General features: G+C 62.6%; 43 protein-coding genes. 18 read left to right on the top strand and 25 right to left on the bottom strand.

Features of this window, described 5'->3' with window-relative positions; translation table 11 throughout:
* Positions 1-5,917 (bottom strand): hypothetical protein (locus tag AC1DVM_RS08055; RefSeq protein WP_477253519.1); only part of this gene is annotated, 5,917 nt, incomplete at its 3' end.
* A gap of 633 nt (positions 5,918-6,550) precedes the next feature.
* Here AC1DVM_RS08055 and AC1DVM_RS08050 point away from each other — a divergent pair.
* The 4 genes from AC1DVM_RS08050 (at position 6,551) to AC1DVM_RS08035 (ending at position 11,911) form a co-directional block, all read left to right on the top strand.
* Complete coding sequence (locus AC1DVM_RS08050) at positions 6,551-7,066, top strand: hypothetical protein (protein ID WP_477253517.1); 516 nt, start codon at positions 6,551-6,553, stop codon at positions 7,064-7,066.
* A gap of 1,798 nt (positions 7,067-8,864) precedes the next feature.
* Positions 8,865-10,505, top strand: a complete 1,641-nt coding sequence (locus AC1DVM_RS08045) for an esterase/lipase family protein (RefSeq protein WP_477253515.1) — start codon at positions 8,865-8,867, stop codon at positions 10,503-10,505.
* Positions 10,506-11,405: 900 nt separating this feature from the next.
* Positions 11,406-11,849, top strand: coding sequence for a cytochrome b (locus tag AC1DVM_RS08040; RefSeq protein WP_477253514.1), 444 nt, complete (start codon positions 11,406-11,408; stop codon positions 11,847-11,849).
* Positions 11,816-11,911 carry a hypothetical protein gene (locus AC1DVM_RS08035; RefSeq protein WP_477253524.1) on the top strand — a complete coding sequence of 32 codons (96 nt, stop codon included), beginning with the start codon at positions 11,816-11,818 and terminating at the stop codon, positions 11,909-11,911. The genes AC1DVM_RS08040 and AC1DVM_RS08035 overlap by 34 nt, the downstream gene beginning before the upstream one ends.
* A gap of 834 nt (positions 11,912-12,745) precedes the next feature.
* On the opposite strand, the gene AC1DVM_RS08030 is transcribed toward AC1DVM_RS08035, so the two are convergent.
* The 10 genes from AC1DVM_RS08030 to AC1DVM_RS07985 form a co-directional block, all read right to left on the bottom strand.
* Positions 12,746-13,360: a hypothetical protein gene (locus AC1DVM_RS08030; RefSeq protein ID WP_477253512.1), complete on the bottom strand. Its 615-nt coding sequence runs from the start codon at positions 13,358-13,360 to the stop codon at positions 12,746-12,748.
* A gap of 16 nt (positions 13,361-13,376) precedes the next feature.
* Positions 13,377-19,565: a hypothetical protein gene (locus AC1DVM_RS08025; protein ID WP_477253510.1), complete on the bottom strand. Its 6,189-nt coding sequence runs from the start codon at positions 19,563-19,565 to the stop codon at positions 13,377-13,379.
* 703 nt (positions 19,566-20,268) lie between these two features.
* Entirely contained in the window at positions 20,269-20,817 is a 549-nt protein-coding gene (locus AC1DVM_RS08020) for a recombinase family protein (RefSeq protein WP_477253508.1), read from the bottom strand.
* Positions 20,818-21,358: 541 nt separating this feature from the next.
* Positions 21,359-22,051 (bottom strand): terminase small subunit, encoded by a 693-nt coding sequence (locus AC1DVM_RS08015; RefSeq protein ID WP_477253507.1) that lies wholly within the window; start codon positions 22,049-22,051, stop codon positions 21,359-21,361.
* 67 nt (positions 22,052-22,118) lie between these two features.
* On the bottom strand, positions 22,119-22,403 hold the full coding sequence (locus AC1DVM_RS08010; RefSeq protein WP_477253505.1) for a hypothetical protein: 285 nt from the start codon (positions 22,401-22,403) through the stop codon (positions 22,119-22,121).
* Between the two features lie 19 nt (positions 22,404-22,422).
* Positions 22,423-22,788, bottom strand: coding sequence for a hypothetical protein (locus AC1DVM_RS08005; RefSeq protein WP_477253503.1), 366 nt, complete (start codon positions 22,786-22,788; stop codon positions 22,423-22,425).
* Between the two features lie 11 nt (positions 22,789-22,799).
* On the bottom strand, positions 22,800-23,021 hold the full coding sequence (locus AC1DVM_RS08000) for a hypothetical protein (protein ID WP_477253501.1): 222 nt from the start codon (positions 23,019-23,021) through the stop codon (positions 22,800-22,802).
* A 1-nt stretch (position 23,022) separates the two neighbouring features.
* Positions 23,023-23,436, bottom strand: a complete 414-nt coding sequence (locus tag AC1DVM_RS07995; RefSeq protein ID WP_477253500.1) for a hypothetical protein — start codon at positions 23,434-23,436, stop codon at positions 23,023-23,025.
* A gap of 82 nt (positions 23,437-23,518) precedes the next feature.
* The gene (locus AC1DVM_RS07990) at positions 23,519-24,007 is read right to left on the bottom strand and encodes a hypothetical protein (RefSeq protein ID WP_477253498.1); all 489 of its coding nucleotides are present in this window, start codon (positions 24,005-24,007) and stop codon (positions 23,519-23,521) included.
* Positions 24,004-24,315 (bottom strand): DUF6074 family protein, encoded by a 312-nt coding sequence (locus tag AC1DVM_RS07985; protein WP_477253497.1) that lies wholly within the window; start codon positions 24,313-24,315, stop codon positions 24,004-24,006. Before AC1DVM_RS07985 ends, AC1DVM_RS07990 begins: the two co-directional genes overlap by 4 nt.
* A gap of 488 nt (positions 24,316-24,803) precedes the next feature.
* Here AC1DVM_RS07985 and AC1DVM_RS07980 point away from each other — a divergent pair, with 488 nt between their 5' ends.
* Positions 24,804-25,217 carry a hypothetical protein gene (locus AC1DVM_RS07980; RefSeq protein WP_477253496.1) on the top strand — a complete coding sequence of 138 codons (414 nt, stop codon included), beginning with the start codon at positions 24,804-24,806 and terminating at the stop codon, positions 25,215-25,217.
* 18 nt (positions 25,218-25,235) lie between these two features.
* On the opposite strand, the gene AC1DVM_RS07975 is transcribed toward AC1DVM_RS07980, so the two are convergent.
* The 4 genes from AC1DVM_RS07975 to AC1DVM_RS07960 all read right to left on the bottom strand — a co-directional run bounded on the left by AC1DVM_RS07975 (position 25,236) and on the right by AC1DVM_RS07960 (position 28,614).
* The gene (locus tag AC1DVM_RS07975; protein ID WP_477253494.1) at positions 25,236-26,528 is read right to left on the bottom strand and encodes a tyrosine-type recombinase/integrase; all 1,293 of its coding nucleotides are present in this window, start codon (positions 26,526-26,528) and stop codon (positions 25,236-25,238) included.
* A 278-nt stretch (positions 26,529-26,806) separates the two neighbouring features.
* The gene (locus AC1DVM_RS07970; RefSeq protein WP_477253492.1) at positions 26,807-27,490 is read right to left on the bottom strand and encodes a sigma-70 family RNA polymerase sigma factor; all 684 of its coding nucleotides are present in this window, start codon (positions 27,488-27,490) and stop codon (positions 26,807-26,809) included.
* Positions 27,487-27,753: a hypothetical protein gene (locus AC1DVM_RS07965; RefSeq protein ID WP_477253490.1), complete on the bottom strand. Its 267-nt coding sequence runs from the start codon at positions 27,751-27,753 to the stop codon at positions 27,487-27,489. Before AC1DVM_RS07965 ends, AC1DVM_RS07970 begins: the two co-directional genes overlap by 4 nt.
* A gap of 78 nt (positions 27,754-27,831) precedes the next feature.
* Positions 27,832-28,614, bottom strand: a complete 783-nt coding sequence (locus AC1DVM_RS07960) for a Crp/Fnr family transcriptional regulator (RefSeq protein ID WP_477253488.1) — start codon at positions 28,612-28,614, stop codon at positions 27,832-27,834.
* Positions 28,615-28,853: 239 nt separating this feature from the next.
* Between AC1DVM_RS07960 and AC1DVM_RS07955 the strand changes: the two genes are divergently transcribed.
* Positions 28,854-31,559 carry an ATP-binding protein gene (locus AC1DVM_RS07955; protein ID WP_477253487.1) on the top strand — a complete coding sequence of 902 codons (2,706 nt, stop codon included), beginning with the start codon at positions 28,854-28,856 and terminating at the stop codon, positions 31,557-31,559.
* Positions 31,560-31,592: 33 nt separating this feature from the next.
* Here AC1DVM_RS07955 and AC1DVM_RS07950 read toward each other — a convergent pair whose 3' ends face one another.
* The 6 genes from AC1DVM_RS07950 to AC1DVM_RS07925 form a co-directional block, all read right to left on the bottom strand.
* A complete protein-coding gene (locus AC1DVM_RS07950; protein ID WP_477253485.1) occupies positions 31,593-32,510 on the bottom strand; it encodes a MurR/RpiR family transcriptional regulator in 918 nt (305 codons plus the stop codon).
* Positions 32,507-33,484 carry an ABC transporter ATP-binding protein gene (locus AC1DVM_RS07945; RefSeq protein WP_477253484.1) on the bottom strand — a complete coding sequence of 326 codons (978 nt, stop codon included), beginning with the start codon at positions 33,482-33,484 and terminating at the stop codon, positions 32,507-32,509. The genes AC1DVM_RS07950 and AC1DVM_RS07945 overlap by 4 nt, the downstream gene beginning before the upstream one ends.
* On the bottom strand, positions 33,481-34,476 hold the full coding sequence (locus tag AC1DVM_RS07940) for an ABC transporter ATP-binding protein (protein ID WP_477253482.1): 996 nt from the start codon (positions 34,474-34,476) through the stop codon (positions 33,481-33,483). Before AC1DVM_RS07940 ends, AC1DVM_RS07945 begins: the two co-directional genes overlap by 4 nt.
* A gap of 2 nt (positions 34,477-34,478) precedes the next feature.
* Positions 34,479-35,333, bottom strand: coding sequence for an ABC transporter permease (locus tag AC1DVM_RS07935; RefSeq protein ID WP_477253480.1), 855 nt, complete (start codon positions 35,331-35,333; stop codon positions 34,479-34,481).
* Positions 35,330-36,271 carry an ABC transporter permease gene (locus tag AC1DVM_RS07930; RefSeq protein WP_477253478.1) on the bottom strand — a complete coding sequence of 314 codons (942 nt, stop codon included), beginning with the start codon at positions 36,269-36,271 and terminating at the stop codon, positions 35,330-35,332. The genes AC1DVM_RS07935 and AC1DVM_RS07930 overlap by 4 nt, the downstream gene beginning before the upstream one ends.
* A gap of 72 nt (positions 36,272-36,343) precedes the next feature.
* Complete coding sequence (locus AC1DVM_RS07925; RefSeq protein ID WP_477253476.1) at positions 36,344-37,909, bottom strand: ABC transporter substrate-binding protein; 1,566 nt, start codon at positions 37,907-37,909, stop codon at positions 36,344-36,346.
* A 233-nt stretch (positions 37,910-38,142) separates the two neighbouring features.
* Between AC1DVM_RS07925 and AC1DVM_RS07920 the strand changes: the two genes are divergently transcribed.
* A complete protein-coding gene (locus AC1DVM_RS07920; RefSeq protein WP_477253474.1) occupies positions 38,143-39,276 on the top strand; it encodes an amidohydrolase/deacetylase family metallohydrolase in 1,134 nt (377 codons plus the stop codon).
* Positions 39,277-39,287: 11 nt separating this feature from the next.
* Positions 39,288-39,749 carry a RidA family protein gene (locus tag AC1DVM_RS07915; RefSeq protein WP_477253472.1) on the top strand — a complete coding sequence of 154 codons (462 nt, stop codon included), beginning with the start codon at positions 39,288-39,290 and terminating at the stop codon, positions 39,747-39,749.
* A gap of 9 nt (positions 39,750-39,758) precedes the next feature.
* Here the strand turns inward: AC1DVM_RS07915 and AC1DVM_RS07910 are convergent, their stop codons facing one another.
* Positions 39,759-40,505 (bottom strand): SDR family oxidoreductase, encoded by a 747-nt coding sequence (locus AC1DVM_RS07910; RefSeq protein ID WP_477253471.1) that lies wholly within the window; start codon positions 40,503-40,505, stop codon positions 39,759-39,761.
* A 232-nt stretch (positions 40,506-40,737) separates the two neighbouring features.
* Here AC1DVM_RS07910 and AC1DVM_RS07905 point away from each other — a divergent pair, with 232 nt between their 5' ends.
* The 3 genes from AC1DVM_RS07905 (at position 40,738) to AC1DVM_RS07895 (ending at position 42,875) form a co-directional block, all read left to right on the top strand.
* Positions 40,738-41,640, top strand: coding sequence for a DMT family transporter (locus tag AC1DVM_RS07905; protein WP_477253469.1), 903 nt, complete (start codon positions 40,738-40,740; stop codon positions 41,638-41,640).
* 58 nt (positions 41,641-41,698) lie between these two features.
* Complete coding sequence (locus AC1DVM_RS07900; protein WP_477253468.1) at positions 41,699-41,932, top strand: helix-turn-helix domain-containing protein; 234 nt, start codon at positions 41,699-41,701, stop codon at positions 41,930-41,932.
* Between the two features lie 112 nt (positions 41,933-42,044).
* Complete coding sequence (locus tag AC1DVM_RS07895) at positions 42,045-42,875, top strand: 3-oxoadipate:acetyl-CoA acetyltransferase (protein WP_477253467.1); 831 nt, start codon at positions 42,045-42,047, stop codon at positions 42,873-42,875.
* On the opposite strand, the gene AC1DVM_RS07890 is transcribed toward AC1DVM_RS07895, so the two are convergent.
* The 3 genes from AC1DVM_RS07890 to AC1DVM_RS07880 all read right to left on the bottom strand — a co-directional run bounded on the left by AC1DVM_RS07890 (position 42,876) and on the right by AC1DVM_RS07880 (position 45,333).
* On the bottom strand, positions 42,876-43,133 hold the full coding sequence (locus tag AC1DVM_RS07890) for a hypothetical protein (RefSeq protein WP_477253466.1): 258 nt from the start codon (positions 43,131-43,133) through the stop codon (positions 42,876-42,878).
* Between the two features lie 388 nt (positions 43,134-43,521).
* Positions 43,522-44,172 (bottom strand): glutathione S-transferase family protein, encoded by a 651-nt coding sequence (locus AC1DVM_RS07885; RefSeq protein WP_477253464.1) that lies wholly within the window; start codon positions 44,170-44,172, stop codon positions 43,522-43,524.
* A 39-nt stretch (positions 44,173-44,211) separates the two neighbouring features.
* Positions 44,212-45,333, bottom strand: coding sequence for an anhydro-N-acetylmuramic acid kinase (locus AC1DVM_RS07880; protein ID WP_477253462.1), 1,122 nt, complete (start codon positions 45,331-45,333; stop codon positions 44,212-44,214).
* 290 nt (positions 45,334-45,623) lie between these two features.
* Here AC1DVM_RS07880 and AC1DVM_RS07875 point away from each other — a divergent pair, with 290 nt between their 5' ends.
* The 7 genes from AC1DVM_RS07875 to AC1DVM_RS07845 form a co-directional block, all read left to right on the top strand.
* On the top strand, positions 45,624-46,709 hold the full coding sequence (locus tag AC1DVM_RS07875) for an ABC transporter ATP-binding protein (protein ID WP_477253460.1): 1,086 nt from the start codon (positions 45,624-45,626) through the stop codon (positions 46,707-46,709).
* A gap of 7 nt (positions 46,710-46,716) precedes the next feature.
* Positions 46,717-47,805: an ABC transporter ATP-binding protein gene (locus AC1DVM_RS07870; RefSeq protein WP_477253458.1), complete on the top strand. Its 1,089-nt coding sequence runs from the start codon at positions 46,717-46,719 to the stop codon at positions 47,803-47,805.
* On the top strand, positions 47,802-48,695 hold the full coding sequence (locus AC1DVM_RS07865) for a carbohydrate ABC transporter permease (protein WP_477253457.1): 894 nt from the start codon (positions 47,802-47,804) through the stop codon (positions 48,693-48,695). Before AC1DVM_RS07870 ends, AC1DVM_RS07865 begins: the two co-directional genes overlap by 4 nt.
* A 101-nt stretch (positions 48,696-48,796) precedes the next feature.
* Entirely contained in the window at positions 48,797-49,573 is a 777-nt protein-coding gene (locus AC1DVM_RS07860; RefSeq protein WP_477253522.1) for a carbohydrate ABC transporter permease, read from the top strand.
* A 201-nt stretch (positions 49,574-49,774) separates the two neighbouring features.
* A complete protein-coding gene (locus AC1DVM_RS07855) occupies positions 49,775-50,056 on the top strand; it encodes a DUF2160 domain-containing protein (protein WP_477253456.1) in 282 nt (93 codons plus the stop codon).
* A 141-nt stretch (positions 50,057-50,197) separates the two neighbouring features.
* Entirely contained in the window at positions 50,198-51,901 is a 1,704-nt protein-coding gene (locus tag AC1DVM_RS07850) for an ABC transporter substrate-binding protein (RefSeq protein WP_477253520.1), read from the top strand.
* Between the two features lie 271 nt (positions 51,902-52,172).
* On the top strand, positions 52,173-52,553 hold a 381-nt coding region (locus AC1DVM_RS07845; RefSeq protein ID WP_477253454.1), incomplete at its 3' end, for an ABC transporter substrate-binding protein.

Below are 52,553 nucleotides of genomic sequence, written 5' to 3'. Positions count from 1 at the left end.
CTTCCGCCTTGACCGCCTCAACGTCGTCCTGGAGGCGCCAGAGCCGGTCGATAAGGCCCGTCAGTGCGCTCTCGACGGCGTCGGAGGGTGCAGGTGCGGCGGCTTCCAACTCGGCGCGTAGTTGGCTGGCGAAGCGGCCGGGCAGAAGACCCAGTTCGGCAGGAGATAGAGCCGCCGGCCTGGAGTTCTTCGCCGCTTCCGCAATGATCTGCACGGCGCGCGCAACGTCCGCTGCAGGGAGTGATGCATCTACGAACTTGATCAGTCGCCCGTGGAGCGCGGTAAAGAGGCGGGCCTCAAAGCGTTCCGTTATCCGTCTTGGCCAATCCTTGACCTTTCCAAGCGTTTCAACAAGCGCCTTGAGTTCGGTAATCGCGTTCGTGATCTTCCGGAATAGCTCGACCTGCGCGCCCGAGGCGGCCGCGAGTGGATCAGCTGTGATGCGCTCGATGGTCCGAATAAGGCGGCGCGCCGCCTCGTGGATAGGGGCCAAACTGGCGAAGAACTCAGCGCCAGAGCGTTTGGCGTCCTGCGCCTCGACGAGCTTGAGCTTGAGGATGGCCAAGTCTTGTCCGATCTGAGGATAGGCAGCCCCGAGCGTAGGCACTTTATCGGTGCCCAGGCGCTTCGAAGCCAAATCCGTCCAGGACGCTTCGGCCGCGCTCAATGCAATCTCGGCCGGCTTGATTAGCGCGTCTGTCAGGACTGCCCGGACCTCCGCCGCGCCTTCCTTGACCGAGGCTGCGCCGTAGTCGAGCGCCTCGGCGAGCCGCGGGTGGTGACCGAGCTTGTTGGCGACCTCCGTCGCAGCCTTCACTAAGTCCTTGAGGGAGGCGATACCGAGCAGCTTGGCATCGCTCGAAAAGGCGTCCTCCGGCTTGAATGAGCGAGGGAGGGAGGGTTGCGGGGCGTCAGCAGAAGGCCCGTTCTCGGGCTTGCCCTCGTCCGCGGAACGGACGCCCGGCCCGTTGACTGGTCCAAACTGGCGCGAGATTCCGACCACCTCCATTTCGCCCCGGGCGACCCCGCCGCCCTGGTCGCCGCGGTCGCCGAAGGTGAGCGGGAGCGCCTTGGCACCGTTCTGCTGGTTCGCCAAAATTCGCAAGTAGATTTCGTGGCGGCTGCCACGCTCCTCCGCCGATCCGGCCGCAATCTCGGGGTCGTCGCCGAACCCATCAGCGACATAGTCACCGTCGAAGGCCACCTCGGCCCACAGCGGCGATCGCCCCGTCAACCGCTCAATGGGTCCTATCCGGCACGATCCGCTTTCGACGACCGGGTAGAATGGGGGCTGGTCAAGCCCTTCCATGAACTCGTCGCGCTCAAACAGACTATTGTCGAAGGTGCGTGCCTCTGTTGGCCTGCCCTTAGGCGGCATGTTCTCGCGCCCCTCGGCCGCAAGCTTCCACCATCGCGTTTCGTAGCTTGTGTCGCCCGGCTTGTATTCCGGCGCCATAACCACGGGCTGGCCGTTGCGCTCAAGCTTGCGGGTGGGCGAATCCCGCAGCCCGTCGGCCACGCTTCTGTTGTAGTGCTCGACTAACGCCTTCATGGTTGGCTGGTCGTTGGCGGCGCTATTGTCGACGAAAATAAGCGGCAACCGGACCGGCACACTCTCGCCCCCTACGCGCATTTGGAACCAGACCTCTGCTCCCTGGCGGCGAGCGGTGCGCGGCCAGAAGCACCGGCCCGTGGTGTCCGTTCCAAATTTGATCAGGCCCGCAAGCTCGCTATCGGGATCGACGAGGTCCGGCGTCTGCCGCGTGAGGATCGTGATGCGTTCGCACGGCCAGCGCCGTCCCAGGTTTGGCTGACCCTCTGCAGGAAAGTTTTTGACTGGATTGCCGACCCTCAGGAAAAGGCGCTGAATCAGCACCGCTACCGGCGGTCCCCCAGCATGCGTTTGGACAAAGCGGCGCTCCGTCAGCTTGACCAAGCTTGCCCGGTGACCAATTGGGAACAGGAAGCCCTTGTAGACGACCTCGACGACCACGTCGCGACCAAGCACGGTTCGCTGCCGCCACCGCTCGACGGACAAGGCGTCGAACAAATTTGAGCCCCGAGCGTCCCGAGCCGAGGCAGGCGGCTGGAATGCGGTATCGACGTCGAGACAACCGCCGAGCGCGCTGAGAGAGAGTTCCGACACCGAGAAGGCCTTCGGCCGGTAAATCGCGCTCAACTCGACCTCGCCGCCGAGCGCAGGGACGTTCCGGATCTGAAGGCCGGGGAGGGCGAAGCCCTCGGGTGGCTCGATCTGGCCCGCTTCCGCGGTTAGGTCGCCCTTGGCGGCCCTCCGGCCGAGGACTGGAAGGCCATGCAGCGCAGTCAGCGCAACGAGTTCATGGCGGTCGTAAGCGTCGAGACCCGTTCGGAAGGTTAGGTCAGGCAGGTCTCCGGGACGGCGGATCCCAACTGAGCGCGCGAGCGCCCATGGCGGGATTGGGCCCCGTTGCGGGGCACCCGGGGCAGCCGTCGACAGAAGGGCATCCGGCCGGAAGTCCGGCGACCAGACCGCGCGCAGGCCAGCCTGCTCGCCGGATCCGGCCAACCGCGCCGTCCACAACTCCTGGAAGGGTGCGATCTGGGCGGCGAGCGAGTCTGGTTCAGGCAGACCGAAGACTTCCCGCGCGACCCGTGCAGCCGAGGTCTTCCAGGTCGCATCCTGCGATGGCGACAGGAACAGCCTGTACGGCAATTCCAGTGCCGTCTCGAAGACGTCGGGCGGCTGCTCGCTGCTGGCATGGACCTCTGCGAGCCTCTGCGCCGGCGATGGCCCGGTCAGCGACGGGGCCCATTGCGTGCGAGGTCCGGTCCCGCCCCAACGCCGGTTAGGCGAGAATCCTTGAAAACGCAGGATGGCTCCCTCGTCATTCAAGGCGCGACGTTCCCAGCGCTTGGGCGAACGGCCGGGCGCGAGAGGTTCCATCAGGCGCTCGGCGCGTCGCACTACCGCCATGTCCATCCCGCCCCAGTTGGTCAGGCCCTCGACGGTGAAGGGAATGCGGCCACCCGTCCGGTCCGCCTCGAAATCGTCAGTGTCAACACGGAAGGCGATGCGGCTCGGTCCGGACAGGCGCGCCGGCGTCACCGCGTCGAAGGGTTCTCGGCTATCTTCCCCATCTCCCCGGTCGACCTCCGCCCGAACCTTCTTTTTCACGGTTGTCCAGGGCTCTGTGTCTGGTATTCTCCCGAACCATTCCCGTCCCCTGTACTGTCGGAAGCGCTCGGGCAAGCCTGCCGCCAGCGTAGCGTAGTGGCGTCGGAACTCGGCATAGGTCACGTCACGGCGTTCCTTAGCGATCTCGATCTCTTCGATCAAAACCTTCAGGACAGGAAACTCGCGCTCCACCGCCGTATCGTCTGCGCTCTCGAGCCGGGCGAGAAGCGCCTTTGGGTCGGTGACGCCGGGCATGATTCTGCGATCAACAAAGCTTTGAAGGATGGCATCTTGCTCGGACGGATCGAGTTGGGCGTCTGGCAGCTTGGTGTCTGGCCCACTACCGGGTGTCGCTCCAGCTTCCTGCTGGAGTTTCCTAAGCACACGGATTGCGATCTGACGCGCATCAGGGTCAAGAAAGTCCGCACCGGCGTAAAGCTGTTGGTCGTCCGGCAGGGCGGCAAATCCGCCACCCGGCCGAGGAACCTTCCTTGCCGCCTCGGTGAATCGCCGGTCGAAGTGAGCCACCGTGACTGAGCCGAAAAGCAGGTTGTCAAAAGACTCCTTTGCGAGATCGCGGAGCGCCTCCCTGAGTGCCACGCGCTCGCACATGTCCGTTCCATCAGATTCGGCCATGGGTGGCCGCATGCGGGAGAGAATTTTGTCCGCAATGGTCTTGAAACCGCTCTGCTCCGGATCATCCCGGCAGGCCTGCAAAGGGTCCGTAGGAGCACGGGTCCACCGCTTGGGCCTTGACAACGCCTCACGGAGCGCCCGGAATCGCTCAGCATCGCCGCCTCGTACGGCTAAGACGGGCATGTCCACCGGGGCTGGCAGTTGGCGCTCGTAGGCACGTTCAGCCACGTGCTGCGGCGGGAACTCCACGACGAGGACCGGCCTGTCATCACGTGGCGTTGTGCGCCTTCCGCCAACATCCGGACGCGGCCGCACCGCGGAACGCCCGCCGTGCGGCACTAGCGTGCCGGGCAGTCCAGCGTCGGGCGGCCACGGAACTTCGAGGGCCAGGCCGGCGAAGCGGAACTTGAGCGCCAGCAGGTCGCTTGGCCGAAGCACGGTCAGGCAGGCTCGGTCGAGGGCGATTTGTGCGAGCGTCCGCCGCCTGGGTCCGTTTCGGTCTACAGCCGCCGCGGGATCCGCAGCCGGGACTGGACCAAGCGGCACGATCGCGTCGGCTGACGTGACAGGGGGGCTGCCCAGGGCGGGAAGATAAAGCAGCGCGTCGGCCTGATCGAAATCGAGCCGCCAGCTATGAGTGCCAGGAACCACGCGGGCCACCCGTTCTGGCCCCGCACCGGGCTCGATGCGCTCAGGGAGAGCCACGGAGGCACTGAATAGCGCCATTCGAGCTTCAAAGCGAGTTAGGATGCGCCGCCCCCGGTCGTCAGGCGCGTCAACAGCCTCCACTTCCAAGGGCGCTATGCGCGGTGCCTTGCCGGGTTCGGGACTGCTGCGCGGGAGAGCAGCCAGGACGAGGCCGCCGACGCTCGTCTCGGCCAGAACCTCCTTCGAAGCGGGGATGAGCGCGACCCGGGTCACGACACCCGTGCCGCGGCGTAGTTGGCGTACGATCTCGAAGCCGGCGATCGAGAACGGGCCTTCCACGCCAGTAGGCGAGGTGGTGGGGCCCCGGCGAAGTTCGAGATGTGCGATCGGGCGCCCGTGCTCGTCGGGGTCGACGAAGCAACTCGCCGCTGTATGGGCCGGAGCGCCCCAGTGCCGGAGAACGGCACCGAGCGTGCGCGGCTCGGGTCCCTCGCCCATGCCGATGGTCTTCAAATCCAGCGTCAGGACGGGTGCGATACGCTCGTCACCAATAGTCGCTGCGGCCAATTCCACACGAGTTCCAGGGATACGATCCCGACGGGCCAGATCCTGGAAGGTAAACCCCAATATGTCGCCAACGACGCCATAACAGCCATCCGCGACGGGCGTGGGAGCGCCACGGGGCGGCAACGCACCCCACTTCACCTCGGGATCTAGTCTGAGGGTGTCGGTCCCGCCGGTGCCCACATCTGAGACCTTGCCGCCGGTTGAACCAGGTGTGGCGGTGCCGGCAATGCTCCCGGGTGAATCACCACGGATTCGATACAGGTCGATGCGGCCGAACTCCAGAGGAAAGTCGAGGATGTAGAGACCCGGCGCAGTCGCGTTAGCGAGGGATAGGATCGTCCAGGCCGCCTGCCTGCCGAACTCAAGCACGAGATCAGCATTCGTCTCCACCCTGTCACCGAAGAGTTCCCAAAGCATCTTGTTGTTGTCGCGGCGCTGGAGCGGGAATCTGAGCTTCGTCGGGTTGTAAGCAGCCAGGAACTCCGCGAGCGGGAGCGCTGCGGAGTTGGTAGCCGATGCGCCGGGAAACCAGCCTGCCTGCAGTCCCGCTGACACCTTCCAGGTATCCGTCGGTGTTTTGCGACGGAATGTGAAGACCGCATCGAACGCACTCGTCTCCAACCCTGGAAAAGTGGCGCGATGCACCGTCACCCGAAGCAGCGTCGGCAACCATGTCACCGCGACAGCCGCATCGTCGTTCCGCTCCACAATCGGCCTGGACGGATACCGCTGGGACTCCCGGTGAATGGAGAACGACGCTAGGGGCCCGAAATCGCGTCGGTTCCACGAGAGCACAATCGGGTCTTGGTCCCCAGCCACTGAGAGATTGCGCAGATTCAGGATCTGCCGGTGCGTGTCGTCCGCGAACTCAAGCTGGTAGTGCTCGGTGACCTGCTCGGCGGCGTGCACACCACCCGCTAGGATGAGAACGCTCGAGCCCGCAAGCACACTCCGACGGGTTGGACGCAGTTGGCGGGGAATCGAGCGTTCCTCCGGCTCAATACCGGGTTCAGCATCCGGACAAGGGCACTCATCCACGACAGTCTCCTTGGCTAAGGGCGTCTTGCTGTTGAAACGGACGATCCGCTCAGTGTGGAATGATTCAAATGCACAATTACACTTCACTGAGCGCTGCAAAAAGGCAAAATAGAAGTATTGGTAGATAAACTAACAGTTAGAAAGAGGTAGTATCGAATTGTTAATTTAAAATTTGGAACATTGCATTGATTCTTAAAGGAGGGCGGGTTAGTGTTATGCCAAACAGATTGTCGTTTTGCTGCGGCATAACGCTGATAAGAGAAGGCGCCGGCCTTGGTTTCTGCAGAGTGAGATGTGTGAAGGGGCGGCCGGGGGCAGGACGCCCAAGGAAGCTGCCCAGTCTTGTCGGTGCGTTGTCAGGAAACTTCAAATCGGACAGGCGCTCGGCGACAAGCCTGACATTAGCGCTGTCAGACTGCGGCGGCCCTGCGCCTACCGGTCAGCGAGCTTGGCGTCCCATTTCCAATCGAGACTCTGAACCCTTTACAAACTAGGAGTAGCGGAATGAGGCGAAACCGGAATTTCGGCGCTGGTCTTCTGGCAGTCTTGGCGTCGGCGGCAATGCTGTCGAAGCCAGCTGTCGGCGCTCCAGGAGACATCTACGTCGAGTTCTACGGGGCAAAGACGTCCTGGTCCGACAGCGAGTTCGTCGGACACGCCTTCGCGTGCATTGCCCTTCACCTCAACAACGGTATCAAGGAGGACTGTTACGGTTTCTATCCCAAGAGCGGGGGGAAGGGTCTCATTGGGGGGCCGGGGCTAACCGCATCGGAAGCCAACAAGAACCCAGGTAGGTTCGGTCACATTGATACGACTGTTAAAGTCAAGATCACTGAAGATCAGCGTCGACAAATCCTCGCGCTTACGGATCAGTGGAACTCGAAAGACTACTCGCTCACGACGTCGAGTTGCATCGATTTCGTRCATGATGCTGTGGGTAAGACAGGTTTGAAGCGACCGGATCGCTCCAAATTTCAATTGCCCGCTGACTACATGAAAGCCATTGACCAAATGAACTGAAACTCAATCCAGAGTCCGTGATGGCCAACCGGCACCTAGGTAGCATCGATGACGCGGTGGGCCTGACGGGTTTGCGCCTACACACGTATTTCGCAGGAGGCTCTTTATGGCACAGCGCTGGCAGTGGGTTCGGGTAGGGCGTAGACTGAGCGATCGTCGGCATGGTGATCTAGGCGTCGGTGACCGAGAGATTCGTGCCCTCCCGCTGCAAGGCTCAGGAGCTTTCCATTGATCTTCCCCTCAATGCCGAAACCTTGATCGCCCAAGCGCGCGTCGCGAGGACTTGCGGGCCATCCCGCGAGCGCATTGAAAAAATAGAGGGCCGGCTAGGCGCGTCCATTCGGCAGGCAACACTTCGTTGAGGCTGCACTGTACGAACGCCCCATTCCTTCGGGCGTCAACCGGTGTCCAATGGCCGAAGATAGTTGACCTACCGTGTTGAGAAATGTTGGGATTGCGGGCACAAACAGGGCAATCGCGCCACCCGCGTGGAATGCGATCCACACGAACGGCCTGTAGAGCCGGGCCACTTGCATCGAAGGCTAATACAATCGGCAACGGATCCATTCCGCTCTCGGGTTATCTAACCCCCGAACAGGCCGAGCAAAACGCGGCCTAAACCTGTGTCCACGTAGACGGGGGAAGATCAAGGGCCTGATGCGAGGTCACCGTTCGTTGGCAAGCCTGGCGAGCTCGGCTTCGATGTACTGACGCCCTCCTTTTCGGTCGGCGCTCAAGGCATCACGCCTTCACGACTTGAAACAATCCCCAGTGCTTCCCGCAGGAAAGTCCGCTTCCGCGGCTCGTCATCGCTTGCAGCCTCGAGGAGCAACAAGCTGACTGAGACATCGCGCTGCCACTGGGTATTGCCTGGATCGCTTGAATGTTTTCATGCCGCTGAACGATACTTCGAGCAGGCGGAGCCGCTGTCGAGGCGTCCGGGCCCCCCGGAATGGGTCAACTTGTGCCTCCTTTGGTCTTGTGGAAGAGGTTCATTTGAAAGCGTGGCTCGTGACCTTGTTGAAGAACGCGACCCCGTTCACATGGCCGCACAACCCCATTTGATGTTTCGTGCCGTGGGCCAGCTCGTCAGCGCGTCGCTCATCCTGATCGGGCTGCCCATCATGTCCTCTCAGTAGTGATGTGCGGACATGACTATTCTGCTCATTCGGAAAGGGTCGCCGCAGTGGTATGATTGACGTCGCTCAGCGGTCAGCTTGAGCTGAGGGGTGATCATGAATCCGGTATTCGTTCGGTTCACTCTTATAGCGGCAGGCATTCTACTAGCAATTCCGGCTACTGCAGGTGACACTCAGAGCTTCTCTGATAGATTTTCCGCTCTACAGGCTAATGAAATTAGTGCGCCTTCCCGGTACACACCCATTACAAAAAAAACAAAAAATATCATTCTAGCTTGCTACTACGTTAATCCTGGTTGCCCCGATGCGTGCGACGCGGCCTATCGATCCTGTGAGGCAGCTCGGGGAAGCTCTTGTAATTCTACTGCCTCCAGTTGTCGTAGTGCATGTGAGCGGCGCGGTTCCCCTGGCGAAAATTGCGGCTAAGCGCCGATCTTAGTGGGTTCGAGCCGCAGCGCTCTGCACCGCTACCCGGTCAACGGTCGGCGCCGTTTGCTGAGGGCAGTGGCAAACGCCCTCGCCCTGGCTGGCTTTATCACGGGCACGGGAAAGCCCTACGCTGCGCCCGCTAACGCGAAGATGGTTCAAACAAGAAGCTTACCTTTGTCGGGGAGGCACTAAGCAGCGCACTCGACGGCACAGGCGCTTGAACTCGACGCATGATAAGCGAGGTGACGCTAAGCTGGACCAAGGGACAATCGTCTCGCGCAGTCGATGTTAAAGTGTTGTACCTGGGGGAGGATGCGATAATCGATCGGGATCACCCAAGACCCAAAGCTAAGGTCCTATGGAAGTTTGCTCGGCGGTGTCTCGCCTTCCTCCTTCTCCTTGTCTTTATCGGTCTATTGGCCGTCTCTCTTGTGCCTAGCACATTAGTAACTAAGTCGACAGCATTTCCGAGTAATGAGGCTCTCGGCGGGGAACCCGATGCTATTGTTATTCTCGTTCACGGGACATTCGCGCCGAGAGCGGGATGGACGCAACAAAATTCCTTAATTGTTAGTACGATTCAACAGCGCTTTGATGGAATTAAGGTCCAGTTCTACCAGTTTGATTGGGCGGGATCCTTATTCGATGCCTCTAACAACAGCCATTTTCATCGTTTCGCGGCGTCAGAGAAGCTCTCCGAATTAGTTGCGAAACTTCGGCTAGATCACCCGGCCGCCCGCTTACTTCTGGTGGCCCACAGTCACGGTGGCAACGTCGCTTTATATGCAGGGAAGAAAGACCAACGCGTCGATGCTATTGTCACGATGGGCACTCCATTCATAGAAGTGCGGCCGCGAGATTTAGATGGAGATATTGCCCTTCTGGGGACAGCTGAGATAGCGGTCTACATCGCTTGGTTCGCTATGTTACTTGGCTCTACGCTACTTGACATCATTGGTATTTTCTTCGGTGGAAGTCTAATTGAACGCGACCGAGTGCCGTTGAAGGTTCTTGGCGGGGTGGTCGTCTTCTTTTCACTAATTCTAGTGGCCTGGCCTCTGGAGCCTGACGGGTATGAACAGGTTTTGGTTGCTAACTACTACTCCCAGCCTGCCGGCAGCCACTATGAGACGCGAGCACGATTTCGGGCCTCGGATGAGGCTGAGAAGATGCGCGCCGACTGGGCCAAAGCTCTCATTGCGGGTATCAAGGCACTCGGCGAAAGTAAGCAGTCAGATCTAATTTCTCGCCTCAGCGCCCGAATGCCATCAAATATTCCGGTGCTCTGCCTTAGGACGAAGGAACCCGATGAGGCGTTGGTGTTCCTTGATGATGTGGTGCCCCTGGTTGGTATCCCAATGCGATTGCTTTCGAGCCCACATGTGGGGATCGGGATAGCAGCAATGCTGATGCTTGGGTGCCTTGGAGGAGGGCTGTTCGCTGGAGTAAAACTTGCGATGGGAACCCTGAGAGACGCGCGCGCGGAGGGGAAGATCAGCGCGGGCATGGTCGCAGCAAGTTTGTTCAGTGGTGGGGTGCTAGCCTTCGCAGTTGCTGCGATTCTGGTTGTAGTTGTGGGCTTTGCACTAGTGATAGTTACCCCGCTTTCTGTTGTTGCAAGAGGGCCCGCTTCGATTCCGTTTCTTTTGGCTTATGGTTCTGCCGATCTAATCGCCGAGTACGTCACAACCACAAGCTCGGGGCCGATGCCGATTGAGCACTTCGCGGGTGGCTCGGTCCGGCAGTGCGAGGTGAAGGAATACGACTTCTCCGCAGCCCCTCAAATTAAGCACTCCTGGTACTACATGGACACAAGAGCGGTTGGCGACGTAGCTGATTGGCTGCGTGCGCGCTACGGCGAGGGTCGGTGAGGGGATGGAAATGGCCCTGCGCGAGCACACTTATAAATCCATCGAAGGTCTCGACGCGGATCATGCGCACTCACATTCCGCAATATCAACAGTTGGACCTCCCAACTGACTCGACAAACTCTCCGTATGAAAGCGAGACGCGGCGCCCCGGTTTCAACGGCATTAAGACCCGCATGAGGTGTGGCGGGTCGAGGTCCAATATCGCTTCGAGGGCGTCACGATGGGCCTCAAGCTTCCTATCGCGCAGATCGTGTCCGAAGAAAGTCGCCCGCCTCGCGGGGAGGCCTCGATCACGAAGTTCTAAATAGTCCTTAATACACGCGGCGACTTATCGCCCTCAGTAAAACCCTCGATGACCCGGACGGGTGTTGCTATGACAATGCACCGATGGAATCCTTCTTCCATACGCTTATCATCGGCGGGAGAAGTTTGAATGATTTCCGTCCGATATATCGTTGCTGACGTTGACGAGGCGTCGCCGAGCACTACGACCGACACCTCGACGACCTGTTCGCGGTTCAGGACGAAGTCTGGGGCGCCGTGGTGCAGGACCGCCCGAGGCTGCTCGCCTGGGCTGAGAAGGCGCTGGCAGTAACGGCAGCGGTTGCAAGGACGATGGTGGTATAGCGCATGGGTCTCTCCTGTTGGGTCCAGCGCCGGTTGGGGCGCCTGGAATGCCGGGAGAGTGGCGCAAGGCTGCTGTCAGGCTGCTGTGGAAGGCTGTCAGCAAGATGACAGGTTGAGCAGTGTAGAGACGCCTCTGATGAAGACTCGGGCTGCGCTGCTCGGCTCCAAGGACGGATTTGATCCAGCGCATGGCTGGAACGCTCCCCGAGGGCCACCGTGGGCCGAGCTCTCCGGCGCAGAACCGTCGCCAGCCCGTACGGAAGGACGTCACCGATGCCGCGCTATTCGAAGACCCTCATCCTTCTCCACTGGGGCATGGCCCTGTTGATCTTGGCGGCATGGTTCACCGCCGAGGGGGGCCGGCAGGTCCGCCTCAACCCGCCCCTGCTGCATTTCTGGCTCGGGCTCATGGTTTTATTTCTCGTCGTGCCTCGGCTGATCGCCCGCTGGTGGGGCAGCCGCCCCCGCATCGAGGATCCGCAGAGCCCTTGGCTCAACCTTGCGGCGAAGATCGGGCACGCCGTGCTCTACCTCTTCATGATCGGCCTGCCGCTCACTGGCTGGTACGCTGCCTCGCGCCTGGGCGTGCCAGTCGCGTTCTTCGGCCTGTCCTTGCCTGCCATCGCACCCTCAGTTCAGGGATCGCCGGGTTCATCGCGGAGGTCCATGAGACCGGCGGCACGATCATCCTGGTCCTGTCAGGTCTCCACGCGCTGATCGCCCTGTGGCACCAGTTCGTGCTCCGGGACGGAACGATGGAACGGATGAACCCGGTCTAGGGCCGACCTTATTCTCWAGGGTGAGGGGTCGCAATTGATCGCCCGGTTGCGGCTTCGAATGGCCACCGGGGACAACGCTCAGCGACAAACTAAAGAGCGTTCCGGACGCGTCGTTCGGATCCGTTCCGTTGCTGCCTCAAAGAGCCGTCCATGCCGTCGCTTTCTGTCCGGCACGCAACCCACCCCGCCTTGCCGATGGCGCGGGATGCCCGTCACCACGATGAGAGCGTGCATGACCACGCCCCCTTCGAGTCCTAGGCCCTTGCCCGGATGGCGGTGGTGGTGCTGCGGGCGGCGGTCCTGTGGTTCCGGCTTCACGAGCCCTTTGCTCCGGCCAGCGTGATCGGCCTTGCGTGTCGATGACGAATTGATGGACGTTGAACACGCTTGGGATTGAGGCTGGTCGTACAGGCCGGGTTGACGGCCAAGGATTTCCTCTCCCGCTGGGTAACGGACGATCAGCGACCAGCCTTAACCTACTAGCGAAACGCTTGGTGGAGCTGAGGGGAGGAGAACCAATATCGTAAAAAGCATTTATTATCAACGCCTTATCATCATGCTGTTGTTGCTCATGTACCAGGCTTGTGTACCAAATGTTCACACGGGCAGCGGCTTTATCAAAGAAGTGGAATACTTCAAGACGGCCTAACCGACTGCTTATGACCTCCAACCGGACTTTCGACCAGGGTCCTAGCTTGACCCATAGCGGATGTTGGGACGGTCAGCTCCCGCTAGGATCGGATTGGCGCCTGGATGCCAATCGGCGTTGCAGGCGTCTGATCAAATGCTAAGGCGGGGTCACGGCCCGGCGCCGATCAACGCGACTCCGCTGAATCAATCTCGCGCGGGCGAGGCCGCGTTGCTCGTCATGGCCGCGTCCAGCTGCGCCTGCCATTCCGCCTCGATCGTCTCGGCAGTCCTTCGGAACTCGGCAAGGCGGACCAGCCTGTCCCGTAGGTCCTCGATCTCGACAGCACTCTCGGGCTGCCCGTATTCGGCAATCACGATCAGTCGCTTGATCAGCTGGATGTCGGGAGCGCCATCGGTGCCGGCGGCTTCGGCGAGCGCCACCCAGGGCTTGCAGCGGTCAGTCTCCGCCTCGGCTGCCTTGCCCACCGCAAAGAGAATGGCCATGCGAGCGGCGCGGTCCACCTGCTCGGCCGCCCGCAGCCACTCTCGGGCGGGTTCAGCCATCGTGCTGTGCTCTGCGTCCCGCTCCATCTCTCGCCACACTGTGCGGAAGTAGACCGGCTGCGGGGCGGTAGGATCGAGATTGTTGAGCACCGTGACAACGGGACCAAGATCCATCAGCAGCCGCCCTCCCGACAAACCGGCGCGGTGATCCCACAAGTCGAGAATAGCCGAGGCGCACCGGCGTTCAGCCGCTTCGCGCGCGTCCGGCGGAGCCGTGCGAGCTGCGTTAATCAGTTCGGCCACATGATGCGCCATCCAGCGGCCCAACGTATCAGTGGAATCGTCGAGCCCGAGCTCGGCGACGAGCGCCCGGCCGAGGTCTAGGATTGAAGGAAATGCGCCATGGTTCGCGGTCGGGGCGGAGGAGGACGATTTCCGTGACTTTGTTTGCAACTTCGCCTTCCCTCTCGAGTGTGTAACGTGACCGGATCAGCTTGCGCTCCAGGCTGATTACCACCACGAGATCGAGGCCAGTCAAGCGCATGAGCTCCTCCAGGCAGCCCGCGGCTGCGACAAGCCGACGACCGCTACCGTTGCGGCTCTCTTCCTCGTTATCGTCGCCATCGCTCCAGGATTGCGAGAGCAGCTGTGGGACGCCGTTCGTATCGTACCAGCGGCTCTCGCCGCCGTCGGCCCGCAGACTAAGGTCGCGCACGAACGGGTCGGCCGGCGCGAGCACGCGAGCGCTGACGTTAGCGGCCCAGGGGTCGTACTCGTCGAGACCGCGCTCGTCTGTACCATCGCGCACCCAGCCCTTGAGCACATAGGGTGGCTCGTTTATCTCAAGGCCGTCCTCAAACTCGGAAATTTTGAAATCGGTGGGGTTGCTCGCGGTTCTCAGCGCACGTACCAGCGCCTCCGATTGATCGCGCGACGCGAGCGCACTGCTGACGCTGACCACTTGTTTGCGCTTGCCGGCATAGCTTGTCCAATACCCCGAGGCCGCCATCATGCCGTCCGGCAGCGTCAGCAGGCGAAACGCCTCATCGGCGTTGGCCGAGGCGGGCCAGTCAGCGTCAGCGACGATAGGCAAGGAGAACACATCGGCAGGCGTCGGGTCGCGGCGGTCGGCGAGCCACAAGCCATCGCGGCGGCTCAGGTCGTGCCCGAGCAGCCATCCCGAAAAGCTGGACCAGCTATCGTTGGCGTCGGCGCGCGCCGGCTCCGTTTCCAGCAGCTTACCGGCCACTGTCATCAACGCATGAAATGAAAGGTAGAATTGCAGGTCGTCGACCTTGGGAGTGGTGCCATGCGAATGCCGCAAGGCGCCATGCTCGAAATAACGGCGGGTCGCGCGCGCATCGCGGTCCCACCGGCCACTGTCGGCCAACCCCCAATCCTCTCGGATGACCCTCTCCACCTCGTCCTCGACACGGTTCTGTCCCAATCCAAAGACTCTGCCGAGTGGCGCCAGCCAGTATGGCCCGATGTCGATCCCGAAGGAGAAGCGCGTCTCGTCATAAGGTTGGCTAGAGCCGATCGGGCGGCGGGACGCCTCCTCCTTAGTGACTGGCGGAAGGCGCGATGTGTTGATCGCACGCAGCTCGTCCACTTGGCTCGCGGTTAGTGCAAGTAAGCCCTGCCGAGCAAGGGACAGCATGGCGCGGGCGGCGAAACCGCGCTGGAGAACGTGTGGTTGGTCGCGTCGGGCATAGCGGCGTAGGAAATCGATGTGAGCCGCCACGGCGGGACCGCTCTCGTTTGCGGCGCGCGCTAGCGCAATCAGTAGCCACAACAGGGCGTGTCGATCATAGAACCGGAGGTCCGCGTCGGCAAAGGCGCCGGCCACCCCCGTTTCCGCTTGAGCGACCAAGGTGCGCAGCACGGAGTCGCGACGCAACAGGCACAACGCGCCCACGGCGTGGGCGGCCTCCCACCGACGCTCCGACTCAGGTGCCCCCAGCGCAGCCCAAACAAACCCGGCCACCGCCTCTTCGACATCGCCCGGGGGCTGCAGCTGCGGCGACCACGCACCATCGCCATCGGTCGGCTCCAGAGAGGGCTCGAAGAGGTCGAGCCCGTACCGCAGCGTCGCCAAGGCCTCCCCGTCGCTCAGCTGACGCGACAGGATACCAACCAACCTGAACAGGCCGGCCGCATCGTCTGGGACAACCGTATCAGCAATGGCGTGGATTGCCTCTCCCATCAGCTCTCGTGCCGTCAGCCCGCTAAACTCAAACGCAAGCGTCCACGGCAGCCACTGGTAATAGCGGTCGGCGGACACTCGCGCCGCGTCCCTACGGCACGCTGCCCGGAGCAGCCGCTGCATTGCCGGACGAACCGAGACCCGCTGCTTCCAGGCTGTAGGCAGCGCCTCCAGCAGCGCGCGCACGTCGAGTAAGTCGATCGATCGGCTCTCACTGAGAGCGTCAAGGAACGCGGCCTCGTCGCCGGCGCGAACGCGTGAGATCGCCTGGCGATTGAACACGTCCGGACTAAAGGGGGGCTCTCCGGACCGAAAGCGAACGTGTGCCGTGAGCAAGTCTGGGCCGGAGGTGAGCGACAGCCCGGCGAAGATGCCGTCCCAGTCGAACGCGTTGTCTCTCGGCGGCGGCGTCCACCGCTCATCACGGTCGCGCGGCCGGTTCGCCTCGGCCAACTCCGCCCGGATAAGCGCCTCCGCGGCTTCGGGTAGGTCGATGCCGTTCGCCCGCAGGAGAGCGTTGACCTTGCGCAGATGTTCAACATCGGTTGAGAAGCGCTGGTAGCGAATGAGGTGCTGAGCCGCCACTACCCGGCAGCGGGCGTCGGGCTCGGCTGACAGGACCTCTTCCAGCAGCCTGTCCGGCTTCCACCAGCACTGGAACGGCAGTAGCGCCAGCGCAGTTCGCGCGTCGAGCTGACGGCGCGTCACTAGGCGGCCGACGATCATCGGGAGCAGCCTCGCCTCGCGCCCAAAGCGGCGATCGAGCCAGCGGCTGAGGATTGAGAGGGCTGAAGGGGGCGACAGGTCGGCCAGCGTCTCGACTGTGTGCTCCCAATCGAAATGCTTGTCTCGCACGACGAAGGCATAGGTCAGCTCGGCGGCTCGCGCGAAGCGGTAGGCCGTTTCCGGGTCGACGCAACCGCCGCGCGCGGCCGCCTCGCCCAGATGCAGCACGGCATGCCAACGCGCCAGGTTCTCCGAGCCGATCTTTCCCGAGGCGACGACGGCCTCCTCGAAATAGGCCCGCGCTTCGGGCAGGCTCGCGGGCAGCACGGCGCGGGCGAGTCGGATCAACGTCTCGGTTTTCTGCTCGGCGTCCTCGCGCTCGCGGACAGCAAGGTCGAATGCCTCGTGCGCTAGGTCCAGGGCGCGTCCTTCCTCTCCGGCTGAGCGGGCCGCCCGATGAGCGAGAGCGAGCAGCGTAGAAATGCGGAGCGGCTGCCGCAGCGTGCTCCGCCACGCGTCGAAGCTGGCCCACTCCCGAGCGCCCGTCCCGGTAGCCAGGATGATTCCACCCCACCAAGCGGCCACCTCGTCCGCGGTGGCCGACTCGTCGCGATACGATATGCCCTGGGCCTTGGCGGATTCGGCGGCCGTCTCGGCCAACAGTTGCCCCACGTTGGCAGGACCTACGCGGCCCAGCGTCACCGCCGCCCAGAGCCTCGCCCACGGCAGCAATGCACCCACGTCCTCCCGAAAGCGTTCCTCATCGGCGTCGTGACGATGCTTGCTATCCAAGGCCTTGCGGGTCCCGCGAGTGGCGAGATGGTCGAGCAGCAAGGGGCGACCCCGCAGTGCAGCTTGTAGCGCATAGGCTCGTATGAGGCCGGCGCGCGCGCCGTCGTAATTGGCGTGCTGGCCGCCAAGCGAACGCGATGGGCGAGCGGGCAGGTTCGCCAGCGTACGGCGGGGCGCCAGTCTGCTCGCAGCCGCGGCAGCCACCAGCGCCGTCAACGAGGCGAGCAAGGTGTCGTCGCCCTTCCAGTGGTCCGGCGCTTCGAGCTTCAGGTGGCGGCTCGCCACGAGCGCGACCGCGCGCTGAACAACGGGAGAGGGCGGGTTGCGGCCCACGGCCGACAGTTCCAGCCCGATCGCGAGCAGCAGCCCAATGTCGTTGCCGGCCGCCCACGCCAGTGCGTCTACATCATCGAAGCGAGCGGCGTCGACCAGCCGCGCCACGAAAATCCGCCCCGCCGAGAAGGCGACATGACGCGGCTTCCACCGGCGTAGCTGCCAGGCGCTCGCCCGGGCCCCGTGCAAGTTCAGCTCCGCCCATGCGAGCTCAGCGATGTCAGCGACCCCGACAGGCTCGTCCTTGCCCTCGTCTCGAGGTGAACGGCTCCAATGGTTGAGCCAGCCATAGGCAATGCGCAACCGATTGCGCGCATCGCCTGCGAGCGCCGGGGACCCGGACAGGAACGCCGCCTCATAGGCGTGCTCCGAACCTGTCCAATGGCCTCCCTCGATCTGGCGGCGGCCAACCTGTTCGGCCATCCGCTCGGCATCAAAGAAATGGCCGCTGAGGTCGGTATTGGCGCTAATCAGCTGCTGCTGGCGTTCACCGGCCGCAACCTCCCCGCCAGCCTTGAGCGACAGTTTCGCGGCGGCCTCATACCGGCGATCGCGCAGCGCCGCCTGCAGCGCGAAGCGGAGCCGCTGCAGCTCCACGTCTCGGCGCGCGACCGCATCGTCCTGGGGCAGCGCGCCCCCCTCTAGCGACAGCTGCACGAGAGCGTCGAACTGTTCCGCCTCAAGCATAAGCTGCGGCAAGGTCGCAGCGACATAGGCGCTCGACGACGCCAGCGGAAGCAGACGGGCGACGAAGTCGCCCAAGCTTGACGCCGAAGGTCGGAAGCGCTCGCGGAACCATGTTTCCGTCGGCTCGTCCCTGAACTGCACCGAGCCGTCGCGGACGAGGAGCGGTCGGCCGAGGTCGTTGGCGAGGCTGGTCACCAAGCTTACCGGCACGTCCGCCGTGCGGGCGACGAGCGCCAACGGCACGAAGGGCCGCATGGTGGCGAGCGCCTCACAGACGCGGTCGAACTGCGCTTGCTCTATCTCCGGTGTCTCGTAGCGGACCTTGGCGACTGCAGCCTCGAGCAGCCGAGCAATGGTGTCTTGCACCGTCAGCGGCTCGGGACCCAACCCGGTCAGAACCGATTCCAGGCTCACGGCGCCGGCCAGCGCGGTCGCCTGCACCCGGGGGTTCGACGATGTGAGCCTGTGAAACTCCTGGACGTCGCGAGACGAGGCGTCCGGGAACGTGGCACGCAAGTTCGCCGCCGTCTCGCTCAAGGAGAAAGGCAACAGGTCAATGCGCTGGGTCGCGGGCGGAGGATCGAGCAAAGCAACCCGGTGCGTGCGCGCGGTCAATACGAGGCGCACATTATCCGGCAGCGGCTCGCGCAACAGCATGCGGGCGAAGCTGGGGCCATCATGCGCCTCGCGCGCCGCCGTCTCGGCATTGTCCGCCGCGTCGATCACTAGGCAGAGCAACGCCAAAGGGTTGCGTTCTCGTAGTGACGCGCTCGACTGCTCCAGCCGCGCTCCGAACGCGCGGGCATAAGCCTTGGCGTCCGCCTTGGCCGTCGGGATCAGCGGGTCGCATAGCGCCTGACCCGCCAGCTCGTTGGCGAGCTGGACCAGGCCGTCCCTCGGCCGGTGCCGGTGACCGCTGAGACTGCGATAGGCGCCGTTGCCGAAACAGTCATAGACGAGCGTCACGCTACCCGCGGGAAGGCCGTCGCCGATGCTCGTGGCCAGCATCGACTTGCCGACACCACCTTCGGCTTGGATGATAATGGGCGCGCGCTGGTCAACGATCTCGGCGACGAGGTACGGCATCTGCTCGCGATCCACCAGCTCGCCCGGCCTCTCGATGAGCGACTTGGCCGGGTACAGGTCCAGCTCGCTCGCCCCTATCGCGTGCAGTACGTCATGCGAGGTGATCGAGGGGTTCGTGGCGAACTCCGACGTGGCCTTGCGCGTCACCAGATCCTTCAACTGAAGTGGGGCGTCCTTGTCGTTTTCCGGGAGATAGGCGGACAGATCGGCGCCGAGCAGCCGACGCTGCTCCAGGTAGTCGGGCGTTTGGGCATTGAGCGCAAGTTGAGCGACGAAGCCGCGCAGGTCGGAGTTCCCTAGTCCCGTGGCCTCAGCAAGGATGGTATCGTCCGCACCGGCTTTGATCGCAACAATCGCGTCCGTAACCGTTTCGGCAATCGGCCGGTTTGTCTCGAAGGCGAAGAAGAATCGCTTGGCGACGTCCTCTCGACCAAAGCGGGCGACCAGCTCGACATAGCGTTCCCCGAACTTCGTAAGGGTCCGCTTAAGGCCGCTCACCTGCCACGGGCTGTTGGTCTGGCGGGTCGAATGCTTCAGTTGCAGGTAGGTGACGCGCGCCGACGCGAGGTCGGTGCTCCCGCGGTACTCAGCCACGTCAATGACGTCGAGGCCGGCCTCGACCTCCTCGTCCTCACCCGCTGCCACACCCTCGATCGTGACTGCGACGACTTCCGAGGCGGGGAGCAGCATCGCCAGTGTGCGCCGAGCGGCCCAGGCATAGTGAAACTGGTCCCCATCCCGGCTTGGGCGAACAAGGTCAGCATGGGGGCTGGTCTTTGCAGTCATGAATGGAGCCTGAACATAGGACCGCGCAAAATCCAACCCATGCCGTTTACCGCCTATCTCGTCAACGTGTGCGCGGGCGAGTGGTGGACGAGGCGACGCTGGTCACGGCCCTGTCGGCCACGCTGTTCGTCGGAGCGGGTTCAACTGCTTGCGCGAGGAACCCCTGCCATCGGCTTCGCCCCTCTCGGGCTGTCCAGCGCGATCCTGCCCCCATAGCGCCGGCGAGACCCGGCGCTATTGGACAGCGGTCGCCGACCGCCTCCTCGAGAACCTCGACGGCTTTGCCCTGGGCGAGCCGCTGTGCAGCGGGATCTAGCTGCCTTTCGGCGCTGCGTGGGCAGAAGGCACTCCCGTCTACGGGCGGCCGCTAGCCATGCAAGCGCGCGAGACAGCCCTCGCGATGGCTCGCAGGTCCGCCTTTGGGCCGCTGCTCGACGTCGGCTCCTGGCACTTTCCGGAACTCTGTAGGCCCGTCAGGAACAACTGCTTCTCACCGGCGAGGACGATCAGCTATCGATCACACGTCTTTTTGAGAACTGAGCTGCGTCTAACCAAATAAAGCCTGAGATTTGAACCCAGGTGCAAAAGGCTCGCTGCCAGAACGCTTCTATGTGTTCAGCGCCCGATGCACCGAACCCTTGCCAATCCCTAGTCTTTTAGCGATTTCGCCCATGGAGAGGCCCTGTCCATTGAGTGCCTTGATTTCCATTGTCTTGGCGCGGGCGGTGGGCTTGCGGCCCTTATAGCGGCCCTCGCTTTTGGCCTTGGCGATACCCTCCCGCTGGCGCTCGAGCATCATCTCGCGCTCGAACTGGGCGACGCTGGCGAGGACGTTCAGCATGAGCTTTCCGGTTGGGGTGCTGGTATCGATCCCCATGTTGAGGATGCGTAGGTGGACCCCCTTCGCCTCAAGCAGCTTCACCAGTTCACCCATGTGATGTACTGAGCGGGCCAACCGGTCGAGCTTGGTGACCACGAGAGTGTCGCCGTCCCGAAGGTAGTCCAAGGTGGTCTCAAGGGCAGTGCGGGGGCCTACGGAGGAGGTCTGCTCCTGATAGACCTTCGTGCAGCCGATGGCCTTAAGGTCCCGCATCTGGGCCTCCATTCCAGCCCCCTGCTCAAGCGTCGATGTCCTGGCATATCCAATGAGGTTCATGTGGCGAGTTCCGTTCCAAAAGGTCTTAAACGTTAAAGCCGGACCGTTCCAAATGTCAACAGGCCATGTCATTGGAACGATCCCCGCATCGTTTTGGAACGGTCCGCTAGGGGTGGAACATGCGAAGTAAATCCCCTCATTAGAAAGCTCGCACAGTTCACGAACCTGACGAGATCCAACAGCCGTAAAATTCGGATCAATACCGCCGTAACTTCCCGGCAGGACCTACTGAGGTGGAGTCAATCGCGAGATCATCCAAGCTATGACGGTCGTCAGAGGACGTGGAATTCTTGTTCGGTGACCATCCAGAGTGGGAACGAGGGACGAGGCAATCCGTTCGTAATCCGCTGACGCCAGGATGAGGCGTGCGTTGAGTAGCATGGATACCTGTCGTCGATGGCCCAATCGCGGCAACGTTTCGGACAAGCACACCATATCCACGTAGCTTATCGTATTGGCGGCTTGTTCCGGATCGACCCAAATATGGAGGCTTCATTCTCCCTGGAAAATAAAGCTTGGTCCTCTTTCGCTCACTCGTTGTCTACTGGGATTCACCGCCATCCCGAGGCGATGGATCGCCATTGTCATTCCACCAAGGCAAGGTTAGAGCGACCTTATCAGCCCCAGTTGGCTTCGACTCGCTCCCGAGCGGGCTTGAACGCTCGCTCTCCTCTAGAGCTGTGCGGAGAAAGTCTTGAAAATCCGCGCGCATCGCTGCTGTCGTTTGCGGCTCGGAATATCTAGCGGGACGGGTCTCAGGGTCGGCTTGCGCATGCAGGCCAAGATGGCGAGCAAGGATTTCCAGAGCGGTGAGCTTTGAATGTAGCTTTACCCGGATCGTGCCGTGTCGGGTCTGCGTCACTCTGAGTATTGCCGCCGCAGCGTCCTCTGACAGGCCCTCACTTGGTTTTATCTTGACCCAGTCCGGTCCCCATGAAAGCACTTCACGGATATCACTGAACGCTACACGCGACAGCTCCTGCAAGACACGATCCGCCGTGATCCCGGTCCGCACGGAGCGGGCTTTCTGCGCCTCCGCGATGGCGACTGAGATCTCAGGTTTTCTAAGGTTCTCATTCCCGATCGAGGCCGCGGTCCTTGCACTATAGCCAGCCCGAACTGCGGCTTGAGTGGCGCTGAGGTCGATCAAATACTCTTCGACAAAGCGGGCCTGTTTGGCGGTAAGTGCGCGGGTGGGTGGCGTACCTGGTTCTGGATAGCACGTGTGCTTCATGGGTTCTGCCCTGCTCCGGATTGCTCATTGAACCGAGCTTTGGCATGCGTGCTTAGCGACGCCGACATCAATGGAGGGCCGGTCCCTGCTTTGCGCCAAACTCGCGGGCACTGTGCTCCTCATCCTCGATGCTGGCATCCTGCGAATAAATACGTTGCATGATGCTCTCCGAAAGCGCGAGAACCATGTCCTCGATTTCGCTCGAGGAGAGACTCGCCGGGCGCAGCTGAGGTGGAATGCCAGCGAGGAACGCCGAGGCCAATTCCTTCCCTGAGACGTCGGATTTCTCTCCAAGCAGCCGGTGTTGGACGATGTCGGTCGTGATCAACGACGCGATCGGTCCGTCCAACACCGCAAGTGCGTCTGTGATCTCAGCGATTGCACTCGTTCCTGATGATCCCCAGCCTTGCAAGCACCACCGTCTTTTTTAAAGCCTCCGCCTCTTCGAGAAGCACGCGTGCTTGGTGGACCTGGGCGGAGAGTGCAGCCGCCTTGGCGTTCAGCTCGGCTTGACGCTCGCAAATGGCCGCTGGCGCCTGACGGAGCGTTTTAGAAGACTGGGGTTCATAGGTGGAGACGGCAGTCGAACGCTCGATGTCCCGGTGGTCCTCATTAGGAGCCAACACCGCGTCGAGCGCCTTACGCTTCTCGTCCAGTACAGCAAGCTTTATTTCGCACTCGTAGTACCAGGCGAGCGCAGAAACCTGACTTTGGACGACTTCTTTGATCGTTTTCATCTTGAGTTCCTTCAGAGGTCGTGAACGGCAATGCCGGTGATTGAGGGGAGGGGGCGCACGCAACTAGCCTTCGGTTTGGAACCATCGTCATCGTCGAAGTCGAAGTCATTGCCGACGTCACACCATCGACGCCCAACGTCATCATCAGCGTCGTCGACGTCATTKCCRRCGTCACCATCGACGTCAATGTCGTTGCCGACGTCACCATCAGCATCGTCGACGTCATTGCCCACGTCACACCATCGACGCCAACGTCATCATCAGCGTCGTCGACGTCATTGCCGGCGTCACACCATCGACGCCCAACGTCATCATCAGCGTCGTCGACGTCATCTCCGACGTCATCATCGACGTCAATGTCGTTGCCGACGTCACCATCAGCATCGTCGAYGTCATTGCCGACGTCACACCATCGACGCCAACGTCATCATCAGCATCGTCGACGTCATCTCCGACGTCATCATCGACGTCAATGTCGTTGCCGACGTCACCATCAGCATCGTCGACGTCATTGCCGACGTCACACCATCGACGCCCAACGTCATCATCAGCGTCGTCGGCGTCATTTCCAACGTCACCATCGACGTCGTTCCCGACGTCATCATCGACACCGACGCCTGTCTCCATCCTCACCACCGTGCTAAGCATTCGTGTGATCCCCTATGGTATACTAACAGTGTCCGCTTCCAGGTACCGATAACCGCTTCAATACATCGTCCTCGGTTCGCCCTCAGGTCCCGTAGGCCGCTTTTTTTAACTCTGCTGTCCGCTCTGAGGTACCGATCGTCCGCGCTGAGATACCGTTGAGTCCGCCTTCAGATACCGCCTTAGAATTTTCTGCTGTCCATCTCGCAAATTCTTTCGTCGCCAGATGTCCGCTGATGTCACAGGCAAACTCCGTCAATCGCCACTCCGTAGCGTGCCGCGTTTTGCGATCGAATTTTCCTTTGCGCACGGGGACAATGAAGCCGTGGTCCTGCAATACGGCAAATGCTTTGGACGCGGTAGTTTTGCCGATGCGAAGCTGATCCGCTGCCTCTCTGACAGAAAATGAAATTCTGCTATTGTTGCTTCCGTTATAACGACGGAGCGTGTCTAGGTAGAGAGCGCGAGCCGTTGGATCGAGGCTTTGCCACGCGGCGGTGTCCATCACCCAGTAATAGAGCCGCACATGTCGCGCTTCTTTTATGGACCTTCCTTTGTTCGTACGCTTGCTCATGCTGCACCTCCGGGCGCGACCATCTTCCGAGACACCTCGGCCCGGATAGCATCTTCAAGCGACTTCACTTGCTCAGTTATGACGGTGGTGGCAAAGCCCCGCTTGATCAAAATGTGGGCCTGAACGCGGATCGCATATGCGAGGTGCTTCTCGGCCGTCTTAGAGGGAAGGGTGATCAATCGCTCTGCGTGCCGGACGATAAACGCCCGACGTCTCACCAGTGGAAACGGGAGGACCGTCGCCTCATTCTCTGTGGCGCATGGTGCGGGTTCTTTTGGTTTCGCCGGTAAATCTTCTTGGCCGCACATATTGAAAACCTTGAATTGCTGGATTGCATGGATTCAGCCGGGGCGGGGCTATGCAATGTTCGAAATTTTTGGACCCCGTAGCCGGGGCTTGGTTGGGATAGGACCACTCGTGTCGACGCYTGTCTGGGTTGCCATGATCTACCGAGCAGCCCTCTTGGTTGCTTGCTGACGTTCCCAGGCCTCCAATGCTTCAATGGCAAAATATTTCCGCCCATTGATGATTAGCGGCTTAGGGAAAGCCAGTCGGGCATCAGATTCCCAACGCCAGAGCGTCATCGCCGAGATGTTGTTGTATCGGGCGCGGGCGGCTTTCGCGGGGATGTACCTTGAAGGGGCGTTCATTGAGAAATTTCGCACTTAAGAGGTTTGGGGGGGACCGTCGGACACGTCGCTTACCATGATTATGGTATCTCAAGTTAACATCAAAATGTCAATTGCAGTTACACTTTAACTGTGAGATTGCATTATTGCAGTGCGAAGGGATGACAATGGCTAGTGACAAAGAGAGAACGCTGCGAAGGGTGTACGTCCTTCCCACCGAACTCGTGGACCGAATTTCCGCTTATCAAGAAGAAATGGGTCTGCCGTCAGAAGTCGAGGCGGCTCGGCGTTTGCTCGATATCGCCTTGCAAGTCCGAGATACGGTCGAGACTTTGTTGGAAAAAATCAGGTCACGTTTTGAGCAAGAGCGTGATTTGAGAATGATCGCGCGAGAGGTTCTGTCGTCGCACGCGCTCGTTCGCTCGATTGAGTTCGACAAATCGGGGAATTTGCTCTTCCAAATAGAAGGAAATTCCGTAACAGGCGCGATCGACCGCCAAGGCCAGACGTTCCTAGTAAGGAACGGCCAAGGCGGTATCCCTGAGTGGAGGCCCTTCCCGATCTCGGCGGCCTCGAAGTAGTGATGGCGAGACTATCTCTTACTTTCGCTTCACCGCCTCGACGTTCTTAGCCTTGCCGCCGTTCAGGGACGCCACGTGCCCCGCCCAAGCCGTCATTGCGTCCCGGCGCTCGCGCTCATAATTGTGGCGCTGATAGACCCCGACGATTCCACCGAACGTACCTGAAGTGTGGTTGAGCGCCTTTTCGACAACGTGAACAGGTATCCCTAGACGAGCGCAGCCGCTGGCGAACGTGCGGCGAAGATCGTGAAGGCGCCACGAGCCGAGGTTTTCACCTTTGGGCATGTGCTTTGTCGCAGCCGTATTGAGGCGGGCAAGGACTTTGGTGACACCCGAGAAAGGTGTTGCGCCGTTCGTGGTGAAGAGAAGCCGTGCTTCGTCATGGACTCCTGACCCCGGGTCTATGGGAGGTGCGATCCGTGGAAGGCTATCCAGGACAGCAACAGCCATGGCAGAGAGCGGTACGACGTGAGCGACATTGGTCTTCGATCGCTCTTTCGGGATAGTCCATTGAGCTGCAGTCCCCCGCAAAAGAGGCGCGGGTGTGGGAATATAAATCTCGCTCCAACGGGCACCGAGTACTTCTGACCGACGTTGGCCGGTAAGGATCAGCAGCCGTACGGCTGAACCGAACGGGTAACCAATCTCCCCGGCCGCTTTCCAAATGGCCAAAAGTTCAGCGTCGGCGAGAACCCGATCTCGCGACGTCTCGGCCGAGGGCGGCTTTAGCGTAGCGATAGGAGAGATTTCTATGATTCCGCGCTCGACCGCCCAGCTGAAGAATGGCTTCAGGCGGGTAATGAGCCGATTAGCTTGTACTGGCGATCCGCGTTCGACGACGGCATCCACCAAGTCAAGGACGTCCCGCTTGGTTATAGAAGCGATCTCCTTGTCCTTCCAGGCGGCAAGGTCCGCCTTCGTCAGGAGACGCTCGGTTTCCGCCCATGTCTTGTGATGGGCCTTTGCATGACGTCTGATGTACTCCGCAGCGACGGCGCCGAACCTGTTCCTCTTGCCGTCCCCGGTCTTCTTGACGGGGATTTTGCCCTCTGCCGGGTCGCGCCCTTCAGAAGCAACCCGGAGTGTGGCACGCGCCAACTCCCGCGCTTTCCCGAGATCGAAAAGTGGATAGGGGCCAATTGTCAGCTTCTTCGGCTTACCGTCGAAACGGTAACGCACGGCCCAAGACTTTCGCCCTGATGGCTGCACGAGCAGATAGAAGCCGGGGAGGGCACCGTCGGGCACCTCGATCCGCTTATTCGGATCAGGCTTTTGGTTTTCGACGCCCAATTGGGTGAGCACTTTTGCCATGGCAGTGGGCCCGCCACGATTCGATGTGACCCACTGCGTACAGACGGGGTAACGCTGGGGTAACGAAAAGTGGGTGTTAGGGGACGTTACTCGATGATATTAGCGCGCGCTCTCGACTTGGATCAACTCTCTGTGTCACAAGGATTTTCAGCTATCTTAATGCTCGGCTGTGATAGAGGTTGAGAGACGCAAAGTACTGCCTTCTAAGCAGTAGGTCCCTGGTTCGAGCCCCGGCGGGGTCGCCAAAGCGTTTTTGCCCACCTCCAATTCGGGCGTCCTCAGAGGCGGCTTCCGCCGATCACATCTTCCTCTGTCAGGCCCATATGGTGGGCGAGCCTGCGCCGGGCGCGGTTCACGCGGCTTTTGATCGTGCCGATGGCGCATCCCATCGTGGAAGCGGCCTCCTCGTAGGAGAGGCCGTCGATACCCACCATCAGCAACACGTCCCGCTCGTCCTTTCGCAGGCATTGGAGCGCCGACATCAATTCCCCATACGACACTTTGTCATTCTGGTCCTCGTCGACGGAAAGCCGCTCGGAGAACGATCCGTCCACGTCCTCCACCTCCCGGCGCCGACGGCGGGTCATTGAGAGGAAGTGGTTCTTGAGGATCGTGAAGAGCCATGCGCGCAGGCTCGTTCCCATCAGGAATCTGTCTCGATTGGCGAGGGCCCTGGCCATGGTTTCCTGCACCAGGTCGTCGGCCCGAACCGGGTCGCGTTCGAGCGACAACGCATAGGCTCGCAACTCCGGCAGCGACGACAGCAATTCGTCGACGAAACCTGGATCGAGGGGTGCCTCGTTAATCCGGATCGCGCGCACCGTGCGGTCGAGCAGCCGCGCGAGCTTGGTGGGCAGCGCCTCGTCGGGCGCGGCCGCGAGCTCCCAGCGAAGCTTATGGCCGAGGTGGTCGAGGATGCGCGGGTCGAGCGCCGGTTGCAACGCTTGGGTACGGTCGCTCATGGCTCTGCCCGGCGCGTCGCCGCATAACGAGAGTTTTCCTCGAGCGCCCGGATCGCCGCGCCGAAGAGGTTGTGGGCATCGTGCTCGCCCTGGCGGGCGCGTTCCATGATGAGGCGGGCGACGTAGTCCCGCGCGGTGCGGAGGTCGAATCGGAATTGATGGTCGTGCAGGTAGCGGAGCGTGAGCTCGAACGCGGCCGACACGCATTCGAGGTCCTCGGGTGGAAGCATCCGGTCCTGGGCAAAAGAGCCATGCGCGCGCATGGGCGATCTCCTTCCGTGGCCGGCCGAGACGCAGAACACCGATCGGGCCGGGCGAGTGCGACAGGAGGCTAGTCCTGGCTAATCCTCCGTCAATGCTCCGTCAGAAACCGTACGCGGAGGGTCGATGTCGGGGTGAGGGTTGGACGCCGACCTTTCATCGGCCATGAGCCGTTCGTATTCGGCCTCAGGCCAGCCGTAGGCGTTCTCGGCGAGTTTTTCGAGGCCTTTCCGATCGCGTATGGTGATGAGGCCGCGCGCCGACCGGATCAGGTTCTTTCCTTCCAGAAGATGGAGCGTCGTCGTGACGCCCGGTCGACGGACACCGAGCATCATCGAGAGAAATTCGTGCGTCACGCGCAGCTCATTCCCGTCGATGCGGTCGTCGCACATGAGAAGCCAGCGAGCCAGCCGGATCTCGATGGTGTGCTCGGCGTTCACGAAAGCCGTCGAGGCGGTCTGGACATTGAAAGCCTGGCCGTAGCGCAGGAGAAAGCGCTCGAGGGTGCGCCTGTTGTCGAGAACCGCTTCGAAATCACGCCGATCGATTTCATGGCCATGCCCGGGACTCTGGACGAAGCAGTCGAACGGCACGCGATCGACTCCGTAGGTAAGGGAAATACCCGTCACGCCCTCGCGGCCGATCAATCCGATTTCGACGCGGCTGCCGTCGATATCGGTCGTCAGCGACGCAAAACCGCTCTCCGGAAAGATCAGATTGTCGAGGGGTGCGTTGGCCCGAAAGACAGGTCGACCGAGATCGAGGGCGATCGGCCGGAGATGGGGTTCGAGCGTGTGGAAATCGTCCTCGGACAGCGAATTGAGAAGCCGATTGCGGATGGACGAACGCTTGAGAATGCTCATGCTTGGCCCTCTGCGGAGCCAATGCGCGTCGGATTCAGCCGCCCGTGGCCCGTTTCCTTCGCGAACTTATCTGAAAACGTTCCGCGCGGGTGAAGAACTTCGATCCCTCCAAATTTCTGGCGCCGAGCTGAATCCGAAAATTGTTCAAAGCCGGCATTGGGCGCAATCGAGGCCGAAGCCGTTGTCAACGGGCGAACACGCAGTAGATAACCACGCCAAGACATGGAGACACGATCCGCATGCGGCAGCCAACAGGCGTCACTGCTTTCGATTCCGCTGAGGAATCGGGGCGGTCCGACGGGACTTCGCTCCATCATGGACCAGACCCGGTGGGCGCCGCGTTCGAACGGACGATCATATCCTCGGAAGAGCGGGGATTATTGCCTCGCTTGTTTCGCGATGCCCCCGGCTTCATGGCGATCCTCGCAGGGAAGGATCATATCGTCGAACTGGCGAATTCAGCCTATCTCGATCTCTTCGACCGTCGCGACGTCAGTGGGAAGCCGATCCGCGAGGCGCTGCCGGACGTGGCGGATGATAGCTTTTTCAAGCGGCTCGACGATGTCTACGCGTCCGGTCAGCCGTTTACTGCCGAGGGTCTGCGAATCCCCATCCGGGGCGATGACGGCCACGGCTCCTCGGACCGCTTCGTGAACCTCATCTACCAACCGATCGTGGAGGAGAACGGACAGGTTTCGGGCCTTTTCGTCCAGGGCCACGACATCACCGACCAGAAAAGGGCCGAAGCGGCCCTGCGAGAGAGCGAGGAGCGGTTTCGCCTCGTGGCCGAGTATGCGCCCGTCATGCTCTGGATGGGCGACGCGAAGGGAAAGTGCGTCTACCTGAACCGGGCCCTGCGGGAATTCTGGGGCATCGCGCTGCAAGACGTGCCGCGCTTCGACTGGAATCCAACCGTTCATGCGGATGATCGCGAACTCCTGTTCGGGCCCTTCGGCACGGCCATGGAGGCACAGTCGCCTTTCACCGTCGAGGCGCGCTCCCTGCGTTCCGATGGCCAATACAGGGTGCTGAAGACGGAGGCCCAGCCCCGCTTCGGCGCGGATGGGCAGTTCCTCGGGATGATCGGCGTCAACGCCGACGTCACGGATGCGCGGGTGGCGGAAGCGGCGCTGCGGGAGGAGACGCGGGCGCTCGAGGTCTTGAACCGGACGGGGACGACGGTCGCGGCGGAACTCGATCTCCAGAAGATCGTGCAAAGCGTCACCGATGCGGGCGTCGACCTGACGCGGGCGGCGTTCGGGGCGTTTTTCTACAACGTCCTCGATGACGCGGGCGAGAGCTATACGCTCTACACATTGTCGGGCGCGCCCCGCGAGGCGTTTTCGCAATATCCGATGCCCCGTGCCACCAAGATCTTTGCACCGACCTATGAGGGAGAAGGCATCATCCGGTCGGACGATATTCTCGCCGATCCGCGTTACGGCCACGAAGCTCCGCATTACGGAATGCCTCCGGGGCATCTCCCTGTCCGAAGTTACCTCGCCGTGCCGGTCGTCTCGCGGGCCGGGGAGGTGGTCGGTGGATTGTTCTTCGGGCATCCCGAGCCGGGGATTTTCAACGAGCGGTCGGAACGCGTGATCGCCGGCCTTGCCGCCCAGGCTTCCATCGCCATCGACAACGGCCGACTTTTTCAGGAGGCGCAGCGGGAGCTCGATCAGCGTCGGCTGGCCGAGAAAGCCTTGCAGGAACTCAACGCGACGCTCGAAGAGCAGGTGCTGTCCCGTACGCGCGATCTTCGAGATCGCGAGGAAGCGCTGCGGCAGGCGCAGAAGATGGAGGTGGTCGGCCAGCTCACCGGCGGCGTCGCGCACGATTTCAACAATCTTTTGCAGGTCGTGGTGGGCAACCTCGAAATTCTTCAGCGCAACCTGCCGACGGATTCAGGCCGCCTCCGGCGTTCCGCCGACAATGCCATGAATGGGGCACGTCGCGCGGCGTCGCTCACGCAGCGCCTGCTCGCGTTTTCCCGACGCCAACCGCTCGATCCGCGTCCGCTCGATCCGAACAAGCTCGTGTCGGACATGTCGGATCTCCTGCATCGGACGCTTGGCGAGACGGTCTTGGTCGAAACGGTATTCTCAGCCGGCCTTTGGCGAACGGAGGCGGACGCCAACCAGCTTGAAAGCGCCATTCTCAATCTCGCCATCAACGCCCGCGACGCCATGCCGTCCGGGGGCAAGCTCACCATCGAAACGGCGAATACCCGCATCGACGAAGCGTATGCATCGGTCCATGCGGAGGTAAACCCGGGGCAATATGTGGCGATCTGCGTTTCCGACACCGGCTGCGGCATGAGCCGCGAAACGCTCGCGCRCGTGTTCGAGCCCTTCTTCACCACGAAGGAGCCAGGGAAGGGCACCGGGCTCGGCCTCAGCATGGTGTACGGCTTCGTCAAGCAATCCGGCGGGCATGTGAAGATCTACTCGGAGGTCGGCGAAGGCTCCACCGTCAAGATCTATCTGCCGCGCCTGATCGGCGTCGAAGCCGACGTGACGGTCGACGAGCCCGTCGCGATTCCGGAGGGAACGCGCGAGGAGACCATCCTCGTGGTGGAGGACGACGATTCCGTGCGCACCTACTCGGTGGAGATCCTGCGCGAACTTGGCTACCGCGTGGTCGAAGCTCATGACGGCCCCTCCGCCCTGCGCCTGCTGGCGCGCCAGTCTCATGTCGACCTATTGTTCACCGATGTGGTCTTGCCGGGCGGGATCACGGGCGCCGAAGTGGCGCGCGACGCGCGTGAATTGCGGCCGGGACTGAAAGTGCTGTTCACCACCGGCTACGCACGGGACGCCATCGTGCATCACGGGCGCCTCGACGCGGGCGTGCAATTGATCACCAAGCCCTTCACCTACGCGGACCTCGCCTCGAAAGTCCGCAGCGTGCTCGACCATCGCGAGATCGACATACTGGCCAAGGACTGATGGCGAAAGCGCCGGAATTCGCCGGATGGGTCTCTAGCTCTGCGGCTGAAGTGACGGGTCGTCGCTGTCCACACCATGCGTCTGCAGGATCTGGTGGATCTCGCTCAGCCGGGCGATCGCCGCCGGGCCGCGCTTCAGGCCGATGATGACCATGAGGATTTCGATCATCAGCAGCTGGACCGCATAAGCATCGGTGCCGACGCGCATGGTCGCGTCGCTCGGGACATCGATGCCGAGAACGATATCGGCGAGCGCCGCGAGCGGCGTCTGCGTCCGCGTCAGGGCGATGATCGTGGCGCCATGGTTCTTGGCCACCGCGACCGATTCCAGCAGGGCGGGCATCCGCCCTACGAAGGAGATGGCGAAGAGTACGTCTCCGCTGGCCTGCGTGGCGGCGGCGACGAGTTGGAGATGGGCATCCGAAAATGCGTTGGTGACGATTCCCAGCCGGAACAGGCGGGCCTGCATGTCCTGCGCAAGGAAGTTGGAGGTGGCGCCGGTCCCGAAGCAATCCACCCGGCGGGCACGGTGCATGGCCTCCGCGGCCCGTTCGATATCGGCCGGAACGAGCTGGTGCTGCCATTCCGCGAGAACGGCCGTGACGCTTCCCACCACGTTGCGGATAACGTCCGCGGCGCTGTCATCCGGCGCAACGCTGCGGTGGAGATAGGGCGCGCCGACGGCGAGCGACGCCGCCAGTTTCAGCTTGAGATCGCGCAAGCCGTCGCACCCGACGGTCCTCGCGAAACGGACGATCGTGGGTGCGCTGACGCCGGCGCGGGAGGCAAGCTCCTTCACGTTGGCCTGCATGGCCCAGCGGGGATCGTCGACGATCATGGCGGCGATCCGGCGCTGCCCGGACGACATCGTCTCGAGGCTGGCATTGATCGCCCGAAGGATGTCGGAGCCCGTATCCGGCGGCAAAGCAATCGGCTGTTCGAGAGCGCTCATGCGGCGGCGGGCCTTTCGTCATCGGCGATATCGTACAAGCAGGCGAACCTGTGATCCCCGTCCGCCAGGCGCAATTCAGGAACGACGCGGGCGCATTCCTCGGTCGCGTGCGGGCATCGCGTGCGAAAGACGCATCCGGAGGGCGGCGCCATCGGCGAGGGAATGTCGCCTTTGAGCAAACGACGGATCTTCGGCGCGTCCGGGTCCGCCTTCGGCGATGCGGCGAGCAGCGCCCGCGTGTAGGGGTGACACGGTCGGGTTGCGACATCCTCGGTGGTCCCGATTTCCATGATGCGGCCGAGATACAAAACGGCGATCCGGTCGCACATGAGTTCGACGACGTCGAGATCGTGCGAGATGAAAAGCATGGCGAGGTCGAAGCGTCGGCGCAAATCCTGCAGGAGATTGATGACCTGCGCCTGCACGGATACGTCGAGCGCCGATACCGGCTCGTCGGCGACGATCAGCCTGGGTTCCACCGCGAGCGCCCGCGCGATGCCGATGCGCTGCCGTTGCCCGCCCGAGAATTCGTGCGGAAAGCGCGCCATATGGGAAGCGGGAAGGCCGACCGTTTCGAGCAATTCGCCGATCCGTTCGGTCCGGCGCGCGCCGCGGGCAAGCCCGTGGGCATCGATTGCTTCACCGATGATGTCGCGCACCCGCAGCCGCGGATTGAGGCTGGCATAAGGGTCTTGAAACACCATCTGGGCCTTGCGGCGGAGCGCCTTCAATTGCCGCTCCGGCCGCTGCGAAATATCCTCGCCGTCGAAGCGGATCGTGCCTGAAGTCGGGTCGACCAGACGCAGGATCAGGCGGCCGATGGTGCTCTTGCCGGAGCCGGATTCGCCGACGAGGCCCAGCACTTCGCCCGGAGCCACGTGAAAGCTCACACCTTCGACGGCGCGGAGCAGGTGCGGAGCGCGACCGAAATGCTTGGTCAAATTCTCGACGGCGAGAAGCGGCGTGGCGTTCATGGGAGGACCTCGCGCCAGCGGAGGCAGCGGACGCTCCGTTCCTGGTCGGCTTCCAGCGGAATGGCGCCTTGGCGACAGATGTCGATGGCGTAGGCGCAGCGCGGCGCAAACGCGCAGCCTTCGCTCACCGGTCCCACGTTGCCTGGAATGGATTGCACCATGCGGCGACCGTCGGCGCCGCGTTGCGCACGGGCCGGCAGGCAATTGAGAAGCGCGCTCGTGTAGGGATGGCGGGGGGCACGGAAAAGCGTTGTCACGGGACTGCTCTCCACCACCTGTCCGGCATACATCACGGTGACGCGGTCGGCGACTTCGGCGACCACGCCGAGATTGTGGGTGATGAACAGGACGCCCATGCCCACCTCCCGCCTCAGGCGATCGATCAATGCGAGGATCTGGGCCTGGATGGTGACGTCGAGTGCGGTCGTCGGCTCGTCGGCAATGAGCAGGGACGGGTTGCACGACATGGCGAGCGCGATCATCACGCGCTGCCGCATGCCGCCGGACATCTGGTGCGGATATTCGTGCACGCGCCTCCGCGCGTCGGGAATTTCCACGAGATCGAGCATCTCGACCGCGCGATTCAGCGCGCCCGCGCGGCCGAGCCCCATGTGCTGCCGCACCGACTCGGCGATCTGCTCGCCGATCGACAGGACCGGATTGAGGCTCGTCATCGGCTCCTGAAAGATCATGGCCATTTCCGAACCCCGCAGCCTGCGCACCTCGGAGGCGGGCAGGGTGGCCAGATCGACCGTATCGCCGGAACGTCGCCGAAACAGGATCTCCCCGCCCGACACCCGCCCCGCGGGCCGCGGCAGGAGACCCATCACCGCGAGGCTGGTCACCGATTTGCCGGATCCTGATTCGCCCACGAGGGCGACGGTTTCGCCCGCACTGACCGAGAGCGTGACCCCGCGCACCGGTGTCGTCTCGCCATCCTCGGTCCGGAAGCGGACTTCGAGGTCGTTCACTGCGAGCAGGGGCGCCATCATGCTCACAGGGCCTTCCGCAATTTCGGATCGAGCATGTCCCGCAATCCATCGCCGACGATCTGCAGGGAGAGGGCGGCGAGAACGATGGCGAGGCCCGGAAACAGCACCACCCAGAACGCGTCGTCGGCATATTGCTGACCGGACGCGATCATGGTGCCCCAGGTCGGCAACTCCGGCGGCACCCCCGCGCCGAGGAACGACAGGCCCGCCTCGGCTAGGACCGCATAGGCGAAGATGAAGGTCGCCTGCACCAGAACCGGCGAGGCGACGTTCAGCAGGATGTGCACCGACAGGATGCGTCGGGTCGAAACGCCGAGCGCCCTCGCGGCTTCCACGAACGGCAATTCGCGGATGACCAGCGTCGAGGCGCGCACCACGCGGATGACGCGGGGCGTGTAGACGATGGAGAGCGCCAGCACCACGTTGAAGGCGGATGCGCCGAGCACCGCCACCAGAAAGATCGCCAGCAGAATGTCGGGAAGCGCCATCAGCGCGTCGACGATCCGCATCACCGCGCCGTCGAGGCCCCGGAAATAGCCCGCCAGCAATCCGAAGAGCGTGCCGACGGTCATCGAGACCACAACGACGGCGAAACCGATGCCGAGGGAGGCGCGGGCGCCATAGATGATCCTCGAGAGAATGTCGCGCCCGAACTCGTCCGTGCCGAGCCAGTTGAGTTGGCTCGGCGGCTTGAGGCGGCGGATGACGCGGATCGCGGTGGGCTCGTAGGGTGCGACCCATGGCGCCAGCAGCGCCAYCAGGACGATGACGAGGAGAACCATGCACGCGACGAGCACGAGCTTGCGCCGGAAGAGCCGGCGGAAGAACAGGAGGGTGGGAGACTGAGCCACGGTCAATACCGCACGCGCGGATCGACGAACGTGTAGATGATGTCGATGACCAGATTGATCAGTACATAGATACCCGCCACCACGATGAGCGCGCCCTGGATCACCGGATAATCGCGGCGCAACACGGCCGACACCACGAGATTGCCGATGCCCGGCAGCCCGAAGACGGTCTCGGTGACGATCGCGCCGCCGACCAGCAATGCCGCCGTCAAACCCACCACCGTGATGATCGGCACCAAGGCGTTGCCGAAGGCATGGCGCAGCACGACGCGCATCTCCGATATGCCTTTCGACCGCGCGGTGCGGATATAATCGTCGCTCAGCACATCGAGCATACTGGCGCGCGTGAAGCGTATGATGAGCGCCGAATTCACGATTCCCAGAACGGCGGAGGGAAGCGCCAGATGGGCGACGCGCTCGATGAAGGGCGCGCCGGGATCGCCGTATCCGGCCACCGGAAACCAGCCGAGCCGTACGGCGAAAAGCTGGATGAAGATCAAGCCGAGCCAGAAGCTCGGAATGTTGGCCGCCAGCATGGCAAGTCCGCTCACGATCTGATCGACCATGCGTCCCCGCCAGACCGCCGACACGATGCCGGCGGGAATGCCGACGAGCGCCGCGATGGAGACGGAGAACAGCGCCAGGAAGAAGGTGGGCTCGGCGCGCTCGGCGATGGCCTGCGTAACCGGGCGCTGCAGAAAGATCGACTGGCCGAGGTTGCCGCTGGCGATTTCCTTCAGCCAGAGAACGAACTGCACGAGGATCGGCTTGTCCAATCCATAGACCTCGCGCAGTCGTGCGATGTCCTCCGCCGTGGCCTGATCGCCGAGCATGAGCGCCGCCGGGTCTCCGGGCGCCAGCCGAGTCAGGAAGAACACCATGGCGGCGACCAGGAACATGACGATCAGGAGGCCGCCGAGTCGCCGGCCGAGGGTGAGCCACATGGGGTCCGCTTCCGTGAAAGGGTCAGGGACGAAGGGGCCGCCCCTGACGATGCCTGTCGGAAAGAAGCCGGCTTACTTCGCGATCTCGACATTCCAGAAGGCGGGCCACGGCATCGGCGTGTAGCCCTTCATCTTGGCCGACATGCCGCTCAGCGAGGCGAAATTGCCGGCGCGGATATAAGGCACCTCGTCATAGACGACCTCCTGAACCTTGCCCCACAGGGCGCCGCGCTTGGCGGCGTCAGGCTCGGCATTGAAGGCCGCGAGCGCCGCGTCCTTCGCGGGCGTCTTCCACCAGCCCGGCGCCCCTTCGCCGAGTTGCGGCGGCGAGAGCATCGGTTCGGGCAGGAAGGCCGAGTGCGTGATGTAGACATCCCACAGGGCCGGATCGCCGCGACGCTGGATGAGGGTTGCCCAATCGACCACGTCGAGCGTGACCTTGAAGCCGGCGGCCTTCAATTGCTCGGCCATCACCATCGCCATGCGATTATGGAAATCGTATTGCTTGGAGTTGAGGATGCGGATTGGCGTGCCGTCGTATTTGGCTTCCGCCAGAAGCTTCTTGGCCCCTTCCGCGTCGCCCTTGTTGTACTTGCCCACGCCCGCCTTGGAAGAGAACGGCGATCCTTCGGGGAAATGTTCGCCCGCGACGGAATAGAATTTGGGGTCACCGAAGCCTGCGAGCAGGATCTCCTCGTCGTTCAACGCCATCTGGAATGCCTGCCGGATTTTGATGTCCGTCATCGGCCCCTGCTTGGTGTTGGTGGGGAAATACGGGAAGCCGTACGGCATCGTCAGAACCGCCGCGACCCCCGATGCACCCGACACCTTCTTGTTGCTCTCCACGGGAAGCTGGTCGGCGAACTGGTATTGCCCCGCGACGACGCCCTCGACGCGCGTGTTGGCGTTGGGAACGGGGATGAAGCGCAATTCGTCGATCTTGGCCTCGCGCTTGCCGGCATAGCCGCTGGGCGCTTCGCTGCGCGGCGTGTAGCCGTCGTGCTTCACCAGAACCACGAACTGATCGGGCTTGCGCTCGCGGAACTTGTAAGGACCGGTTCCGACGAAATCGACCAGCGGATTGGCGATCGATTCCTTCGCCATGATGCCGGCGAAACCGGAGGGGAGGGCGAGATGCGCCAGCAATGCGGGCTGCACCTCCGACAGGACGATCTCGACCGTGGAGGGACCCTTCGCGGTGATCGACGCGATGCTTTTGCCGAGGGCCTTGCCGCGCGGTGTCATCTCGACCCAGCGCTTGAGAGACGCCACTACGTCCTCGGCGTCGAGATCGCGGCCGTTATGCAGCTTCACGCCTTTGCGGATTTCGATGGTGTAGGTCTTGCCGTCGGCCGACATCTTCGGCATTTCGGCGGCCAGCATCGGCTGGACGGCCCATTTCGCGTCGAAGGTGAAGAGCGGCTCGTAGACGTGCTGCATGATGAGGCCGACCAGGTCGGCGGTCGAGGCCATCGGGTCCAGCGATTGCGGTTCGGCGACCATCGCCAGATTGGCGGTGGTGGGCGCTTGTGCCCATGCGAGGCCGGGCGAGAACAGGGCGGCCGCGGCCAGCCCCGTTGCGGCCAGGCTTAGTTCACGCCGCGTCACGGCGCTCCTCAGATCCACGCGAACCTTCATGCAATCCTCCCAATCCGTGCCAAGACCCGTCACGCGCATTCCCTTTGTGCTTCGTGAAAGTCGATGAAAGTTTATTAAGGGCGATCTTCCGGTGTCAATCGCTTGACCCGAAATATCGGCCATTCTACGCCTATTGGTGATTGCGGCGGCCGGACGATGGTGGCACCCAGCCGCAAAAGATGTAATTTGTTTTCAAATGAGGCCGGGCCTCATGGGGAAAGGACTCGTCGGCGATGGGCTATGATCTCGTTCTACGCGGAGGGCGCGTGATCGACCCCTCACAGGCGATCGATGGCGTCATGGACGTGGCTTTCTCAGGCGGAAAGGTCGTGGCCACCGGCACCGATCTCGCCGAGGGCGCGGGGATTGTGAAGGATGTGACGGGCAAGATCGTCACGCCGGGCCTGATCGATCTTCACACCCATGTCTATTGGGGCGGCACGTCGCTCGGTGTCGATCCCCTGATCCTGGCGCGAGGCGGATGCACCACCCTGGTCGATACGGGAAGCGCCGGCCCCGGCAATTATGCGGGCTTCCTCGAACATGTGATCAAGCCCTCGCCGGTGCGCATCATCGCCTATCTCAACGTGTCGTTCGCCGGCATCTACGGCTTCTCGAAGCGCGTGATGGTGGGGGAAAGCGGCGACCTTCGGTTGATGGCTCCCATCGATGCCGTCGAAGTCGCCGAGGCGAACCGGGATACGCTCGCGGGCATCAAGGTGCGGGTCGGCTTCCATGCCTCCGGCAATTCCGGTCTCGTTCCCCTCGACATCGCCCGCCATGTGGCCGAGCGCGTCGACATGCCGATGATGGTGCATATCGACCATCCGCCGCCGACATTGCCCGAGGTGCTGGCGCGCATGCGCAAGGGCGACGTTCTCACCCATTGCTTCCGGGCATTTCCCAACACGCCCGCGACGGCCGACGGCAAGGTTCATCCGGCGGTTCTCGATGCGCGCGAGCGGGGCGTGATCTTCGATATCGGCCACGGCATGGGCTCGTTTTCGTTCAACACGGCGCGCGTGATGCTCGACAACGGCTTCATGCCGGATTGCATTTCCAGCGACGTTCATGCGCTCTGCATCGACGGCCCCGCCTTCGACCTGTTGACCACCCTGTCGAAATTCCTGTGCCTCGACATGCCTCTCAACGAGGTGATCCGGTCGGCCACGATGAACGCGGCCAATGCCTTGCAGCGGCCGGATCTCGGAACGTTCAAACCGGGAAGCGCGGGCGACGCCTCGATCCTCGAACTTCAGGACGGGACGTTCGATTATGTGGATTCCACCGGCGAACATCTTGCCGGCAAGACCCGCCTCGCCGCGCGGGGCGTGGTGATCGACGGCCGCATCTGGCACCAGGCTTGAGGGAGAACGCCATGTCACCGGAAGAAAGACTCGCGTCGCTCGGCATCGTCCTGCCGGATCTCTCGGCCCCCATCGCCAATTACGTGCCCTATCGCTGGGCCGGAAACCTGCTTTACCTGTCGGGCATGGGCCCCAAACGCGCCGACGGCACCTATCGTCCGGGTCGTCTCGGACGGGATGCGACGGTGGAAGAAGCCTACGGGGATGCGCGGCTCACCGGCCTCAATCTTCTGGCGGTCGCAAAATCCGCTTTAGGGGAGCTCGGTCGCATCGAAGCCGTGGTGAAGCTCCTTGGCATGGTCAATGCGGAGCCGGATTTCTCCGACCATCCGAAGGTGATCAACGGATGCTCCGACCTGCTGGTCGAAATCCTGGGGGAGGCCGGACGCCATGCGCGCTCGGCCGTCGGCATGGGGTCGCTGCCCAACCGCATGACGGTGGAGATCGAGGCGATCCTGCTGATCCGGGCGTAGAGGCGCGGCTTATAGAGAGAATCCGCCATCGATGAGATGGATCGCGCCGGTCGTATAGGCAGACTCGTCGGAGGCGAGATAAACCGCGAGCTTCGCAACCTCCTCCGCCGTTCCGAGACGGCCGATGGGCTGGCGCTCGATGAACATCCGCCGGACTTCGTCGGTCGACTTGCCGAGGGCGTCGGCCTGCGCGGCGATCCTTGCATCGAGAGAGGGGGATTCGATGGTGCCGGGGCAGATCGCGTTGGCGCGAATCCCCTGGCGTATGAAGTCGGCCGCGACCGCTTTCGTCAGGCCGATCACCGCGGCCTTGCTGGCCCCGTACGCGTACCGGTTCGGTATTCCGCGAACCGACGACGCGCCGGAGGCGATGTTGACGATGGAGCCACCGCCGCGTTCGATCATGCCGGGCAGGAACGCCCGCACGAGACGGTGCATGGATTTGACGTTCAGGTCGAACGAGAAATCCCAGTCTTCTTCCGAGCAATCGAGAACCGTGCCGTGATGGACAAAGCCGGCGGCATTCACCAGCACATCGATTCCGCCGACCTCGCGTGACAGCGCCTCGACCGCCTGCGTCGAGCGCACGTCGAGTGGTCGGGTTTTCGCGCTCGCCAGATCGGACAACTTGCCGGCATCGAGATCGGTCGCCCAGACAACGGCTCCCTCGGCGAGGAACTGGTCGGCGATGGCCCGACCGATGCCTTGCCCGGCGGCGGTGACGAGGCAGACTTTTCCCTGCAGACGGTCGGTCATGGTGGTGCTCCTCTGGTTCCATTCAACGCGTTTGCCGCGCCGGGCACAACTGCCGTCGACGCTGGAGAAGAGTGGACATGGAAGAACATTTCGCCGGAAGCGCTCTCGCCAATGCGCGGGACTGTGCCTATGCTCGGCCGGCTTTCTGCGGGCGAAGAGTCGAGCCCAGCAAACATCGTCGCGCACAAGTCACGCCCCGCCCTCCGCCTCAACCTTCGTTTGATCCCACCGTATGACGCCGCGCGATTTCAGTCTGCTCATCCTGACCTGCGTGCTTTGGGCGACGCATACGATCGTCAGCAAGGTGGTGGTCTCGGGAATGGAGGTGCCGCCTCTGTTCTACGCGGCGATCCGATACGGATTGGTGGCCGTTGTGGCGTTGCCCTGGCTCCTGCCTGTCCCGAGGCCGGCCTGGCGGATCCTGTGCGTCGGTTTTCTCATGGGCGGCGGCGGGTTTGCGCTGTTCTTCCTCGGGATCAAGACCGCGACTCCGTCCAGCGCCGCGATCGTCGGCCAACTCAGCCTGCCGCTGACGGTTCTCCTGTCGATCGTGATGCTGGGCGAGACGATTACCATGCGCCGGGGCGTCGGCGTGGTTCTGACCTTCCTCGGCGGCGTCATCGTCATGTGGAACCCCGCCAATGGCTTCTCGCTCTCCGGCGGCCTGCTCCTCATTCTCGGGTCGGCCCTGGCGGCCTCGCTTGCCGCCGTGATGATGAAGCAGATCGAGGACGTAAGGCCGCTTCAGTTCCAGGCCTGGGTCGGCGCCGCCTCGGTGGTGCCGCTCGTGATGATGACCGCGGCCTTTGAAACCGACCAATATTCGCTCGCGCTGGCGGCGGGGTGGCCGTTCGTCATGGCGGTTCTGTTCTCGGCGCTCATCGTCTCCATGCTGGCGCATACGATTTATTACGGCCTGATCCGCATCTACCCCGCCAACCTCATTGCCCCGCTGATCATTCTCAGCCCGCTGCTGACCGTGATCATGGGCATCTTCATCACCCAAGACGTGTTCGATCTGAGGATGACGCTGGGCACCATCATCGCCCTGCTCGGCTTGACGATCATCACCGTGCGGCGAAACCCGGTGACAGCCGTGACCGCAAAGTTCGACCGCTTGCGCCGAAAACCCTAGAGATCCACGCTCATGACGCGTCGCGTCTGTGCTAGGCTCCAAACGGGGAGGGACCAGAATGGCAGACGTGTTCCGAGTGCCGATGGAGGTCACCTACGCGATCGAGGGCGGGGAGCCGGCGCTGCTCGCCTATCGCCGATGGCGAAACCTGTCCCGCGACGAACTCGCGGCGAAGAGCGGTATCTCCAAGGCGGATATCGAGGCGATCGAAGACGGCAAGAAGGATATCGAGGAGGACATGCTCGAACGCCTGTCCACGGTGCTCAAGGTGCCTGAGGATCAACTGATCTGATCGGAAACGGCAAAGCCGCCCGCGAAGACCTCCCGGTTCATGTTTTACCGCTTGAAGACCGGCGGGCGCGACACAAGTATCAACCGGTCTCCTCGATCGGGAACGGGTCGCCATGACGTCGCCCATCGTCATTGCCGTCGCCATCACCGGCTCTGTGCCGCGCAAGAGCGACAATCCAGGCGTGCCAATCACCGTGAACGAGCAGGTCGAGTCGACGCAGGCGGCCTTCGAGGCGGGGGCCAGCCTCGTCCATGTCCATGTGCGCAACGATGACGAGAGCTCCTCGTCCGACCCCGAGCGGTTCGCAGCCGTGCAAGACGGGATCCGCAAGTATTGTCCGGGCATGATCGTCCAGTTCTCGACCGGCGGGCGGGGCCGCGATCCGGATCAGCGTAGCAGCGCGCTTCACCTGCGACCCGACATGGCGTCGCTTTCGACCGGTTCGGTGAATTTTCCGACCATCATTTATGAAAACCACACGCGGCTGGTGGAAAAACTGGCGCTGACGATGGGGGAGTTCGGCGTGCGGCCGGAGATCGAGATTTTCGATCTCTCCCACATCCATGCGGCGCGGCGGCTCGCCGACAAGGGGCTCATCGATGAGCGCCCGCACGTGCAATTCGTTCTCGGTATCCAAAATGCCCTGCCGGCCGAGGAGCGGATCCTCGATATTCTGCTCGCCGAAACCAGACGGTTACTGCCGGAGGCGACTTGGTGCGCGGCAGGGATCGGACGGTTTCAGGAGCCCGTCATGGAATGGGCGCTGTCACGCACGGCCGACGCGGTGCGTACCGGAATGGAGGACAATATCCGTGTCGAGAAGGATCGGCTCGCTGCCAGCAATGCCGAGCTGGTCGAACGTGCCGTGATGGCGGTGGAGCGTCACGGCCGATGGGCCGCATCGCCCGAAGAAGCCCGGCGGTTGCTTGGCTTGGCGGCCTGATCAACCTTGCTTGAGACGCCTCACGTTTGCCCGTACATGCTTGCGGTAGCCTCTGACAACTTTGGCCGGTGATCCACCGGTCGCCATCGTCATGGCCGCCTCGGCCGCCGCGAAGAGCTTTTCGGAGATCATGCGGGTGTTTTCCGCATTCGTACCTCGGCCGGTCGCCAGCATCGTCACCCGCGTCATGATGACCGACGACGATTCGAGCGTGAGCATCGAGATGTCGGTCGCGAGCTTCATCCAAGGCAGGATCATGGTATTTCCGATTCTGGCGGCCACGAGGGCGCGGCATTGATACAGGCGGGGCGTCAACGCGCGGCCGAGGATTTAAGTTCGATTATACTTATAGACCGAAACAATGTTCGCCGACACCCTGTGCCCCTCGTACCTTCGTCGCACGATTCGGTCACATTTGATGCACATCAGCCCACAGTATAAATTCCTGAAGGCTTGGCTGTAAGGAGTCGTTCAAGATTGCGGATCTACATCCATCGCATTGCCCAAGAGGACGATTGCGATGCCCGAGACCGATGACAAATCCGAAAGCCGGCTGCTTAAGATTATCTACCTGACACAGGTGATTGCCTTCGCCATCGGCATCTGGAACTACACCCATTAGGAAGCAAAGGGCAAATCGCGCGCCTCATCGGGCGCGGGGAAACAGCGTCCGATAGGGCTCGGCCTCGGCGAGCACCCGTGCATAGGAGCTGCGCTCCTGTAGGCGCTCCAGATACCGCCCGACATTGGCATGGGCTCCGAACGGCAGCACCTTGTCGGCATAGAAGAGGGCCGGTGCCGCCGCGCAATCCGCGAGCGTGAACAAATCGCCCATCGCCCAGCGTCTCGTCGCCATGCGCTCGTCGATCAGCCCATAGGCCGTCGTCAGGAGCGCGCGCGCAGCGTCGACACCGTACGCGTCTTCCTGCCCGGGCGGGCGCAACCTGTCGGCCACGATTTTTTGCATCGGCACCTGCACATAGTGATCGAAGAATCGATCCCAGAAGCGGGTATCGAGGGCGAGGTCCGGCTCTTCGGGGAGGAGGCGGACCGGGCCGGGGTGATGTTGCGCCAGATATTCGATGATGACGCTCGATTCCGGAATTGTCCGGTCCCGCGCCCGATCGCGCAGAACCGGAAACTTCGTGATCGGCCAGACCCGCGTGAACGCGGCGCGCGATGCCTCGTCGCCAAGATCCACGATATGCGGCTCGAACGGCGTTCCGTTTTCGTAGAATGCGATCAAGACCTTCTGACAAAACGACGAGAAGGGATGGAAGTAGAGCTCTAGCGACATGTGACGGCGCGTCCTTCTATCGGGGTCTGTTGCGATCCCTCACTTCTCCGGGCGCGCCAGGCGGCCGCCGGTCATCGGCTGTTTGACGCCGGTGGTGAGCGGGAAACTGATCGGCAGGCCGCGGAGCGTGCGAACCGCGAGAAACGCAAAGCATTCCGCCTCGACCGCGTCGCCGCGCCATCCGACGCTTTCGGCCAGAACGGGCTCTACGCCAGCGCGCTCACGAATGGCGGCGACCAGCGTCGGGTTCCGCCTGCCGCCGCCGCAAACGATGAGCCGTTTCGGCCGGCTGGGCAGGATGTCGAGGGCCTTGCCGACCGCTCCGGCCGTGAAGGCGGTGAGCGTCGCCGCGCCGTCCTCAACGCTCAGGCCCTCCGCCATGGCGGCGGTGAAGTCGTTGCGGTCGAGGGATTTGGGGGAGGGCGCAGAGAGATACGGATGGGTGAGAAGGCGCGCCAGCCGTTCCTCGTCGACCTTCCCTTTCGCCCCAAGCGCCCCGTCGCGATCCATGTCGCCGAGATCGTGCTGGCGCATCCAGTCGTTCAACGGTGCGTTGGCGGGGCCGGTGTCGAAAGCGATCATCCGGTCGCCGTCCCACCATGTGATGTTGCTGACGCCGCCGAGATTGAGAACGGCGGCATCCGCGTCGCTGCCGAGGCGACGCAGGAGTGCAACGTGATAGCTTGCGGCGAGTGGCGCGCCCTGGCCGCCGGCCCGCATGTCGGCGCTGCGAAAATCATACGCAACGGGGGTGCCGACGAGCCTTGCCATCAGTTCGCCGTTCCCGAGCTGGCGCGTCTGCCCGACACGGCCGGGGGTGGGCGCCCGGTGAAGCATGGTCTGGCCGTGAAAGCCGATCACGCCGATATCGGCGGATGTCAGGCCGTTCCGCCCGAGGAAGTCGATGACGGCGGCGGATTGCGCGCGCGTCAGGGCATCCTCCGCCTCGGCGAAAATCGCCGGCTCCGGTCCCTCGAAGGCCCATTCGCGGGCCTGCTCCATGGAGCGGCGCAGGATGGGACCCATCTCGGCAGGATAGGGCGCCAGGGTCCAGGGCCCGAATTCCTGGATCTCCTCGCCGTCCGTCCGGATCAGCGCGATGTCGATATTGCCGTCCAGAACGGTGCCGGTCATCAGGCCCAACGCCCATACTGGTTCCATGCGATGCGTCTCCGTCCGAACTGCCAGGGGCTATCCCTATGCCCCATGTTCCGGGATTTGGCCAAGTCCCAACGGTATCTTGTGCTCTTCATTGCGTCAGCCTAGCCTTACACCCTGTGATCGAATTGACGAGCTGAAGAGAAGTCGAAAAGCCTGCAGGGAGGAGCGCGCGTGAAAACCGCAATCCGCAGAGCACGACCCGGACCGGCCCGAGAAACAGCGCGTGGCGGCAAGGCAGCCGGGCGTTCTGAAGGGATGTCGGCGCATGCCGCCTCCAGGGGGGAGCCGGCGTGACCCTCATCCTCGACAAAGTCAGCAAGAAAGTCGGCGCCGAGACATGGATCCGCGACGTATCCCTGACGCTGGAGCGCGGCTCCCTCAATGTGCTCCTGGGTCCGACGCTGTCGGGCAAGACCTCCCTCATGCGGCTCATGGCAGGGCTCGATGCCCCGAGCTCCGGTCGCGTGCTCGTGGATGGAAAAGACGTCACCGGCTCGCCCGTCCAGCGCCGCAGCGTCGCCATGGTGTACCAGCAATTCATCAATTACCCCTCCTTGAGCGTGTTTGAAAATATCGCTTCGCCGCTGCGGGTCGCGAGACTTGCCGCAGCGGAAATCGAGAGCCGGGTGCGGGACGCCGCTCGGCTGTTGCAGCTCGAGCCCTATCTCGATCGCAAACCGCTCAATCTCTCCGGCGGCCAGCAGCAGCGCACGGCGATCGCCCGCGCCCTGGTGAAGCGGGCCGATCTCGTGCTTCTCGACGAGCCGCTGGCCAATCTCGATTACAAATTGCGCGAGGAGCTTCGCGAGGAACTGCCGCGGGTCTTCGCGGCGTCCGGCGGCATTTTTGTTTACGCCACGACGGAGCCCACTGAGGCGCTGCTGCTCGGCGGCAACACCGCGACGCTCTCCGAGGGTCGTGTGACGCAATTCGGCCCGACGCCAAAGGTCTATCGCCAGCCCCGCGACCTCATCACCGCGCAGGTCTTTTCCGACCCGCCGCTCAACCTCCTGTCGGCGCGAAAATCCGGCGGCGTGGTGAGTCTCAGCACGGGGGGCGAGGCCCGCGCAGGCGGCGCGTTCGCCGTGGTGCCGGACGGGGAGTACAAGGTCGGCTTTCGTGCCCACCATCTCGGCCTCGAAGCGCGGGGCAGCGACCCTCTCGCAATCCCCGGCATCGTCTCGGTCTCCGAGATCACCGGCTCCGAGACCTATCTGCATGTGGATGCCGGCGAGCGCCGGTTCGTCGCCCTCGTACCGGGGGTGAAACGTCTCGAACCGGGAGCCACCGTGACGCTTTATCTGAACGCCGGCGACGTGTTCCTCTTCGACGAGAACGATCGGCTCGTCGCTGCCGATTTTGCCGAAGCGGCGTGAGGGCGGGATGGCGCGCATCACTCTCGATCATCTGGCTCATGCGTATGTTCTCGACCCGAAGGGGCCGCGGGATTATGCCCTGAAGGAGATCGACCACGTATGGGAGCAGGGCGGCGCCTATGCGCTGCTGGGGCCTTCCGGTTGCGGCAAGACCACGCTTCTCAACATCATTTCCGGTTTGGTACGTCCGAGCCGCGGGCGCATTCTGTTTGACGACCGCGATGTCACCGACCTTCCCACGGAGGCCCGCAATATCGCGCAGGTCTTCCAGTTCCCGGTGGTCTACGACACCATGACGGTTCGCGAGAACCTCGCCTTTCCGCTGAAAAACCGGCATGTGCCGGCGGACAAATCCGCTTCCCGCGTCGAGGAGATCGCGCGTCTTCTCGATCTGACCCGCGTCCTCGATCGCAAAGCCCGCAATCTCACCGCCGACATGAAGCAGAAGATCTCGCTCGGTCGCGGACTCGTGCGCTCCGACGTGGCGGCGATCCTGTTCGACGAGCCGCTGACGGTCATCGACCCGCATCTCAAATGGCAGCTCCGTTCCACCTTGAAGGAGATTCACCGCCTGCTCGACATCACCATGATCTACGTGACCCACGACCAGACCGAGGCGCTGACCTTCGCCGACAAGGTGGTGGTCATGCATGACGGCGCGGTCGTGCAGACGGGGACGCCCGAGGAACTCTTCGAGCGGCCGGCTCACACCTTCGTGGGCCATTTCATCGGCTCCCCCGGCATGAACGTCCTGCCCTGCCGCATCGACGGCGCGACCGCCTATGTGGAAAACGAAGCCATCAAGCTCCTGCGCGCCTACCCGGCTATCCGCCAGGGCCAGCGGATCGAGCTCGGCATCCGGCCGGAATTCCTGCAGCTCCAGCCGAAAGGCTTCGGCTTTCCGGCGCGGGTTCGGCGCATCGACGATATCGGCCGGGCGCGCATCGCGCGGGTCGAGATGGCGGGACGCGCGATGGCGGCGAGCGTGCCGGACCACGTGTCGATCACGGGCGATGAGGCCGCCTTGTTCTTCGATACGAGGCATGTCCACATCTATGCGGACGGGCACCTCATGGCCGGCGAGGCCGTTCGATGAAACCCGTCAACAACCGCGCCTGGTTTCTCGTCCTGCCGGTCTTCGCCATCGTGGCGTTCTCCGCAATCCTGCCCATCATGACGGTCGTCAATTATTCGGTGCAGGATACCTTCGGCAATAACCAGTTCTTCTGGAACGGCGTCGGCTGGTTTCAGGATCTGCTCGACCCRTCGAAGGAGCTCGGCGGGCGGTTCTTCGACGCCTTGTGGCGAAACCTCCTGTTCTCGGCGATCATCCTGGCCATCGAGGTGCCGCTCGGCATCGCCGTCGCGCTGGCCATGCCCCGCGAGGGATGGCGGGTGGCCGCCTGCCTCGTGCTGATGGCGCTGCCGCTGCTCATCCCTTGGAACGTCGTTGGCACGATCTGGCAGATTTTCGCCCGCGGCGATATCGGCCTGCTAGGCTGGACCGTGAACCATCTCGGCATCGACTACAATTACACCGGATACACGCTCGATGCCTGGGTCACCATCGTGGTCATGGATGTCTGGCACTGGACGAGCCTCGTCGCGCTGCTCTGCTATGCGGGGCTGAAATCGATCCCCGACGCCTATTATCAGGCAGCCCGCATCGACGGCGCATCGCGCTGGGCGGTGTTTCGCACCATCCAGCTTCCGAAGATGCGCCGAGTGCTTCTGATCGCCGTGCTTCTTCGCTTCATGGATTCGTTCATGATCTACACGGAACCCTTTGTTCTGACCGGGGGCGGGCCCGGCAACGCCACCACCTTCGTGTCCATCGATTTGGTGAAGCTGGCGCTCGGCCAGTTCGACCTCGGCAAAGCGGCCGCCATGTCGATCGTCTACAACCTGATCATCCTGGCGGTATGCTGGATCTTCTACACGGTCATGACCAACGCGGACGCGGACCGGGACAGGATCGACGCATGAGCGACATGGCCGTCCTCAACCGAACCGAATCCGCCGCCGCGCCGCAGGCGAAGGCCAACCGTGCTCTGGCCGGCTCGTGGGTCAGCGGCAGCGCCATCGGGATGGTCCTCTACCTGCTGTTTCTGATGCTGCCGATCTATTGGCTCATCAATATGAGCCTCAAGACCAACACCGAAATTTCCACCACCATGACCCTGTGGCCCCGCGAGATCACCTTCGAGCATTACCGGAAGATTTTTACGGATCCGAGCTGGTATGGCGGCTACATCAATTCGCTGAGCTATGTGGCGATCAACACGGTCGTGTCGATCACCCTCGCACTTCCGGCGGCCTACGCTTTCTCGCGCTACCGGTTCGTCGGCGACAAGCATCTGTTCTTCTGGCTGCTCTCGAACCGCATGGCGCCCGCCGCCGTGTTCGCGCTGCCGTTCTTCAACCTCTATTCGGCCATCGGCCTCTTCGACACGCCTTGGGCCGTGGCGCTTGCCCATTGCCTGTTCAACGTGCCGCTGGCGGTATGGATTCTCGAAGGCTTCATGTCGGGCGTTCCCCGCGAGATCGACGAGACGGCGGCCATCGACGGCTATTCGTTTCCGCGCTTCTTCATCAAGATCTTCATGCCGCTGATCGCGAGCGGCGTCGGCGTCGCGGCCTTCTTCTGCTTCATGTTCTCGTGGGTGGAATTGCTGCTGGCGCGCACGCTGACGAGCGTCAACGCCAAACCCATCGCCGCGACCATGACGCGCACGGTCTCTGCCGCCGGCATGGATTGGGRCCTGCTCGCCGCCGCGGGCGTCCTGACCATCGTGCCCGGCGCGCTGGTGATCTGGTTCGTCCGAAACTACATCGCCAAGGGTTTCGCGTTGGGACGGGTATGATGGAAATGACATGCGGGACGCAATTCGCCTCTCCCGTGCGGGGAGGGGCCAGGGGTGGGGGTGGTCCCCACGGGTGGAACGGCGAAAGAAAAACCGCGGCGGTATCGCCGGTCGCACCTTATCCTCCCGCTCACCGCCGTGACATCTCGACCCCCACTCCCGCCCTCTCCCCGCAAGGGGGAGAGGAGAAGGGGGCTGCTCATGCCTGACTTCGCCTGGATGGCCTGGACGTGGCAGACGGCCCTTTTCTTCGGGATCATCGGGTCGCTCCTGCTCGTCATGACGGCACTCGCGATCCTGTTTCCGGAGACGGAGCGCGTCGGCATCCTGCGCATTCCGACCACGCGCGGCGACCGGCTTTTCATTTCGCTGCTCGGCGCAGCGTTCATCAATCTCGCATGGCTCGGCCTGATGGGCCCCGATCCCGTGTGGGCCATCGGGCTTTCGCTCGCTTACGCGGCGGTGGTTTTCCGTTACGTCTGAGGGCAATGGCCAAAGTCCCGGCGGCTCACACGAGCTGAGGGGAAAAGACCGGCAGAAAGCCGGCATGGACCTAAACCGGAGGAAAACATGAAATCGACCTCAAGGCATCTGAAGCTGCTCTTCTCTACCAGCGTCCTCGCCATGGCGCTCGGCACCGGCGCGGCGTTCGCCGGAATGGACGAAGCCAAGAAGTGGATCGACGCCGAATTCCAGCCATCGACGCTGTCGAAAGACGAGCAGATGAAGGAGATGGAATGGTTCGTGAATGCCGCGAAACCCTTCGCCGGCATGGAGATCAACGTGGTCTCGGAGACGATCACCACCCATGAATACGAGGCCAAGACCCTCGCGAAGGCCTTCACTGAAATCACCGGCATCAAGCTCACCCACGACCTCATCCAGGAGGGCGACGTGGTGGAGAAGATCCAGACGCAGATGCAATCGGGCCGCAACATCTACGACGCGTGGGTGAACGATTCCGATCTCATCGGCACGCACTTTCGCTACAAACAGGCCATCGCCCTCGACGACTGGATGTCGGGCGAGGGGAAGGACGTGACGTCGCCGACACTAGACGTCGCCGACTTCATCGGCCGCTCCTTCACCACGGCGCCGGACGGCAAGATGTACCAGCTGCCCGACCAGCAATTCGCGAATCTCTACTGGTTCCGGTACGATTGGTTCCAGCGTCCCGACATCAAGGAAAAGTTCAAGGCGAAATACGGCTACGAACTCGGCGTGCCGGTCAATTGGTCGGCCTACGAGGACATCGCGGAGTTCTTCACCAACGACATCAAGGAGATCGACGGCGTCAAGGTCTATGGCCACATGGATTACGGCAAGAAGGACCCGTCGCTCGGTTGGCGGTTCACCGATGCGTGGTTGTCCATGGCGGGGAGCGGCGACAAGGGCATCCCGAACGGCAAGCCCGTGGATGAATGGGGCGTGCGCATGGAAGGCTGCCGTCCGGTCGGTTCGTCCGTCGACCGCGGTGGCGACACCAACGGCCCGGCGGCCGTCTATTCGATCACGAAATACATCGACTGGCTGAAGAAATATGCGCCGCCGCAAGCCAATGGCATGAACTTCTCCGAGTCGGGACCCGTGCCGGCGCAGGGCAACATCGCCCAGCAGATGTTCTGGTACACGGCGTTTACCGCCGACATGGTGAAGCCCGGCCTGCCGGTGATGAACACCGACGGCAAACCGAAATGGCGCATGGCTCCCTCGCCGCACGGCTCCTATTGGAAAGAGGGCATGAAGCTCGGCTACCAGGATGCGGGCTCGTGGACGCTGCTGAAATCGACCCCCGTCGATCGGCGCAAGGCGGCCTGGCTCTATGCCCAGTTCGTCACGTCGAAGAGCGTCTCGTTGAAGAAAAGCCATGTGGGCCTCACCTTCATCCGCGACAGCGACATCTGGGACAAGAGCTTCACCGAACGCGCGCCCCAGCTCGGCGGCCTCGTGGAGTTCTACCGTTCGCCGGCCCGTGTCCAGTGGACGCCGACCGGCAACAACATCCCGGATTATCCGAAGATGGCTCAGCTCTGGTGGCAGAATATCGGTGACGCCTCATCCGGTGCAAAGACACCGCAGGCGGCCATGGATGCACTGGCTGCCGGACAGGACGAGGTGCTGGGACGGCTCGAGCGGGCGAACGTGCAGGGCGAGTGCGGCCCCAAACTCAACCCGAAGACCACGGCCGAGGACTGGTACAAGAAGGCCGCGGCCGACGGCAATGTCGCGCCCCAGCGGAAACTCGAAAACGAGAAGCCGAAAGGCGAGACGATCGATTACGACACGCTGATCAAGAGCTGGCCGGCGACGCCACCCAAGCGGAGCTGACCAATCGGCCGGGGAGGGCCTTCGCCGTCCCCGGCCGAACGTTCGATAAAACGAACCGACTTCCATGTCTCTGGCGGTGAATCGCCTGGATTTACGGAGACCTCTTCATCATTCGGTACCGTTTTTTGCTGGTATAGAATCCGGTTCTCCATACTGCTATTCGGAGAGAAGAAAACGATCCAATCTAGAGTTCGTTAAAAAGAACATTCTCGTTGACGCGTTTGGCCTCTGTTCGTAAGTTCTACTGACCTATTCGAACGAGGATGACCCGATGCGCCTGACCCGCCGCCACGCTTTGCTCTCCGCGACCGCCTTCGCGGCCAGCGGTTTTCTGCCTCGTGCCTCGTTCGCCCAGGATGCCCCGAAGCGAGGCGGCGTGTTCACGGTTCATCTGGGTTCCGAGCAACGCATTCTCAATCCGGCGCTTCGGGCCTCCACCGGTGTGTACCTGGTCACCAGCAAGATCATGGAGGCGCTCGTCGATCTCGACGCCAAGGGCAACCCGGCGCCGGTGCTCGCCGTGAGCTGGGACGCGACGGAGGACGGGAAGACCGTCACGTTCAAGCTGCGTGAAGGTGTGACGTGGCATGACGGCAAGCCGTTCACCTCGGCTGACGTCCAATACACGGCGCTTGAGATGTGGAAGAAGCAT

It is taken from the genome of Microvirga sp. P4_A5, assembly GCF_056402495.1.
The sequence above is the reverse complement of the archived record's forward strand: the minus strand, read 5'-3'. Positions and strand labels throughout refer to the sequence as shown.

What these genes read in the sequence shown, in the direction of transcription:
- AC1DVM_RS08045 (WP_477253515.1), top strand. Translation starts at nt 8,865, where the DNA reads ATGATAAGCGAGGTGACGCTAAGCTGGACCAAGGGACAATCGTCTCGC.
- AC1DVM_RS08040 (WP_477253514.1), top strand. Translation starts at nt 11,406, where the DNA reads ATGCCGCGCTATTCGAAGACCCTCATCCTTCTCCACTGGGGCATGGCC.
- AC1DVM_RS08030 (WP_477253512.1), bottom strand. Translation starts at nt 13,360, where the DNA reads ATGGCGCATCATGTGGCCGAACTGATTAACGCAGCTCGCACGGCTCCG.
- AC1DVM_RS08025 (WP_477253510.1), bottom strand. Translation starts at nt 19,565, where the DNA reads ATGCTGCTCCCCGCCTCGGAAGTCGTCGCAGTCACGATCGAGGGTGTG.
- AC1DVM_RS08020 (WP_477253508.1), bottom strand. Translation starts at nt 20,817, where the DNA reads ATGAACCTCATTGGATATGCCAGGACATCGACGCTTGAGCAGGGGGCT.
- AC1DVM_RS08015 (WP_477253507.1), bottom strand. Translation starts at nt 22,051, where the DNA reads ATGAAGCACACGTGCTATCCAGAACCAGGTACGCCACCCACCCGCGCA.
- AC1DVM_RS08005 (WP_477253503.1), bottom strand. Translation starts at nt 22,788, where the DNA reads ATGAAAACGATCAAAGAAGTCGTCCAAAGTCAGGTTTCTGCGCTCGCC.
- AC1DVM_RS07990 (WP_477253498.1), bottom strand. Translation starts at nt 24,007, where the DNA reads ATGAGCAAGCGTACGAACAAAGGAAGGTCCATAAAAGAAGCGCGACAT.
- AC1DVM_RS07985 (WP_477253497.1), bottom strand. Translation starts at nt 24,315, where the DNA reads ATGTGCGGCCAAGAAGATTTACCGGCGAAACCAAAAGAACCCGCACCA.
- AC1DVM_RS07980 (WP_477253496.1), top strand. Translation starts at nt 24,804, where the DNA reads ATGGCTAGTGACAAAGAGAGAACGCTGCGAAGGGTGTACGTCCTTCCC.
- AC1DVM_RS07975 (WP_477253494.1), bottom strand. Translation starts at nt 26,528, where the DNA reads ATGGCAAAAGTGCTCACCCAATTGGGCGTCGAAAACCAAAAGCCTGAT.
- AC1DVM_RS07970 (WP_477253492.1), bottom strand. Translation starts at nt 27,490, where the DNA reads ATGAGCGACCGTACCCAAGCGTTGCAACCGGCGCTCGACCCGCGCATC.
- AC1DVM_RS07965 (WP_477253490.1), bottom strand. Translation starts at nt 27,753, where the DNA reads ATGCGCGCGCATGGCTCTTTTGCCCAGGACCGGATGCTTCCACCCGAG.
- AC1DVM_RS07960 (WP_477253488.1), bottom strand. Translation starts at nt 28,614, where the DNA reads ATGAGCATTCTCAAGCGTTCGTCCATCCGCAATCGGCTTCTCAATTCG.
- AC1DVM_RS07950 (WP_477253485.1), bottom strand. Translation starts at nt 32,510, where the DNA reads ATGAGCGCTCTCGAACAGCCGATTGCTTTGCCGCCGGATACGGGCTCC.
- AC1DVM_RS07945 (WP_477253484.1), bottom strand. Translation starts at nt 33,484, where the DNA reads ATGAACGCCACGCCGCTTCTCGCCGTCGAGAATTTGACCAAGCATTTC.
- AC1DVM_RS07940 (WP_477253482.1), bottom strand. Translation starts at nt 34,476, where the DNA reads ATGATGGCGCCCCTGCTCGCAGTGAACGACCTCGAAGTCCGCTTCCGG.
- AC1DVM_RS07930 (WP_477253478.1), bottom strand. Translation starts at nt 36,271, where the DNA reads ATGTGGCTCACCCTCGGCCGGCGACTCGGCGGCCTCCTGATCGTCATG.
- AC1DVM_RS07925 (WP_477253476.1), bottom strand. Translation starts at nt 37,909, where the DNA reads ATGAAGGTTCGCGTGGATCTGAGGAGCGCCGTGACGCGGCGTGAACTA.
- AC1DVM_RS07920 (WP_477253474.1), top strand. Translation starts at nt 38,143, where the DNA reads ATGGGCTATGATCTCGTTCTACGCGGAGGGCGCGTGATCGACCCCTCA.
- AC1DVM_RS07915 (WP_477253472.1), top strand. Translation starts at nt 39,288, where the DNA reads ATGTCACCGGAAGAAAGACTCGCGTCGCTCGGCATCGTCCTGCCGGAT.
- AC1DVM_RS07910 (WP_477253471.1), bottom strand. Translation starts at nt 40,505, where the DNA reads ATGACCGACCGTCTGCAGGGAAAAGTCTGCCTCGTCACCGCCGCCGGG.
- AC1DVM_RS07905 (WP_477253469.1), top strand. Translation starts at nt 40,738, where the DNA reads ATGACGCCGCGCGATTTCAGTCTGCTCATCCTGACCTGCGTGCTTTGG.
- AC1DVM_RS07900 (WP_477253468.1), top strand. Translation starts at nt 41,699, where the DNA reads ATGGCAGACGTGTTCCGAGTGCCGATGGAGGTCACCTACGCGATCGAG.
- AC1DVM_RS07895 (WP_477253467.1), top strand. Translation starts at nt 42,045, where the DNA reads ATGACGTCGCCCATCGTCATTGCCGTCGCCATCACCGGCTCTGTGCCG.
- AC1DVM_RS07890 (WP_477253466.1), bottom strand. Translation starts at nt 43,133, where the DNA reads ATGATCCTGCCTTGGATGAAGCTCGCGACCGACATCTCGATGCTCACG.
- AC1DVM_RS07885 (WP_477253464.1), bottom strand. Translation starts at nt 44,172, where the DNA reads ATGTCGCTAGAGCTCTACTTCCATCCCTTCTCGTCGTTTTGTCAGAAG.
- AC1DVM_RS07880 (WP_477253462.1), bottom strand. Translation starts at nt 45,333, where the DNA reads ATGGAACCAGTATGGGCGTTGGGCCTGATGACCGGCACCGTTCTGGAC.
- AC1DVM_RS07870 (WP_477253458.1), top strand. Translation starts at nt 46,717, where the DNA reads ATGGCGCGCATCACTCTCGATCATCTGGCTCATGCGTATGTTCTCGAC.
- AC1DVM_RS07855 (WP_477253456.1), top strand. Translation starts at nt 49,775, where the DNA reads ATGCCTGACTTCGCCTGGATGGCCTGGACGTGGCAGACGGCCCTTTTC.
- AC1DVM_RS07850 (WP_477253520.1), top strand. Translation starts at nt 50,198, where the DNA reads ATGGCGCTCGGCACCGGCGCGGCGTTCGCCGGAATGGACGAAGCCAAG.